Annotated in this window: 46 protein-coding genes, 1 tRNA gene and 1 CRISPR repeat array; of the genes, 7 read left to right on the forward strand and 40 right to left on the reverse strand. The window is 44.9% G+C overall.

All coding sequences use genetic code 11. The features are described 5' to 3' along the window. Nucleotides 1–80: 80 nt before the first annotated feature. Nucleotides 81–2,851: direct repeats of the CRISPR family, unit length 32 nt; unit sequence ATTTCAATCCACGTTCCCGCGTGGGGAACGAC. A gap of 179 nt (nucleotides 2,852–3,030) precedes the next feature. The 8 genes from cas2 to cas3 all read right to left on the reverse strand — a co-directional run bounded on the left by cas2 (nucleotide 3,031) and on the right by cas3 (nucleotide 11,222). Beyond that, entirely contained in the window at nucleotides 3,031–3,321 is a 291-nt protein-coding gene (gene cas2 / locus ACLROL_RS06760) for a CRISPR-associated endonuclease Cas2 (protein WP_087203126.1), read from the reverse strand. A 9-nt stretch (nucleotides 3,322–3,330) separates the two neighbouring features. Then, entirely contained in the window at nucleotides 3,331–4,362 is a 1,032-nt protein-coding gene (gene cas1c, locus ACLROL_RS06765; RefSeq protein WP_413067525.1) for a type I-C CRISPR-associated endonuclease Cas1c, read from the reverse strand. After that, nucleotides 4,359–5,024: a CRISPR-associated protein Cas4 gene (gene cas4 / locus ACLROL_RS06770; RefSeq protein WP_288724000.1), complete on the reverse strand. Its 666-nt coding sequence runs from the start codon at nucleotides 5,022–5,024 to the stop codon at nucleotides 4,359–4,361. The genes cas1c and cas4 overlap by 4 nt, the downstream gene beginning before the upstream one ends. Further along, a complete protein-coding gene (gene cas7c, locus ACLROL_RS06775) occupies nucleotides 5,024–5,935 on the reverse strand; it encodes a type I-C CRISPR-associated protein Cas7/Csd2 (RefSeq protein ID WP_413067526.1) in 912 nt (303 codons plus the stop codon). Before cas7c ends, cas4 begins: the two co-directional genes overlap by 1 nt. After that, the gene (gene cas8c / locus ACLROL_RS06780; RefSeq protein ID WP_087168563.1) at nucleotides 5,936–7,672 is read right to left on the reverse strand and encodes a type I-C CRISPR-associated protein Cas8c/Csd1; all 1,737 of its coding nucleotides are present in this window, start codon (nucleotides 7,670–7,672) and stop codon (nucleotides 5,936–5,938) included. It abuts the gene before it with no gap. Beyond that, the gene (gene cas5c / locus ACLROL_RS06785; protein ID WP_413067527.1) at nucleotides 7,669–8,331 is read right to left on the reverse strand and encodes a type I-C CRISPR-associated protein Cas5c; all 663 of its coding nucleotides are present in this window, start codon (nucleotides 8,329–8,331) and stop codon (nucleotides 7,669–7,671) included. The genes cas8c and cas5c overlap by 4 nt, the downstream gene beginning before the upstream one ends. 23 nt (nucleotides 8,332–8,354) lie before the next feature. Then, nucleotides 8,355–8,795: a hypothetical protein gene (locus ACLROL_RS06790; protein ID WP_413067528.1), complete on the reverse strand. Its 441-nt coding sequence runs from the start codon at nucleotides 8,793–8,795 to the stop codon at nucleotides 8,355–8,357. A 288-nt stretch (nucleotides 8,796–9,083) separates the two neighbouring features. Continuing rightward, nucleotides 9,084–11,222 (reverse strand): CRISPR-associated helicase Cas3', encoded by a 2,139-nt coding sequence (cas3, locus tag ACLROL_RS06795; RefSeq protein WP_413067529.1) that lies wholly within the window; start codon nucleotides 11,220–11,222, stop codon nucleotides 9,084–9,086. A 146-nt stretch (nucleotides 11,223–11,368) separates the two neighbouring features. Between cas3 and ACLROL_RS06800 the strand changes: the two genes are divergently transcribed. Further along, nucleotides 11,369–12,157: an ABC transporter ATP-binding protein gene (locus tag ACLROL_RS06800; RefSeq protein ID WP_413067530.1), complete on the forward strand. Its 789-nt coding sequence runs from the start codon at nucleotides 11,369–11,371 to the stop codon at nucleotides 12,155–12,157. Next, on the forward strand, nucleotides 12,138–12,953 hold the full coding sequence (locus ACLROL_RS06805; protein ID WP_413067531.1) for an ABC transporter permease: 816 nt from the start codon (nucleotides 12,138–12,140) through the stop codon (nucleotides 12,951–12,953). The genes ACLROL_RS06800 and ACLROL_RS06805 overlap by 20 nt, the downstream gene beginning before the upstream one ends. A gap of 52 nt (nucleotides 12,954–13,005) precedes the next feature. Here ACLROL_RS06805 and ACLROL_RS06810 read toward each other — a convergent pair whose 3' ends face one another. Then, entirely contained in the window at nucleotides 13,006–14,805 is a 1,800-nt protein-coding gene (locus ACLROL_RS06810; RefSeq protein WP_413067532.1) for a GH25 family lysozyme, read from the reverse strand. A gap of 250 nt (nucleotides 14,806–15,055) precedes the next feature. Between ACLROL_RS06810 and ACLROL_RS06815 the strand changes: the two genes are divergently transcribed. Genes ACLROL_RS06815 through ACLROL_RS06825 form a run of 3 tightly spaced genes read left to right on the forward strand, consistent with a single transcriptional unit; the run spans nucleotide 15,056 to nucleotide 16,668 of the window. After that, entirely contained in the window at nucleotides 15,056–15,406 is a 351-nt protein-coding gene (locus ACLROL_RS06815) for a hypothetical protein (protein ID WP_413067533.1), read from the forward strand. 13 nt (nucleotides 15,407–15,419) lie between these two features. Beyond that, the gene (locus tag ACLROL_RS06820; RefSeq protein ID WP_413067534.1) at nucleotides 15,420–15,905 is read left to right on the forward strand and encodes an RNA polymerase sigma factor; all 486 of its coding nucleotides are present in this window, start codon (nucleotides 15,420–15,422) and stop codon (nucleotides 15,903–15,905) included. Then, nucleotides 15,895–16,668 carry a hypothetical protein gene (locus ACLROL_RS06825; RefSeq protein WP_413067535.1) on the forward strand — a complete coding sequence of 258 codons (774 nt, stop codon included), beginning with the start codon at nucleotides 15,895–15,897 and terminating at the stop codon, nucleotides 16,666–16,668. Before ACLROL_RS06820 ends, ACLROL_RS06825 begins: the two co-directional genes overlap by 11 nt. A gap of 28 nt (nucleotides 16,669–16,696) precedes the next feature. Here the strand turns inward: ACLROL_RS06825 and ACLROL_RS06830 are convergent, their stop codons facing one another. The 6 genes from ACLROL_RS06830 to ACLROL_RS06855 form a co-directional block, all read right to left on the reverse strand. Continuing rightward, nucleotides 16,697–17,638: a hypothetical protein gene (locus tag ACLROL_RS06830; RefSeq protein ID WP_413067536.1), complete on the reverse strand. Its 942-nt coding sequence runs from the start codon at nucleotides 17,636–17,638 to the stop codon at nucleotides 16,697–16,699. Nucleotides 17,639–17,825: 187 nt separating this feature from the next. Then, nucleotides 17,826–17,898, reverse strand: a tRNA-Thr gene (locus ACLROL_RS06835). A 183-nt stretch (nucleotides 17,899–18,081) separates the two neighbouring features. Continuing rightward, on the reverse strand, nucleotides 18,082–18,288 hold the full coding sequence (locus ACLROL_RS06840; RefSeq protein WP_024732362.1) for an alpha/beta-type small acid-soluble spore protein: 207 nt from the start codon (nucleotides 18,286–18,288) through the stop codon (nucleotides 18,082–18,084). Nucleotides 18,289–18,341: 53 nt separating this feature from the next. After that, nucleotides 18,342–20,414 carry an ATP-dependent DNA helicase RecG gene (gene recG / locus ACLROL_RS06845; RefSeq protein WP_413067583.1) on the reverse strand — a complete coding sequence of 691 codons (2,073 nt, stop codon included), beginning with the start codon at nucleotides 20,412–20,414 and terminating at the stop codon, nucleotides 18,342–18,344. A 75-nt stretch (nucleotides 20,415–20,489) separates the two neighbouring features. Next, complete coding sequence (locus ACLROL_RS06850; RefSeq protein ID WP_087203006.1) at nucleotides 20,490–22,154, reverse strand: DAK2 domain-containing protein; 1,665 nt, start codon at nucleotides 22,152–22,154, stop codon at nucleotides 20,490–20,492. Nucleotides 22,155–22,172: 18 nt separating this feature from the next. Continuing rightward, nucleotides 22,173–22,532 (reverse strand): Asp23/Gls24 family envelope stress response protein, encoded by a 360-nt coding sequence (locus ACLROL_RS06855; protein ID WP_087203005.1) that lies wholly within the window; start codon nucleotides 22,530–22,532, stop codon nucleotides 22,173–22,175. 237 nt (nucleotides 22,533–22,769) lie between these two features. Here ACLROL_RS06855 and rpmB point away from each other — a divergent pair, with 237 nt between their 5' ends. Next, nucleotides 22,770–22,955, forward strand: coding sequence for a 50S ribosomal protein L28 (gene rpmB, locus ACLROL_RS06860; RefSeq protein WP_087203004.1), 186 nt, complete (start codon nucleotides 22,770–22,772; stop codon nucleotides 22,953–22,955). Nucleotides 22,956–23,031: 76 nt separating this feature from the next. Here the strand turns inward: rpmB and ACLROL_RS06865 are convergent, their stop codons facing one another. The 12 genes from ACLROL_RS06865 to ACLROL_RS06920 all read right to left on the reverse strand — a co-directional run bounded on the left by ACLROL_RS06865 (nucleotide 23,032) and on the right by ACLROL_RS06920 (nucleotide 33,341). Further along, nucleotides 23,032–23,169, reverse strand: coding sequence for a hypothetical protein (locus ACLROL_RS06865; protein ID WP_204244073.1), 138 nt, complete (start codon nucleotides 23,167–23,169; stop codon nucleotides 23,032–23,034). A gap of 62 nt (nucleotides 23,170–23,231) precedes the next feature. Continuing rightward, nucleotides 23,232–23,627 carry a GerW family sporulation protein gene (locus ACLROL_RS06870; RefSeq protein ID WP_087203003.1) on the reverse strand — a complete coding sequence of 132 codons (396 nt, stop codon included), beginning with the start codon at nucleotides 23,625–23,627 and terminating at the stop codon, nucleotides 23,232–23,234. Next, on the reverse strand, nucleotides 23,614–24,540 hold the full coding sequence (locus ACLROL_RS06875) for a DUF2953 domain-containing protein (protein ID WP_413067537.1): 927 nt from the start codon (nucleotides 24,538–24,540) through the stop codon (nucleotides 23,614–23,616). The genes ACLROL_RS06870 and ACLROL_RS06875 overlap by 14 nt, the downstream gene beginning before the upstream one ends. A 3-nt stretch (nucleotides 24,541–24,543) precedes the next feature. Continuing rightward, the gene (locus ACLROL_RS06880) at nucleotides 24,544–24,861 is read right to left on the reverse strand and encodes a hypothetical protein (protein ID WP_087203001.1); all 318 of its coding nucleotides are present in this window, start codon (nucleotides 24,859–24,861) and stop codon (nucleotides 24,544–24,546) included. Nucleotides 24,862–24,871: 10 nt separating this feature from the next. Next, nucleotides 24,872–26,212, reverse strand: coding sequence for a peptidoglycan D,D-transpeptidase FtsI family protein (locus ACLROL_RS06885; protein ID WP_413067584.1), 1,341 nt, complete (start codon nucleotides 26,210–26,212; stop codon nucleotides 24,872–24,874). A gap of 136 nt (nucleotides 26,213–26,348) precedes the next feature. Beyond that, a complete protein-coding gene (locus tag ACLROL_RS06890) occupies nucleotides 26,349–27,812 on the reverse strand; it encodes an FtsW/RodA/SpoVE family cell cycle protein (RefSeq protein WP_221920050.1) in 1,464 nt (487 codons plus the stop codon). An 8-nt stretch (nucleotides 27,813–27,820) separates the two neighbouring features. Continuing rightward, a complete protein-coding gene (locus tag ACLROL_RS06895; protein ID WP_413067538.1) occupies nucleotides 27,821–30,229 on the reverse strand; it encodes a peptidase U32 family protein in 2,409 nt (802 codons plus the stop codon). 48 nt (nucleotides 30,230–30,277) lie between these two features. Further along, entirely contained in the window at nucleotides 30,278–30,691 is a 414-nt protein-coding gene (zapA, locus tag ACLROL_RS06900; RefSeq protein WP_087202998.1) for a cell division protein ZapA, read from the reverse strand. An 82-nt stretch (nucleotides 30,692–30,773) separates the two neighbouring features. Further along, on the reverse strand, nucleotides 30,774–31,775 hold the full coding sequence (gene ruvB, locus ACLROL_RS06905) for a Holliday junction branch migration DNA helicase RuvB (protein WP_087202997.1): 1,002 nt from the start codon (nucleotides 31,773–31,775) through the stop codon (nucleotides 30,774–30,776). Nucleotides 31,776–31,813: 38 nt separating this feature from the next. Continuing rightward, nucleotides 31,814–32,431: a Holliday junction branch migration protein RuvA gene (ruvA, locus tag ACLROL_RS06910; protein WP_221920052.1), complete on the reverse strand. Its 618-nt coding sequence runs from the start codon at nucleotides 32,429–32,431 to the stop codon at nucleotides 31,814–31,816. A gap of 29 nt (nucleotides 32,432–32,460) precedes the next feature. Next, nucleotides 32,461–32,961, reverse strand: coding sequence for a Gx transporter family protein (locus ACLROL_RS06915; RefSeq protein ID WP_413067539.1), 501 nt, complete (start codon nucleotides 32,959–32,961; stop codon nucleotides 32,461–32,463). 20 nt (nucleotides 32,962–32,981) lie between these two features. Next, on the reverse strand, nucleotides 32,982–33,341 hold the full coding sequence (locus ACLROL_RS06920; protein WP_413067540.1) for a NusG domain II-containing protein: 360 nt from the start codon (nucleotides 33,339–33,341) through the stop codon (nucleotides 32,982–32,984). A 175-nt stretch (nucleotides 33,342–33,516) separates the two neighbouring features. Between ACLROL_RS06920 and ACLROL_RS06925 the strand changes: the two genes are divergently transcribed. Further along, complete coding sequence (locus tag ACLROL_RS06925; RefSeq protein ID WP_413067541.1) at nucleotides 33,517–34,521, forward strand: FAD:protein FMN transferase; 1,005 nt, start codon at nucleotides 33,517–33,519, stop codon at nucleotides 34,519–34,521. A gap of 122 nt (nucleotides 34,522–34,643) precedes the next feature. On the opposite strand, the gene ACLROL_RS06930 is transcribed toward ACLROL_RS06925, so the two are convergent. The 13 genes from ACLROL_RS06930 to ACLROL_RS06990 all read right to left on the reverse strand — a co-directional run. Then, nucleotides 34,644–35,228: a hypothetical protein gene (locus tag ACLROL_RS06930; protein WP_413067542.1), complete on the reverse strand. Its 585-nt coding sequence runs from the start codon at nucleotides 35,226–35,228 to the stop codon at nucleotides 34,644–34,646. Nucleotides 35,229–35,321: 93 nt separating this feature from the next. After that, nucleotides 35,322–35,789 carry a DUF2752 domain-containing protein gene (locus tag ACLROL_RS06935; RefSeq protein ID WP_413067543.1) on the reverse strand — a complete coding sequence of 156 codons (468 nt, stop codon included), beginning with the start codon at nucleotides 35,787–35,789 and terminating at the stop codon, nucleotides 35,322–35,324. Nucleotides 35,790–35,947: 158 nt separating this feature from the next. Then, nucleotides 35,948–36,733: an RnfABCDGE type electron transport complex subunit B gene (locus tag ACLROL_RS06940; protein WP_087212159.1), complete on the reverse strand. Its 786-nt coding sequence runs from the start codon at nucleotides 36,731–36,733 to the stop codon at nucleotides 35,948–35,950. Between the two features lie 16 nt (nucleotides 36,734–36,749). Next, nucleotides 36,750–37,325, reverse strand: coding sequence for an electron transport complex subunit RsxA (rsxA, locus tag ACLROL_RS06945; RefSeq protein WP_087202990.1), 576 nt, complete (start codon nucleotides 37,323–37,325; stop codon nucleotides 36,750–36,752). A gap of 12 nt (nucleotides 37,326–37,337) precedes the next feature. Continuing rightward, nucleotides 37,338–38,036 (reverse strand): electron transport complex subunit RsxE, encoded by a 699-nt coding sequence (gene rsxE, locus ACLROL_RS06950; protein ID WP_221920056.1) that lies wholly within the window; start codon nucleotides 38,034–38,036, stop codon nucleotides 37,338–37,340. Continuing rightward, the gene (locus ACLROL_RS06955) at nucleotides 38,029–38,634 is read right to left on the reverse strand and encodes an RnfABCDGE type electron transport complex subunit G (RefSeq protein ID WP_288723915.1); all 606 of its coding nucleotides are present in this window, start codon (nucleotides 38,632–38,634) and stop codon (nucleotides 38,029–38,031) included. The genes rsxE and ACLROL_RS06955 overlap by 8 nt, the downstream gene beginning before the upstream one ends. Next, nucleotides 38,634–39,575 (reverse strand): RnfABCDGE type electron transport complex subunit D, encoded by a 942-nt coding sequence (locus tag ACLROL_RS06960; protein ID WP_087202987.1) that lies wholly within the window; start codon nucleotides 39,573–39,575, stop codon nucleotides 38,634–38,636. Before ACLROL_RS06960 ends, ACLROL_RS06955 begins: the two co-directional genes overlap by 1 nt. 20 nt (nucleotides 39,576–39,595) lie before the next feature. After that, on the reverse strand, nucleotides 39,596–40,915 hold the full coding sequence (gene rsxC / locus ACLROL_RS06965; protein ID WP_288723919.1) for an electron transport complex subunit RsxC: 1,320 nt from the start codon (nucleotides 40,913–40,915) through the stop codon (nucleotides 39,596–39,598). A 111-nt stretch (nucleotides 40,916–41,026) separates the two neighbouring features. Further along, on the reverse strand, nucleotides 41,027–42,121 hold the full coding sequence (gene rpsA / locus ACLROL_RS06970; RefSeq protein WP_413067544.1) for a 30S ribosomal protein S1: 1,095 nt from the start codon (nucleotides 42,119–42,121) through the stop codon (nucleotides 41,027–41,029). Beyond that, entirely contained in the window at nucleotides 42,102–43,010 is a 909-nt protein-coding gene (gene ispH / locus ACLROL_RS06975) for a 4-hydroxy-3-methylbut-2-enyl diphosphate reductase (protein WP_413067545.1), read from the reverse strand. Before ispH ends, rpsA begins: the two co-directional genes overlap by 20 nt. Further along, nucleotides 43,001–43,489 carry a VanZ family protein gene (locus ACLROL_RS06980; protein ID WP_413067546.1) on the reverse strand — a complete coding sequence of 163 codons (489 nt, stop codon included), beginning with the start codon at nucleotides 43,487–43,489 and terminating at the stop codon, nucleotides 43,001–43,003. Before ACLROL_RS06980 ends, ispH begins: the two co-directional genes overlap by 10 nt. Nucleotides 43,490–43,888: 399 nt before the next feature. Next, on the reverse strand, nucleotides 43,889–44,449 hold the full coding sequence (locus ACLROL_RS06985) for a hypothetical protein (protein WP_087212172.1): 561 nt from the start codon (nucleotides 44,447–44,449) through the stop codon (nucleotides 43,889–43,891). A gap of 98 nt (nucleotides 44,450–44,547) precedes the next feature. Then, nucleotides 44,548–44,814: LPXTG cell wall anchor domain-containing protein (locus tag ACLROL_RS06990; protein ID WP_413067547.1), on the reverse strand; the 267-nt coding region annotated here is incomplete at its 5' end.

Genomic DNA, 44,814 nt, shown 5'->3' on the forward strand with positions numbered 1-44,814 from the left:
AAATATTGAATTTTCAAGGTTCAGCACACCTTATTGGTGTGGGAAGTTTGAGTTCGTTATTTAAACTCTATATCAATGGTATTTCAATCCACGTTCCCGCGTGGGGAACGACGGTGATTTTGCGCCGATTTTTGAAAAATGCATTTGTCATTTCAATCCACGTTCCCGCGTGGGGAACGACAGCTATGGAATTAGTATGGCCAGTAGATGTTAAAAATTTCAATCCACGTTCCCGCGTGGGGAACGACAAATGTGGGTTTTGAGAGTCTTACGCAGGCTCAAAATTTCAATCCACGTTCCCGCGTGGGGAACGACAGCATGCAGGAGACTATTGATGACAGAGCTGTTATTTCAATCCACGTTCCCGCGTGGGGAACGACAATCTTGCAAGTAAGAGTAACTATGGGAATAAAAATTTCAATCCACGTTCCCGCGTGGGGAACGACTAGGGCTTCCTGTTTTTTCCGTTCCTCTATGTCATGATTTCAATCCACGTTCCCGCGTGGGGAACGACGGCTCACATCCAAAATAAAGGCTGGATTGATTACGGCATTTCAATCCACGTTCCCGCGTGGGGAACGACCACATTTACAAAAGACGGGTGTTTAACTATTGAGATTTCAATCCACGTTCCCGCGTGGGGAACGACTCTGGGGTATCAAAATATGGCGTTTCAACACCGCATATTTCAATCCACGTTCCCGCGTGGGGAACGACGGATATCAGAGATCTGACCATAGTTCTGCTCACATTTCAATCCACGTTCCCGCGTGGGGAACGACTCAGCATGTTTTATCTTAGATGTACTTTTAGGCGATTTCAATCCACGTTCCCGCGTGGGGAACGACGGTACTTCCCTCAGTGTCGATAAACACTGGATCCGGATTTCAATCCACGTTCCCGCGTGGGGAACGACTGGTGATGCGCTGAAAACCTTTGCCGGATTTCTGATTTCAATCCACGTTCCCGCGTGGGGAACGACATAAAACGGTCGGTCAGGCAATGGATGGACTGACGATTTCAATCCACGTTCCCGCGTGGGGAACGACGCTGTGGGGACGGAGACAAGTTCAATGCCTCTCCAAATTTCAATCCACGTTCCCGCGTGGGGAACGACGCTGAATGTCCCGAAAAGGATGAGGTCACAAAGATTTCAATCCACGTTCCCGCGTGGGGAACGACGAACTCGCAGGACATAAATGCGTTGGTTTCTGTATTTCAATCCACGTTCCCGCGTGGGGAACGACGATCAATGGATTCTACAGCCGTTATGCCACAAAAGAGGATTTCAATCCACGTTCCCGCGTGGGGAACGACATGATCCGGTTATAACTCTCCACCTCATCTCGCGATTTCAATCCACGTTCCCGCGTGGGGAACGACAGAATTGGTATAGTAAGGGTATAGTTCGTATATAATTTCAATCCACGTTCCCGCGTGGGGAACGACCATAGCGAACATTGATGGGGAATTGTATGTCGTAATTTCAATCCACGTTCCCGCGTGGGGAACGACTGAAATGCGTTGCCAACTTTTTCGCCAAGCCGGATATAAGCATTTCAATCCACGTTCCCGCGTGGGGAACGACTTCATTCCCAGTTTCTTTTCCGGTTCATATGCAGATTTCAATCCACGTTCCCGCGTGGGGAACGACATATGAAACAAACACAACAAGAATTAAATTGGTAATTTCAATCCACGTTCCCGCGTGGGGAACGACCAAATTTTGTTTTGTTTTTATATAGTTTCATAGATTTCAATCCACGTTCCCGCGTGGGGAACGACAAACAATCTTTTGCACTCTGTAACAATGTTTTCGATTTCAATCCACGTTCCCGCGTGGGGAACGACACGGTCGGGTTTATTACATTTCCACCACTTGCAAATTTCAATCCACGTTCCCGCGTGGGGAACGACCTGGAACTCCCGATCGCAGCGCTGGTATTTTCCGGATTTCAATCCACGTTCCCGCGTGGGGAACGACCGCAATTTTCGTTTTTAAAATGCTATAGTATATGCTATTTCAATCCACGTTCCCGCGTGGGGAACGACTGTACACAGACAAGCTGATCGGTACAATTAATAATCATTTCAATCCACGTTCCCGCGTGGGGAACGACTGGGCGTGTTGGTGCATACAACAGACGGACGATATTTCAATCCACGTTCCCGCGTGGGGAACGACACATTTAAACTGTCCGGTTCGCAAATTTATGGAATTTCAATCCACGTTCCCGCGTGGGGAACGACGAGACTGCATCTGCGCAAGTCGATCATACTGTGATTATTTCAATCCACGTTCCCGCGTGGGGAACGACGAAAATGATGTTTCTGGTAAATCCTCATCAATTGCAATTTCAATCCACGTTCCCGCGTGGGGAACGACGAAAAATCCAAATATAAAGGACTTCACACAACAAATTTCAATCCACGTTCCCGCGTGGGGAACGACGTGCTTTTAACTGTTTTTTTGTGTCTGCAAGCTCAATTTCAATCCACGTTCCCGCGTGGGGAACGACTCTTTATGGAATTTATAATTCTTCTGTTCTTTCCTATTTCAATCCACGTTCCCGCGTGGGGAACGACCTTTTGATGCTGCAGCTTCTGAAGCAGTCCATCCTATTTCAATCCACGTTCCCGCGTGGGGAACGACATAAGATGTTGAGTTATCTAAAACACAATGAACAATTTCAATCCACGTTCCCGCGTGGGGAACGACGATTTTAATAGCTTATTTGCTTGCTTTGATGCAATTTCAATCCACGTTCCCGCGTGGGGAACGACGCTGTGATCTTAAGACAGCAATCCATTCTGAAGGGATTTCAATCCACGTTCCCGCGTGGGGAACGACAGCAATTATTCCCAAAATATTCTCTTATATTTTAGGAATAATCACTAAAAACATTACATAGTAATTATCTTTTGTCTTTCTTTTTCTAAATTTCCTTTTAGCCCTTCTTTCATATTTGTGCACATTTTCAGGTGCGAACCTCCCAGTTAATTTATGTATGCTTGTTATTCGCACTTCAATTACAAGATTAAAGTTTGATCCGCTGCTATTCCTTTATCTACACCTAGATGTTCAACTTTCGTCTGATATTTGTTTCCTAAATAATAGAATCTCAGACTATCAACTTCTTCGTCTATGATTTCTGATAAACTTGCTTTTAACTTGATGCACTGTGCATTATCCAATATACATTCAAACACAGAATTCTGCACTCTTCTTCCATAATTAGTACATTGCTTAGCCACTTTTCTAAGTCTTTTTTGGCCTGCTGCGGTTTCTGTATTGACATCATAAGTTATTAAAACAAGCATCCTTCCACCTCACTTCCACAAGAAAACCGGATACCCATCCAAATCTCCTCTTAAATATCTTGCCAAAAGCATGGCCTGCACATAAGGAACCATTCCCCATTCAATTTTTTCTTTCAAATATGGATGTGTAATGATTTCTTTTTTCTTATTCTGCCATTCTGTTATTACCTTTTTCCTAAGATCATCATTCATCAGAACAGCACCATTTTCCTTTTTTGAAAACCCTTTGCTGTTAACAATTTTCCTGTTGATTAAAGTAAGAACAAATCGATCTGCCAAAATTGCCCGAAGCTCTTCTATCAGATCTAACGATAAAGAAACTCTTCCTGGGCGTTCCGTATGTAGATATCCGACATATGGATCTAGCCCCACGCTTTCCAAAGCCGAAGTGATACTATTCGTTAAAAATGTATATATAAAGGACAACAGCGCATTTGTATTATCCAGTGGCGGCCTTTTATTTCTTCCATGGAAATAGAAGTCCTTTTTTTGTTGAAGAATAAGCTGATCAAATACACTAAAATAAATACTTGCCGCCTCTCCTTCATAGCCTCTTAATTGTTCTTTTGATTGACAGTTCTGGACATTTTTTAATGACTCTCTTAAAAATGCGGATGCTTTTTTTATCTGATCTGTATCAATCTGTAGAGCATGATCTCTTACTGCTCTTTCCAATACCCATCTGGCATTATATATCTTTCCAAGGATACAATTTTTTGCAATTTCAAGACTGATTTGTTCGTTTTTTGCGCTGGCATACTGTTGCTCTCGCAAGATCACATTCCCTTTTACACGTCCAGAAACTCGTGCCAAAAATTTACCCTGCGGAGTGAGGTAACACAAGGAGATATTTTTCTCTGCACATGCTCCCATTAAAGCGGGACTTGTCCCACGATATCCGAAAGAAACGATTCCTTCCAGGTTGTGAAGCGGTACTCTGCCTTTTTCTTCTTTATCCTCCAGAACAACTACGTTTTCTCCATCCAGAGACAGATAACTGTTTTCAGAAGTAACGTACAATGTATTCAGCAACTTTTTCATTGATTTTCCTCCTTCAAACTCTGCTCTATATACGCTTTTACAGAAACTGTTTTACCCAGTTTCGGAAGACAGATTTCTTTGAGAGAGCAGGCATTGCATGCTTTGCTGTATCGGACTTTTGGTGTGTATTGTCTTCTATAGTATTCGTGCATCTCCTGAAACATACGAACCACTTCATCTCGCAAATCTTCTGTAATTGCCACTGTTTCACGCCTTCTCGTCTCCCCATAAAAGATAGCTCCTTCTGGAATTTCCGTACAAAACATTTCTTCCAGACACATGGTTTGCGCCGCAAGCTGCAGTTTGTCTTCTTCTGATAATTTTGGTTTTCCTTTTTTGTACTCCACAGGGTATATCGTATACAATCCTCGATGTCCATGAAGTTGTATTCCTTCTTCACTTTTATGGAACTCTACCAAATCACATTCTCCACTGATTCCCAGCTTTCTCGATGCAACTGGAAGCGCTCTTGCAATGATCATATCCTTTCGCTTCTCCTTCAGGGAAGGATCATGCACTTTTTTATGCATCAATTCCCCAGTAACTGTATGTGCATTTTCCTCCCACTGCTGTTCAATATGAATTAAAGCCCATTGTCTTCTGCAAAACTTAAAATGCTGAATACCTGAAATCATCAGATAATCATCTTCTGCATATTCCATCAAATCATCCTTTTCACTTCTACTGATTCCGGAATTGTATCATAATGTATATCTACAATGTAATCGCTGTATTTTCTCGGATACTCCACATCTTCTTTTTTCTTTACTTCTACTGCATCAAAAAGCTTATATGCCGGACAATCGCCCAGTTCCTTACTATGTTTGAAAACAATCAGCTCACGTACAGACATTTTGCCTCTTGCAGCAGAATGATCGAGTTCAAACATGTTTATAATAGCTTCCCATAACAGTTCCAGATCTTCTTCTGAAAATCCAGTTACTCTGCGGGCAAGATTGGCCGACACATATCCTTCTACCCGGTACAAACCATAAGGGACAATACTTTTTCTTCCCATTTCTGTACTTTTATTTTCTGCATCCTTCTCTGTCGTGATCGCAACTCTTGTAATCGTTACTTCCTGGCTGATAACCGGATCGATGCTTCTCGCAAATCCAAGCTGTACCGGTCCTCTTACCTGCCCACAATTTAATGAAGCCTTCACAAAAGTCGTCATGACAGCTCCAAAGGTACGGATATCATAGAAATTCTGGCACATATAATCTCTTAATTTTACGTCTGCATCCAGATCACTTTTCTTTAATTTTTTCAGAGCTTCCGTTACCTTCTTTTCATCTGTCTCTTCAATTCCGAGGCTTTCGCATGCTTTTCGGTCACTTCGGTTTAAAGGTACATCTTCTTTGATATAAATCTGATATCCCGGCACATCTTCTTTTACTGTCTCGACATAATTTCTGATCTTACGCTTCAAGCATACATCAGTTACAAGTCCAAGACCGCTCTCTGGATCGATTCTTGGCATGTTCCCTGCATCTGGGTCTCCATTTGGATTACCATTTTCCACATCAAACAATACAACGAATTCATATCTGTTTTTGATTGTCTCTCCCATTTACTTATCCTCTCTTTTCTCGTATTTTTTTTGTACCTGATGGTAATATCCTAAAATAAATTTTCCCTGTTCTTCCAGTGAAAGCCTCCTTGGGAATTCTGTCATATTTCCCATAATTTCTGTCAGCAATTTCTCGTAATAGATTTTCGCGCTGCTTTTCTCACGTTCCAGTTTTTTCATATGGCTGTTTTTCAGTTTAATCAGAACCGGAAATACCGATGCCGGCGTGGCACATGCCGAATTAAAATATCTGTCCCGGATTGTGGACTTAATTCCCTGATTGGTATCCATCTGAATGGATTCCAGTACAGAAAACAAACGTCCAAGCTGATATGCCACTTCCTGGCTTTCTGCATTTAATCCCATATACTTCTCTCCTTCCTTCCAACAATAATTTAGTATTAAATATGCCTTAATAATTCCTGCTCTTCCCCATGTCACATTGCCCTGTTCGGCACGGATCCGAATCAGAACATCCGTATAAAGACTCGCCGGATACTTTGTCCCTGCTAAAATAGCTTGTAATGTCATTGCTGCCATATTCGGCACCGGGGACTTGTCCTTTGATTTTTGATTCACTGTTTCAGCAAGCATATCCCGAATTCCCATATATCCATGAGTTACCCAGGATGGCTTTACCACATTCATTCTCTCATAATGCACGGCAAGATGACTTAAAATCGTTCCGAACGTATTCTCATAGAAAAATCTTACAGACAAACGCGCCGCATTAGGTGCCAGGGCCAAAATATAAAACTTCTGCTCCGGATTCAGCCGAATACCTCCCACATCTACCTGCTTGTTTTCTTTTAGATTTTTAAAAATGTCTCTGATTTCATTCTGATTCTCTGGCTTTTGATCCAGAAGATAGGCAAATGCATCCTGATACTGTTTTTTCCCGCTTTCTGCCCAGTACACAATCATAGAATCTCCAAGCTGAAAGCGACCTTCCCTCTGGCTCAGAAGATAATTCAATGCCGTCGTGTATGCGAACTCAGCATATCTCCCAACCGGGGCATTATAACTTTGTTCCTTACCATAAGATTCAAAAGCCGGCGCATTAAAGGAAACCAGCGCTGCTCCGCTGGACTGAGCTCCCGGCACTCCTTTGATCGTCTTGTGAATTCTGGAAATTCCTGATCTTTTTCCCGTCACAAGGCAGACACCTGTTTCGACATCCTTTGACAATTTCTCTCTTGACTGTTCCCAGGCCTCTGCAATCGCTGGATCATCCTGCGCATGCCGTATTGCTTCCATGCAGAAAATCAGATTCCCTCCATCTGTAATATCTTCCCATCTTTCCTGAACTTCGTTACAGTTTTTGGCTTCTTTGGGATCCCACGTTTCAAAAAATCTCCGTACTGCCTCAGCCATCTCTCCTTCTACGCCTTGAAGCAGGGACAGATGACGTTCTTTAGCTGCTTCGAAACAATCCTCTATTCTTTGATTCGTTCCTTCGGCGTCAATTCCCAAAAGATACTTGGAATTATCACATAAAAAATTTGCTGAAATGCCGGATGACCGTGTGACCATCTCCGGTACCTTGATCATAATTGGTGCTAAAACGGTCTTTTTACCTCTCGGTTCCTCTTTCTTCAAAGTAAGGATTCCCGTAATTTTCCCTTCTTTCGACAAATTTATTGCATAGGAAACCTTTGCTTTGCACCATCCCTCCTGGTCTACCTTGCCCTGTTCCAGAAGGTCTTCGTAATAATTTACCAGTGCCTGCAAAATCATCGTACCACCTCGCAGTCTGTTAAGTCCAAAATACCACGTTTCATAACAGCTCTGAAAAACATAGGCTCAATATGATTAAGATCTGAATAATCCATATCGTAAAGCATAAAGCCCAGATCCTTCTCTTCTACAGTATCATAGGCAGTCCTGATTTCTTCGTCCCCGCACAGGCAGAAATGCGCCGGGAATTCCCTGCATCCAAAATATGGCATATGAAAGCACTCTCCTCTTTTCAAGCGTCTCATAATTATATCTTTGAATTTACCTGGATTATCGGATGCATTCGCCCGATCTGTCATTTCAAAATGGGCTTCAATCACATACTCTACATCCCGGAGAATCAGCGATGCTCTTTGAACTATATCTGCTTTACTGCTGATATACAGAGGCTTATCCGATCCATTATACGCCTGAAGAACACTGCTGGCTAAAATTTTACTCTTTACTTCATTACGACGTACGCTGGTAAATTGAATAGGATTAACCACATGGATCTTATCAATTACCCACCGCATTCCAGGATGCCAGTAGATTGCTTCCAGAATTCCTCTTGCTGCAGACGGTGTCATAACATCATAAGAGCAACGTTCTACTTTCATTTCGGGTCTCGAAAAAAGGGCATAGTCTCCCCAGACCTTCATTTTTACGCCTACCCCCATAGTCGGTCCTCCTTTCGTTTCATCTACAAAACCACTCCTTCCTCATAGCATGCCGCTATATAATCTCTTGGTTGATAATAAAAATCAGTATTATAATCTGAAATTTGTGCATCGATCCATGAATGATAGACTTCCCATAGTCCTTTCATCAGCTCTGAATCTTCATAGGCATCTTCAATCAATCTTTCGTACACTTCCCCGATATCCCAATAATCGGGGACAGTGTAATGACACATTTTCACGTTGTCAAAATTTCCTTCTGTAATCCCGGCTTCCTCTATAAATTCATCTGCTGTTTTCTCGATCGGCTCACAGTGAAATACATCCGCATACTCGTAAATTCTTTTGATTCGCTCTTTTCCCAGATAATCTGTTACTTCTTCCCTTTTCCTCTTTACTGTCCTTCCGATAAATTCAATCAAACTGCATGTATAAAAAAGAGCATTATTATTTTTGCTTCCCATATACAACCTCACTTCCAATGAAATCTGTATCTTTATAGTCACTATAGCACTTCTAATCCAAAAAATCAACCGCAATTTATTTTATGTTGCGTAAATTTTATTGAAATCAATTCTAATTCTCCAACTTTTTTATAATGAAATTCTCACATATATTTGGTATACTATTTTCGTCAGGGAATTCCTGTGGATTGAAATAATAATATTTGCCGCAAGAAGCAAAGTAGCGGTGTAAAAGTCTGGAAATCTTCGGATTCCACTTTTACACCGCTGCCTCTTTTTCTCCATCATTTACATCCAGACTGCTGTCCCGGATTCTATCCCCAGATCCAGTCCCATGTCTTCCGTATACTGTTCCTCTGATACAAGCTCCATGAAATCATTAATATCTCCCGGAATTTCTCGAAGCATTCCTGCTCCTCGAAGTTTCTCTATATCATTGGCATACAACTGAACACAATATTGTCCAGCTCTTCGCATGGTTCTCTTTGTATATCCTTGGTTTTTGATCTGTTGAAGAATTTCTTTTGCTTCCGGCTCTCTACTGATAAAAATTGTCGTTGTATCTTCTTCGATCAGTTTAAATTTTTTAGCTGCTGTTGCAAATTGATAATTTTTATTTTGAAAGAGCCCAAGAATGTTCTTTTTATCAAGGTTCGCCCCCTCAAGATGATAAAGAGATTGAAAATACTGCTGAATTCCATCCAGGGACGAAATATCTTTTCCATCTGCAATCAGTACTTTTGATATATCTATCTGCCGCTGTTGTCCCGGAACATTTTCTTTTTGATCGAACTGGAAAATAGAAACAATGCTATCCTTCACAGCTCTTTTTCCTTCTCGATTGCATCGTCCTGCTGCCTGTATCATAGAGTCGACTCCTGATAACTGCCTGTATACAGAGCGAAAATCAAGATCCACCCCTGCTTCCACAAGACTGGTAGAAATCAAAACACAGCGTTTCCCTTCTTTCAAACATTTTCTGATTGTTTCCAGAATCTGCCTCCTGTGCTTTGGATACATAGTTGTGGACAAATGGAAAACCCCATCTCCTTCCATTTTCTTATATAAACTCTGCGCCCTCTTTTTTGTATTTACAATGCATAGAGCCTGATATTCTCCCTTTAATTTTTCTATCAACTCTTCTTCTTTTATCTTTCCAAGGTTCTCAAAAGATGCTCTTTTAAAAAAGCAAAATTGCTCCTGTACTCTCGGACAGAGTTCTGTCATTTTTATATTGGTCCGAAGCAGAGATTGTAGAGCCGGCTGAGTAGCCGTGCAGAGTACGATGCTTGATCGAAATTGATTCACTAGTTCTTCCATCACTGCAAGACAAGGCTTTAAGTAGTCTGTTGGCAGCATCTGTGCCTCATCAAAAATGATAACACTGTTAGCAATGTTATGCAGTTTCCGACACTTCGAAGATCTGTTCGAAAATAAAGATTCAAAAAACTGTACATTTGTCGTAACGACAACCGGCTTGTCCCAGTTTTCTGCTGCAAGCTGCATCATCTTTAGTTCCTCCGTACTCTCATAATCGACATTGTAATGGTTTTCCAATACATTCTGTTCCCCAAGAATTTTTCGAAACACTTCTGCATTCTGTTCGATAATGCTTGTATAAGGAATGACATAGATCACTCTGTCCATCTGATTTTTCACAGCATGTTTTAATGCAAAAGCCAACGATGCAATCGTCTTTCCACCCCCTGTAGGTACAGTGAGTTGAAACAACCCTCTTTCCTTTTCTCCACAAGAAAGGCAATGTTTCAAAATCTCCGTTCTTCTGCCATTTACAGACTCTATTTTCTTATTCCCCAGCCAGTCTGTAATATATGTTTCCAGCCTTTCTAAAAGGGTCTCCATCTTTTCTCCAGAATCTCTCTGTACCTCTCCATTTGACATGAAACTTTCGGTATCAAGAAAATCTGCATCTACAAGGCAGGAATAAATCATTCGAAGCAGCATACTAATAGAAAAATCCGGATCTAACGTCTTTTGCGGATCAAAAGGAAGTTCACTCAATTCCGGAATTTGAATTTCACTTTTGTATGCATCGTAGATTTCAATTTTTTTCTTCCTTCTCCCCTCTAAGGTAGGTGACGATCCCGTGTCGGATGAACCCCCGCAGTCCGGCATTCCAGCATGATGCCCTGCAATGCAGTATCCCAGGAACGGATACCATCGACCTTCTTCAAAACAAGTTTTCATCCCAGCTGTAGAATGATCTACCTGTTTTCCAGTATTGTTTTTAATTTTGTCCTGGAAAGCATCCGAATATTTTCCAATATCATGAAGCAGGCCGCAGGCATATCCCCACTCTCTCTTCCCGAAATGGTCTGCAAAATCGCCTGCCAGTTGAGCTGTTTCGTATAAATGTTCTTTTACCGTTTGTTTGCGTTCTTTATCTATGTGTGCATAAAATTCCATTATAAATACCTTCTTTCCATACGATTATGTGATAATTATGGCTTGACATTATGTTTTCCTTTATACTCCAATGTTATCTATAGTTATAATTCACATCTTTTTTCCTGTCAACATACATTATGATATACACATCTGGAGGTTGCAATATGGAAAAAATACTGGAATTAAAACATATAAGCCACGCATACCACACGCCAAAAGGGGAAACTCCGGCCCTTCAGGACATCTCTTTTTCCGTCGGCAAAGGAGAATTCATCGCCATTGTCGGGCCTTCCGGCTGCGGTAAATCCACGCTTCTTTCCCTGATTGCCGGCCTTCTGAAACCGGAAAGCGGAGAGATCATGCTCCATGGGATGCCGGTCATAGACTGTACGGAAAAGATCGGGTATATGCTCCAGCGGGATGAGCTTCTGGAATGGAGATCCATCTTCAGAAACGTCCTTCTTGGCCCGGAGATCCGCGGCACATTGTCCGCCGATACGAAAGAGAAAGCCCATAAGCTTCTTGCCGCATACGGCCTTGGGCAATTCGAGCACTCCCGGCCTTCTGAACTTTCAGGAGGAATGCGGCAAAGAGCGGCTCTTGTAAGAACCTTGATTTTGAATCCGGAAATCCTTCTTCTGGATGAGCCTTTTTCCGCTTTGGACTATCAGACCCGCTTAAATGTCAGCGACGACATCGGACAGATCATCCGCAAGGAACAGACAACCGCAATCCTCGTAACTCACGATCTTTCGGAAGCTATCAGTCTGGCAGACAGGATCCTTGTCCTCTCCAGACGTCCGGCAGTGATCAAATATGAACTGAAGCTTGAGTTTTCCTCTCTTGGCACTTCGGATGACACTCCGCTGAATCGCCGTAATGCGGCAGAATTTAAGACCTATTTTAATCTTATCTGGAAGGAGTTGAACCAAGATGAAAGATCCAGCTACTAATGTTTCCCCCGGGCAGTCTGCCTTTCTTCATTCTCAAAAGAAAAGCCGCCAGTTTATCTTGGCGGCGCGGATCTTCCTCTTTGTATTTTTTCTGGCGGCATGGGAATGGACGGCAAGCAAAGAAATCATCGACTCATTCATCTTCAGCAGTCCTTCAAAGATTACAGCTTGTTTCCTTTCTATGGCTGCTGACAAAAGCATCTTCCCTCATCTGGGAGTGACTTTGTACGAGACGATCGTCAGTTTCCTTTTGGTTACAATCATCAGTATTATGTCTGCTGTGCTTTTGTGGTTTTCCAGGCGTCTCTCAGCCATCCTGGAACCGTACCTTGTAGTTCTGAACAGTCTGCCTAAATCTGCACTCGCCCCTCTGCTCATTGTCTGGCTTGGTGCAGACCGGACGACGATCATCGTGGCTGGCATGTCTGTAGCTATATTCGGAAGTATTATGACGCTGTACACATGTTTTACCGGAGCGGATGGGAATAAAATCAAACTGATCTATACGCTGCACGGAAATTCCTTCCATGCCCTTTCCAAAGTTGTTCTCCCATCCTCCGTTCCTACTATCATCAGCACGATGAAAGTAAATATCGGGCTTTGCCTTGTAGGTGTCGTCATAGGAGAATTTCTGGCGGCAAAGGAGGGGCTTGGATATCTCATTATCTATTCCAGCCAGGTGTTTAAAATGGATTGGCTTTTGATGAGCATTGTGCTTCTTTGTATCATGGCCATGCTGCTCTACCAGATCATCTCTCTTTTGGAAAAAATATGCCGAAAATATTTCGCTGCATAAAACAGGGGCAAAGTCCAAAGACTTTGCCCCAAAATCATTCTTTTCCCTGTTTTTACTGTTGCTCCAAGCAAGGTTCCTTTGTACTTCCTGGTGCAGGGAGTCCTTTTTTTACAAGGACAACCTGGACGGCCTCGATCCGTTTGCTCATCCCTGTGGTCCCAGCTGATTCGCCGTTTTTCGCCCAGTCAAGCCAGCCATATGTCTGCACATGGGTTCTGTAGTACACATCGTAGTTGGCCGCCATATCTCCTGTCAGGCGGATCTGGATTGCTTCCACTCGTTTACTTTCTCCTTCTGTCCCAGCCAGTTCGCCGTTCTTTGCCCAGTCAAGCCAACCGTACGTCTGCACATGCGCCTTGTATTCGATGTCCCCGTCGTACTCCTGCCTTGCAAGACGTATCTTCAGTGCTTCCATACGCTTTGACTCCCCTGTCACTCCTCCGATCGCACCGTCCGATACTTCCGAAACCCAGCCGTACGTCTGCACATGAGGCTGATAAGCGACGCTGGCCAGCGCATTTTTGTCGAGGTATGCGTTGTTTATACTTCCCGGCGCTTCGGAATTTTTCGGGACCATCTTTACCTGGATGGCTTCCATCTGTCTGCTGTATCCGCTTGACCCAGATGATTCGCCGTTCTTCGCCCAGCCAAGCCATCCGTATCCCTGCACATAAGCCCGGTAATAAAGGTCAAAATTTTCCGCCAGCTGTCCGGTCAGTTTAAGCTCTACCGCTTCCACGCGTTTGCTCTCCCCTTCTGTGCCAGCCAATTCGCCGTTCTTGGCCCAGTCAAGCCAACCATACGTCTGCACATGGGTTCTGTACTGGATATCTCCTTCATACTCCTGGTTGAGAAGACGTATTTTCAGCGCCTCCATACGCTTGCCGATGACTCCCGCCTGTTTGCCGTCTGTGACATCCGGCATCCATCCATATGTCTGTACATGGGCAGATACGGAAACCCGATTTTGGATCTGGTCAATCGGATCCGTCATCCAGAAATTCAGATCCACATTTCCGTTGATCCCATCCACACTTCCCTCATTTGTACACTGCCACATATCGTACGGTTTTTCATATCCACAAGTTGGATTGTAGCGCGCCACCCATTTTGACCAGCCTGAATTATCGAAAACCGGATCTGTGAGCCTCGTGGTCCACCAGTTGTAATTGGCATAAATTCCTACCTCGTAACCTGCCTCCGATATCATATCGCAGTACGTCTTTGCAATCTGTCCGATGGTCGCGTTGTCCACAGATGCAGTCGTATCGTCTTCCAGATCATAATACACCGGGTATGTCGGCTGATGCCCCTCCAGAAGACGCAGCGTATGTTCTGCCTCGCTGACAGCATCTGCTGTATTTACAGAATAGGAATAGAGATATACGCCGTACGGGATGCCAAGTCTTTCACACTCGGACACATTATATTCCCACCAATCATCGTCATAATCTTCATAGTCCCCGCCATATCCACAGCGCAGGATGGCAAAATCGATGCCGTCCGCCTTGACTTTTTCCCAGTCGATCTGTTGCTGATGATGGCTGACATCGATCCCTTTTCTCGTGGCCCCTTCAATAATAGCGCCCACATTGTTCCTGTAGTACCCGTCTACTTTTTCCCATGCATACTCATACTCGTCTGCATAGAGGGCCGGCATGTCAATGGGCTGCCCGTCTTTGTAACGGAAACTGTTTTCTTTCCGCTCCTGCACCTGCGTATCTTCTTTATCAGAAAGTTCTGTCTGCGTATCGCCTGCTGCGCTGCTTACGACACGCGGCAAAGTGATGCTTCCTGCGGCAATACAGACGCTCAGGAAAATACCGGCCATCTTATGAATTTTTCTTTTCATTGCTGCTCATTCCTTTCTATGATTCATATTTCATCATTTTCCCACTTCATGATGGTAGTACACCCAGGAACTTTTGTCAACTTTTTGCACGAAATGTGATAAAATGAAAACAGATGCAGGAAAATTTTTATTTGGAAAAGATTTTCAGGAAAAAGCAAAAATTTTTTCTAAAAGTGAATGGATTCGGATGTTTCAATCGTATTATAGATAAAATCAGGAATACCTGTCAAAAGAAGAGGAGGAATCATAAATGAATAAAACACCAAAAAAAATCTTAGCTATTGTTGTCGCAGCTGTATCCGTTGTATCCATTGGAGCAATCAGCTCATTTGCGGCTGGTTCCGGATATGAGAGCAAAAAGAATTTTTCCGATACCAATCAAGATGGCATTTGTGACTATGTCGGAGAAGACTGCCACTATTTGGATACCGATAACAATGGTATCTGTGATAACTACGGGACGTGCCAAAATAACAGCATTTCTCAGGCCAATCACTGTAAGAATTATGTGGACGCCGATAACAATGGCATATGTGACAATCAATCCCACGCACATAATTCAGGTCAGAGAAACAGGGCTCGGTGTAGAGGAAACAGATAGCAGGTGACAAGGAATGCGGAACGAGCAAGATGTAAATAGGGCGATCGAACAATATTCCAATCTGGTTCGGCGGCTTTGCATGATACATCTAAAGAATTATGCAGACACCGAGGACATATTTCAAACTGTTTTTTTGAAATATGCCCTCAGTTCTGTTTCGTTCGAAAACAAAGAGCATGAGAAATCCTGGTTTATTCGTGTCACGATCAACGCCTGCAAAGACTTGCTCAAAAGTTTTTTCCATAGCCGGACTACATCGCTGAATCAAGTTATGGAGCAGGCTGCATATCTCCCTCCGGATCACAGGGAGGTTCTGGAAGCCGTCCTCTCTCTCCCCAAAAAGTACAGAGATATCGTATACCTGTATTATTATGAGGAATATACCGCTCCCGAAATCAGCAGTATTTTGGGAAAAAATGTGAATACGGTGTACACGCTCCTGACGCGATCCAAAAATCTGCTCCGCGAAAAGCTTGGAGGTGATGGATATGAAGTATAGACTGAAAGAAACTTTTGATCAGATAAAGGCTGAAGAAGAATTGAAAAACAGGACAAAAATCTTCATTTCTGAAAAGATCCAAAACGATACTTCTTCAAAAGCGGGAACGGCCGGCCGTTCGATCCGTCGCCTTGCCCCTGTGTTTGTATGTATGGCAATCCTTTTGATTGGAAGTTACTGGCTTTATTTTACTCCAGCCTGGCAGATCAGTATCGATATAAATCCCTCTATAGAAATAAGTATGAATCGATTAAACAAAGTCATATCTGTAAAAAGCTACAATGAGGATGGTGCAGAACTGGCTGATCTTCTGGATGTCAAATACAAAAATTACGCTGAAGCAATCTGTCAGATATTGGAAAACGACGATATTGCAGCCTTATTATCAAATGACGAAATTTTGATGATCGGAGTCATTGGCAATGACGAAACCCAGTCTTCCAAAATACTTGCCGATATCGAATCCCTGGCGGAAGGAAAAAAGAACACCTACTGCTATTGCGTCCACTCAGACGAGGTGTCCGAAGCCCACAAAATGGGCCTTTCCTATGGAAAATACAAAGCCTTTTTAGATTTGCGGGCGTTGGATCCAGACATCACTGCCGATGACATGCGGGACATGACGATGAGAGAGATTCAGGACTTGATCGATGAACTATCCGGCAATCAGGACAACGCGGCAGAAAAAACCGGCGACACCGACAGCAATACGCACCACCACACAGGCAAAAAACATCGAAATTCCCACAAAGGCGGCGAATAAAAGGGTGCAAAAATATGCTGCACCCTTTTCAAAGCTGTAGGACCAGCTGCTCCATTTCGTTTTCTTTCATCGTCTGTTCTGTAGACATCTCCCCATACATACGTTTCAGCTGTTCCAGGACATTCTGGATCTGAAAACAAGTGGACTGGACTCTTTCCCTTGACTTTTTGATTTTGTCATAGACAAGCCAGTCTGTAAACAGTCCGTCGAAAAAATAATCTGCAAAATGAAGGAAGCTGCCGATCTCTACCTGAATATCTCCTGTAATTCGTTCTGTGACATCCGAAAGCTCCGTCCGAAAGCTGTGCAGCGCTGTCTGCAGCTCTTGTGTTTTAGCCTGTACCTGTTTGAGATGATCATGTTTCATAAGATCTGTCACAAGACCGCCCCCGAACAAATCTACTGTACTCCAGCTTTTGGCGCTGTCCAGGCTTTTCAAAATCTGGCTGGCTACAGAAAGCGCTTTCTCTCCCGCCTCCAGGGCCTCCTCGACCTCTTTTTTCTGATGCTGTAAAAATATCAGGCGTCTTTCGATTTCTGCGATTTTTTCTGCTCCCGGTATTTCTGCATTTTTTATCTGTTCCTTCTTCTTTTCCAGCATTTTTTGATATTCTGCTTCACAGTTCTGAAACTGAAGTGCCTTTCTCTCATAATAGGCGATATCTCCGTCTATCGCTCTGAGTGCATTCTCAGCTGCTTCATATTTTACCGCGGCGGCATACGCTTCTTCCTCTTCTTTTGTCATTTTTTCTCCTATTTTTCCGGTTGCTCTGTAGAAAAAAGCCGAAAGGCTTTTTGCGTTCAGTCGGTCTACATCTTTCTTTTCCTGCAGCATGATTTCTTTCAAATTTTGGGCTTTCGTTTCCATCTCTTTTCGCTGAACATAAAGGTCCTTCAATTTTGTATCTGTTTTCTTTTTTTCCATAACATCATGGTAAAGTCTCTGAAGCTCTTCATTGTAAAAATTCATACTTTTCCCTCTTTTCCATTTTTCTGTGCAGCCATTGGGTTTTCTGTTATTATAACATTTTGTCTTTGGGCTGTCATTTCTTTGTGTATAATCCTTTCGTTCCCATAATAAGGCGAAAGGCAGAAGACTTTCCTGCAGAAAAAAAAACACCACAGTCTTTTTTCAAGACTGCGGTGTTTTCTTAGTAAGCCGGAAATCGGACTTGAACCGACGACCCCTTCATTACGAGTGAAGTGCTCTACCGACTGAGCTATTCCGGCCTGTGCTGTATTTTCTCAGAATATGAATGTTGCTGTGACAGCCACAAATATTATTATATACATTTTTCTGGAAAATGCAACAACTTTTTTATTTTTTTGTTTCGCATCAACAAACAGAAAGCAGATCACTTTTAAAAAATGATCTGCCCCCTGTTCTTTATTTTTCTTCCGTTCTAAATGGAGTTATTTACCTGCCATCTGTCTTTCCTGCTCTTCGATCATTTTCTTGACCATATAGCCACCTACAGAACCGTTCTGTCTGGAAGTAAGATCTCCGTTGTATCCGTCTGTTAACGGAACACCAAGTTCGCTTGCTACCTCATATTTGAATTTGTCTAAAGCACCTTTCGCTTCTGGTACAGCTGCTTTATTAGATGAACGATTTGTCATGATAATGTCCTCCTTTATCGTCTTGTGTTTTTGTGTGTAACTATTTGTTACAGTCATAGTATATGGACATTTTCATGATTTACTCTGGAAAAAACAGGGATTTCTTCCGCTTCCGGCATCTGTGCTGCCTCGGATGCATTTTGCAGGATTTTTGCGTCCTGAAAAATATCGCCCAGCTTAAATTCCAAAAGTCCGCTCTGACGGATTCCAAACAAATCGCCCGGTCCTCTAAGTTTCAGATCTTCCGATGCGATATAGAACCCATCGTTGGAATGATTCAATATGGAAAGTCGTTTTTTCGTCTCTTTTGTTTTTGAAGCACTCATGAAAATGCAGTACGATTGATGTCTGCCCCGGCCGACCCGGCCTCTGAGCTGATGAAGCTGGGCAAGCCCGAACCGCTCTGCATTTTCCACCATCATGACCGTCGCATTCGGCACATTGATCCCCACTTCAATGACGGTGGTTGACACAAGAACCTGTATCTCATTTCTCGCAAAACGTTCCATGATGTCGTCTTTTTCAGCTTGTTTCATTTTTCCGTGCAGACAAGATACCGAAATGCCGTTTCCAAGCTCTTCGGCCAGCATAGCCGAATAATCGGTAACATTTTCCGCCTCCAGGGCTTCGCTTTCTTCCACCATCGGACAGATCACGTAGCACTGGCGCCCTTCTTCCACCTGGTTTTTGATAAACCGGTATGCCGTCTTGCGGTAGCCGGTATCCACCACACAGTTTTTGATAGGAAGCCTGTTCTTTGGAAGCTCGTCGATCACGGACAGATCCATATCTCCATACAGGATGATAGCAAGGGTGCGCGGAATCGGAGTGGCGCTCATGACAAGAATGTGCGGCATCATTCCTTTTTTGGCCAGCGCTTCCCTTTGGCGCACTCCAAATCGGTGCTGCTCATCCGTGATGACAAGACCAAGATTTTTATAACTTACTTTTTCCTGTATAAGGGCGTGCGTTCCGATGATCAGATCAGCCTTACCGCTTTCGATCCTTTCATACGCCTCACGCTTTTCTTTCGCTTTCATAGACCCGGTCAAGAGTTCCACCCGGAATGGAATATCGTATTTCCCGAACATTTGGGCGATGGATTCATAATGCTGCTTTGCCAACACTTCGGTCGGTGCCATCATCGCTCCCTGATACCCGTTATAGACAGCTTCCAGAAGCGCCAGCACCGCCACAATCGTCTTTCCGGATCCAACATCGCCCTGCACGAGGCGTGACATCGCATACGGTCCTCCCATATTTTCTCTTATCTCTTCCCAGACTTTTTTCTGGGCTCCTGTCAGTTCAAAAGGAAGTTTTGCAAGAAACGCATCGACCTCTTCTTTTCTCTTTACAGGGCAAGTGTTGCTGGTATGCTCCTTTTTTTCCTTTAGCTTTCTGATTGCCAAAACAAATTCCAGAAACTCTTCGAAAACAAGCCTCTCCCTTGCCAGGATAAACATCTCTTTATTTGCCGGGAAGTGGATTCCCCGAATGGCATAATTGTATTCGCAAAGATGATATTTTTTTCTGATAGCGTCCGGGAGCGTCTCTTTTTTCAGGTTTAGCTGTGAAAGTGCCTCCCGGACCGCTTTAATGACAGTCTGATTGGAAATACCTGCCGTCAGGGGGTAGAGTGGCTGCATTGTATTTCGCTTTTCCTCATATTTTTCTGCCGGGGCAAATAATTCCGGATGTTCCATGAGAAGAACGCCTTTCCGATTCACTATCCTTCCTCTAACAACAACACTGCTGCCGCTTTTCAGAGTATTTCGAAGAAATGGCATGCGGAACCAGACGACCTTTAAAGTCCCTGTCAGATCTTTGATAAACGCTGTCGTAACCGGCATCTTCCGGTTCGGAGAAACCTGAACACTTCCCCATACGCTGCCTTTGACTGCCATCACTTTCCCCTCCAACACTTCGCCTGCAGGGACCGGATCTTCATAAATGTCATATCCTCGAGGATAGCAGCGCAGAAGATCTCCCACAGTCTCGATGCCCATATTTCGGAAAAGCTTTTCTGTTTTTTCTCCTATACCTTTAATTTCTCTTATTTTTGAATCTTCATTCATCTTCTTTTCTGCTCTTTCCTGTCTGCTTTTTGCGCTGTCAGGCGACTGTATTTCCTACATGCAAAGCGGAATGACAGTTTTCTGCCACTCCGCTGATGGTCCGTATATTGGTTGCTCTGCATGTTTTTATTCCACAGACATCACATAATAATAGATAGGTTGTCCTCCAAAATGAGCGTCTACATCCAGCTCAGAGTATTCTTCTTCGACATCGGAGATGAACGCTTCGGCTTCTTCTTCCGTCACGTCTTCTCCATAATAAATGCTGATCAGTCCGGAATCTTCTCCGACCATATTTCTCAGCGTCTCTTTAGCTGTCTCAGTGATGGAAGTACCGACTGCGAGAATACCGGCATCGCCGATTCCCATGATATCTCCCTCGTGGATTTCTTTATTGTCAATTTTCGTGTCGCGCACAGCATAGGTAACCTGGCCGGTCTGCACTGATTTCACAGCTTCCAGCATCGTCTCTTCATTCGTATCCACATCTGCTTCCGGAATATAATTGATCACAGCTGTGATCCCCTGAGGAACAGTTTTTGTCGGGATAACGATAATATCTTTATCTTTTGTGAGAGAACGCGCCTGATTTGCCGCAAGAACGATGTTCTTGTTGTTCGGAAGAATGAAAATCGTGGACGCATTTACATTGTCGATCGCTGTCAGCATATCATCTGTACTTGGGTTCATCGTCTGTCCGCCCTCGATAATGTAATCTACACCAAGTTCACGGAAAATCTCGTTTAATCCCTCTCCGATGGACACTGCGATAAAACCGACTTTTTTCTGCGGCGCTTTTTTCTTCTCCGCTGCTTTTGCCTCTTCAGCCTTCTTCTGCGCATCTTTGATCAATCGTTCGTGGTGCTCTTCTCTCATATTGTCAATCTTCATCTTTGTAAGCTGACCATATGTCAGAGCCTTCTGGATGGCAAGCCCCGGATCGTTCGTGTGGACATGGATTTTGACTACCTCATCGTCCGCCACACACACGATGGAATCGCCTATGGATTCAAGGTACGCTTTGAACTCGCTTTCATCACTTTCGGTAAACTCTTTTTCCGCCATGATAATGAATTCCGTGCAGTAGCCGAATTTGATATCTGCCTCCGATGCCGGAGCAGCAGAAACTTTTCCCTGGACACTTGCCGGTTCGATAGATGTATAATCGATCTCTTTTCCGAGGAAGGCATCATAAGCCCCTCTCAGTACTTCCAAAAGTCCCTGCCCGCCGGAATCTACGACTCCTGCTTCCTTTAATACCGGGAGCATCTCCGGCGTCTGATCAAGCACTTCCGCTGCATACTCAAGAACCTGCGGGAAAATCTCTGCCAGATCATCAGTCTCAAATGCAAGTTCCTCTGCCTTGTCTGCGATGCCTTTGGCCACTGTCAGGATCGTCCCTTCCTTCGGTTTCATGACTGCTTTATATGCAGTCTCCGTGGCACGTCTGCAAGCTGATGCAATCCCCGCCGCATCAATCTCATCCTCGTCCTGAATGGCCTTTGTAAAGCCACGGAGAAGCTGAGACAGGATAACCCCCGAATTCCCTCTGGCTCCTCTCAGTGATCCTCCTGAAATCGCTTTTGCCAGCTCCTTCATTCCCGGATTGGAAAGAGCTCTTACCTCTTTTGCAGCTGACATAATCGTCATGGACATATTCGTCCCTGTATCTCCGTCCGGAACCGGAAATACATTCAGTTCGTTGATATATTCTTTCTTTGCTTCTATATTCTGCGCGCCTGCCAAAAACATCTTGGCGAGCATTTCTACATTGATCGTATTTATAGCCACCTCAAAGTTCCTCCTGTACTAATCGATTACCCGAACGCCTTCGATGTAAATATTGATCTTATCTACCGGCATGCCGGAAAACTCTTCAACCTTATATTTTACATTGCTGATCAGGTTGTCCGTAACCGCTGAAATACTGACCCCGTATGCCACAATGATATGGAAGCCAAGCCGGATCCTATTGTCATCTGTAATTTCCACATGGATTCCGTGGGTTAAGCTGTCTTTCTTCAGTAATCTCACAAGGCCGTCTTTCACATTCACTGCCGCCATGCCGACGATACCGAAACACTCCACCGCAACTGACCCTGCATATTTGGCGATCACTTCCGGAGAAATCGTGATGATGCCAAGATCTGTACTCATACTGCCCTTCATATCCATTTACCTCCATTTTCTATATTCAAGTATTTTCCGCCGTTTACTCTGCTTTATTATACCTTGTTTTCCTGCATTTTACAACTGATTCCGTTCAGGTTATACGCAAAGCCGCAAAAAAATATTTGAAAACACGAAAGAAATGCTTGCATTTCTCATTTCTATCTGATAAGATGAATAGTGTTGTGAGTCCTTTCATTATATAAAGGACGAGTAAGAGCGTTAGGAGGTGTAGTCATGGCTAAATGTGCTATTTGTGAAAAGGGTGCTCATTTCGGAAATAATGTCAGCCACTCTCATAGAAAAACACCAAAAATGTGGAAATCCAATGTGAAATCTGTTCGCGTTAAGACAGAAGGCGGAGCAAAAAGAATGTATGTATGTACATCTTGCTTAAAGTCTGGCAGAGTAGAAAGAGCATAAGTTATTTTTACATGTATGAAACCAGGATTTGATCCTGGTTTTTTTCATGTCTTCCACTCTTTTTTTCTTCCCATACTCAGCAGCAAAACAGACAGTATCCGAGAACAATACAAAGGACGAGGATACAGATTTCTGCAAAAAGATTGGGCAGGAACATCATGAGAATCATTCCTGCTGCTATCATAAACAATGCAAATCCAAGAATTCTTTTCATCTTATCTCCTGCCCGCTTTTACTTAGTATTATATTATGCAGAACGTTGCTTTTTATGCATTTTTACTTGTCTTCTTTTCCTTCGTCCAGAATCTCGTTTACTTCTTTCTCTGTGACCGGATTCTCATTCTTTGTGCGGAACCTGTCTACCAGATCCGGCACCATATCGAGAATCTTCGTGATCGTATCCTGGTTTTTGATATTTACAAGACGTGTCGTACCATTCTGGATCACAAGGACTGCGCATGGAGTCATCTTCCCGCCAAGGCCTCCGGCGCCTTTTTCCCCTTTCTCTGCCGCAAAGGAACCTGCCCCGACGGTAAAGGATACATCCACCAGAGGAAGGATGATCGTATCTTTTACGTGGATTGCCTCCCCTACCACTGTCTTGGACGAGATCACATTGTCCATCCCGTGGAATAATGCTTCCATTGTTGATTTGAAATTACTTTCTGCCATTTGATTTTTCCTCCTTCTTCTGCTTTGGACTCTTGCGCATGCTCAGTATTTCTTTCACTATACTGCGGATATTCTTGTCCAGTATCAGCTTTATACCTGCCGCTGCCGCATGGTTCATCCGAATATGCCCCTTTATATGCAAATTGCCTTTTAATACCGCTTTTTCAAAATCCGGCACAATCTCCAGCCACTCCCCGAAAAACGGATAGATCATAGCAAGATATGCCAGCGTCTTGCCCGTATAATACGGATCGTCAAACCCAAACTCGATATTTCCACGGACAAATTTCGGTCTCCATGCTTTCAAAAAAGTAATGAAAACACGCTTTCCTTTTGAAAATGCTCTTCTGTGGACCTCATCTGAAAGAAACTCCGATACTTTATCCTTTTTCTCTTCCAATGACTTTATCCTATCACAGATTTTGTGAAAAGTATATTGTATCTTATCAAAGAATTTTGGTTTTGCGGGATCTTTCTTTTTTTCTTTTTCGGAAGTCTTTGTTTCTTTTTCAGAAGTCCGGATTACAGGTTGCTCTTCTTTCTTCTGTTCATGCTTCTCCTTTTCCAATGGCTTCTCCGGCAGCATGGCTGGCTCTGGATCCGCTTTTTGTGCTGTATTCTCAGACGTATCCGTTTCTTTATCCTGCCCAAATCTCTTCCATGCGATTCTCGTTTCCCATGCAAGCTTTCCATTGACATACTGCATTTTAAACTGGATCAGCCGCAGAAAGTAGCTGATCCTCAGATATCCTTCCGCCTTCTCCCGGCAGGATATATCGCCGGATAGTTTCCCTTCGTACCGCACAGGTACAAACAGCACCGTCAATACTCCAAGGACAAGAAGCCCCAGAATAACGAGAAGCAATATCCCTATGATCTTTAAAATCCACAGCAATATATGTAGTATTATCATATCCTATCCCTGCCGCTCCAATAAATACTGTCTGATCCTGGCATCCCCTGTCTGGTCTGCCACCTCCTGCACAATCTCTCTTACCAGCTCCAGAGCCTGCTCATACCCTCTGGAAAATCCTGCCACGAGGACATCCTTGTCTTTGTACCATTCCTGGAGAAGCATCCCGCTGTGAAAGATTTCCAGCTGATTCTCCTCCCTTTCCGGTATGCAGATCAGATACACCCGGAACTGGAAATCTTTTTCTTCCAGATGGCGGATGACTTCCGTTTCCTTCCCTTTTAGTTCCTCACTGACATATAATTTTTTCAAATACCGCATAGTATGACCTCTAATTATTATAGTAAGCCCGGAACACGCTTTTTGCCGTCTCCGTAGCGACATCTCCTGTCCTGTCGGAATTCTCGATGATGACCGCAAGCGCCACATCCGGGTTCTCCACGTTGGAAAATCCGATGAACCAGGAGTGTGTCTTTTCTTTGTCCACACTGTACTCGCTTGTCCCAGTCTTTCCTGCCACTGTAAAATTCTGGCCGTTCAGCGTAGTTGCGGTGCCATATTCCACAACGCCTTGCATATATTCCGTAAGCTTCGCAGCTTCCTCCTGCGTCATCAGCTCTTCATATACTTCCGGAACATACTTTTCTGTCGTCTTTCCGTCTGCGCTTTCTACATGATCCACAAGATACGGCTGCATCAGTGTACCTCCGTTTGCGATGGCGGATGTGATCAGAGCCATATGGTACGGGCTTACCTGAAGTTTCCCCTGTCCAAAGGCTGTCATGGCAATGGCTGCATCCCCGTCTCCCTTTTTCAAATTAAACTTGCTCTCATTGTAGATCAGAGGACACGGAAGTTCAGAGTCAAACAAAAGCCCATCCGCGGTCGCTTTAAATTCATCAATATCCAGCTGAAGTCCGATATTGGAAAAGGAAGTATTGCAGGAATAAGCGAGGGAATCTGCCAGATCCACAGTTCCGTGGACTTCTCCGCCAAAACAGTGGATTTCATTCTTTCCTGCTGTTATCTCTCCCCTGCACCGGTAAGAATAATTCTCATAATCCGGATTTTGCCGCATAAATGCAAGTGCAGTGACGACTTTGAACGTGGATCCAGGTGCATACTGGCCTTGTGTAGCACGGTTTACAAGCACGCCTTCGGTATTCTGATTTAAGGTTCCCCAATCTGCCACGATCGTATTCGGGTCGAAGGTCGGTTTTGACACCATCGCCAGAATCTTTCCGGTGTCCGGCTCAATGGCAACGACCGCCCCTTTATTATTGCCCAAGGCATTATACGCCGCCTGCTGAAGATTGGTATCCAGCGTTGTGAACACATTGTCTCCCGGATTTCTCTGATCCCGGAACTCATTGACGATCCGGTCAAGGAAGGAAGCACTTGAATGGAGGAGCGTAAAATTTTCCGTAGACTCAAGTCCAGATTTCCCTTTTTCCACATATCCGATAACATGGGCATAAAGATCGCCGTACGGATACTCCCTCGTCTGTGTTCCGTCTTCATTCTCTTTTGTCTGAGCCAGAATGTTGCCGTCTTTATCCCGGATCTCTCCTCGCTTTATCTGATCTGCATACAGATTCATTCTCGGATTTCTGGCGTCGTTTATGATATCTTTTCCTTGTACCACATTGTAGTAGGCGAAATGTCCGATCATTACCAAAAACAGGAGGACGAAAAAATAAGTAATCCATACATACTGTCGGTTAACCGCTCTTTTTTTCCGTATACGCCTTTTTTCTTCCTGCTGTTGTCTTCTTTTTTCCTCTTTTCCAGGCTTTTTTGGTGCCGGCTTACGTTCGCCGTATATTCTGCCGCCTGTCCTGAGGTTTTCTTCTTCCATTTCCCGCTGCAGTTCTCTTTGGAGCCCCCGTTCCATTTGTTCGAGGTCGTCCTGTCTGCTGCGCCTTCTGTCTCCTCTTTGCCCGTAATTCTTTCTGTCGTTCAATATCATCTTCCTCGTCTTCTCTTAAAATATACAGTCCCTGAATGATCGCAAACATGATGAGTGTACTCAAAAGGGAGCTTCCCCCGTAGCTTACAAGCGGGAGCGTTACCCCGGTAGACGGGATAAATTTTGTAACTCCTCCGATCGTCAGGAACACCTGAAAGATATAACACGTTCCAAGCCCAAGTGCCACCAGTTTGTAGAAACTGTCCTGAAGCTGCATGGCAATATTCAAAAACATAATATAACAGCTTACACAGATTAAAATAAGACAGATCGCCGTGATTCCTCCCAATTCCTCAGCAATCGCCGAAAAGATAAAATCTGTCGTCACAACCGGAATCTTATTCGGCATCCCCTGGCAAAGACCAAGCCCGAACCATCCCCCGGTTCCGATAGCAAAAAGCGACTGTACAATCTGGAACCCTGCCCCGTCGTACACAGCGAAAGGATCTTTCCATGCCACGACCCTCGTGCGCACATGGGCAAAAATATAGTAGCCCGCTACCGCCGCTGCGCTTCCTCCTGCCAGTCCTGCCAAAATATAAAGCGGCTGCCTTGTAGCCACATACAGCATTACCATATAGACAACAAATACGATCAGCGCCGCACCAAGGTCCTTGGAAGCCACAAGTATCAGAACATGTGCCGCCGCAACCACTGTCGTGATGACCACATTTTTAAATGTCGTGGACAGATAAAAGCTGGAAGCCACAAAAAATACGAATACGATCTTTACCAGCTCGGAAGGCTGGATATTGATCCCCGCCACTTCGAATCCAAGCAAGGCTCCATTGTCTCTTCGCCCCACCACGATCACAGCTGCCAGAGCTGCCACCCCCACGACACCGTAGAAGATTCTGAGCTTTGGGAGGAACTTTGCTTTCCGGATAATGACCGGAACAAACAAAGAAATTACCACCGATACAACCACGATCATAACCTGTTTGACCGCCCTGTCGTAAGAAAGTCTTGTCAGCATGATAAATCCAAGCGACAGCAGCATGCACATATTATTGACGACCAGCCTCGATACTTTTGGATAAAAAATGCTGTACAATAGGATGATGGCTCCAAGAAGCACGACCTGGACGACATAAAAAACAAGAATCTTTACTTCCTGTTGGTTTAAAAAGATCGTCAAAAACGCCAGAAAATGGATCATAAACATCCACATACTCTGTCTTCTGAGAATCCACATCTTTGTGTATGCGTCATGATAGCCAAACACCGAAAAACATTCGAATGTATAAATAACTATCATAATCAAAATCAGATATTTCGATATTTCCATTATAATATTAAACAATTTGTCACCTACTTTATTCCCCTTTTGAAGTGTCCGCGTGTATAGTCTTTGAAAGGCGCCTCGGACAGCGCTTTCGTCTCCCCTCTTAAGAATACATCTTCGTAAAGCTTCAGAACACGCTCCGTCTCTGCCCCCGGCTCCAATGTAAAGTGAAGCCTGAGCTTTCTGATTCCAATATCTTCTATCTCCTGCCTCGATTGAAGGAGCACAAGAGGAGCGGTATTATAAATTACATTATAACATGTATCACAGTAATTTTTTACATAAAATGTTTTCTGATAACGGTCTTTCATCTTTGTGATTACCGTTTTTCCGGTGCATCCTTTTGTCGTCTTCTGGATACACCCTGCGCTGATCATCATCGGGCAATATCCGTACACGACAAGTTCTTCTTCCCCGTCTGCTATCTCTTTCATCTCCATATCATTGAGTTCCAGCGGAAGCGTCATTTCCTGAAGTCCCTCTCCTCGCAGGAAATCCTCTGCACATCGGTTCATCGTATACAGATGATGATCTGCCTGTATCATTCCTTTCCATCCATTCCTCCGGAGATACTCGATAGATTCCAGATTCCGCACGAGCATTCCATCCCACGGGAAAGAAAAAAGTTCCTTCTTAACCGCATCGTACTGCCGCTCGGCACGTTCCCGAAAAATATGAGGAAAAGCCAGATAGAACTCCGGTAATCTTCCTCTTTTCTGAGCCTGATCTCTCTGCTCTTTCAGCCATCTTATCGTGTCCGGCTGTCCGATCCCTCCATCCAGATGGCCATCTATATAGATTCTGCCAATCTGAGTGTTTCCAAGCACGGCCTCTGTCTGTTCCCGCGTCTCCACAAGCGCAGAGAGCGCAAATGCATCCCTTATAGTTTTTGACTCTTTTTTAAGAAATGCGCACCGTCTCGGCCGTTCCCTTCGGTATTTCTGAAGCACCGCTTCCCTGAATGCTTCCAGCGCCTCCCGCCGAAGTTCATTGATCGCCTGCATTGGGACGAAAAGATCCCCTTCCATAGAAAGCGTAAAGTCTCGAATATCAAACTCCGTATTTCCGGTCTTCCGAAGCTGCTTTTCCACGCGTTTCCCGTCAAGAGGCTGCTTTTTCGCTGTCTCCGCAGTCATTCCTTCCACTTCCACTGTTGCCTCGCTGTCCGAAATCCGCAAGCGCATCGGCTCCCCTTCCTTCAGCCAGGCCGCTGCGCAGACCGGTCTTTTGAGCTGATCTTTTTTTAGCCGTTCCTGAATTTCTCCTATCAGAAAACTGTTTCTTGTCCTGTAAACGACTGTTCTTGGACGGATCTCCGTCCCTTTCGCCACAAGGATGGAAAACTGGCCGCCCTTTTGAACATCCTGCCCCATAGTCACGTTTTCTTTCTCTGAGATCTCGAGGATATCTCCTTTGTGAATCTGGGTTAAAGCTTTCAGAAGGACGCTTCTTCCTTTCTGACGCTCTGCACAGGCCGCCTGTATTCCCGCATGGTTTGGCCGATCAAGGGAAAGCATTTCTTTTCCATTTGCCATATGATAATATCCTGTACAACTTCCTCCTCGGTTATAGAGATCCATCAGTTTTTGCTTGTCTTCTTCTTCCACATGATAGCGCTCTTTCCCGTTTTTCAAATACAGATCCGTGTACTTCCGATACATAGAAGTAACTGCCGCCACATATTCCGGCTTTTTCATTCTGCCTTCGATCTTAAAGGAATCGATGCCTGCTTCCACAAACTCAGGGATCAGATCCAGAGTCATGATATCTTTCGGGCTCAGAAGGCACGATGGTCTTTTTTGTCCTTCTGCCTGATACCGCAGTCTGCAAGGCTGTGCACACTGCCCGCGATTGCCGCTTCTTCCTCCCAGCATACTGCTGAAAAGACATTGTCCGGAATAGGAATAGCAGAGGGCTCCATGTACGAAGCATTCGATCTCAAGTCCGGTCTCTTCCTTCATTCTGCGGATTTCTGAAAGAGACAGCTCCCTTGCAGGGACGATCCTCTCCACACCGTATTTTTTCAGCAGACTCGCTCCAAGGGCACTTGTCACTGCCATCTGTGTGCTGGCATGGACAGAAAGCTTTGGAAACTGCTCTCTCACAAACCGCAGCACCCCCAGATCCTGAACGATAACTGCATCCAGCCCATGTTCATAATAAGGTGCAAGATAGTCGTACAGTTTCGTCACCAGCTCCTTTTCTTTTAACAATGTATTGACGGTCAGATACAGCTTTTTCCCGTACAAATGCGCCTCCTGGATGGCCTGTATCAATTCTTCTTCCCGGAAATTCCCCGCATATGCCCGGGCGCCGAACAAGTCTCCTCCCGCATAGACCGCATCCGCGCCGGACAAGATCGCCGCCCGAAAGCTCTCATAACTTCCTGCCGGGGCGAGAATCTCCGTCTGTTTCCATTCTTTTCTTTCTTTCATATATCAATCCTGCCTTACTTTGAAAAAAGGCTGTCTTGTCCGACAGCCCTAATTCTTGCGATGATTTTTCATTTCTGTTTCCAGTTTCACAATCTTCATCTGAAGCTCTTTGTTTTCTTCTTTCAGCTTGTCAATTGCGCTCTCTGCATTTTCCAGCTTGATCTGTGCCGAAATAAGCTCATGTTTTAAGTCATACATTTCCTTGTCTTTCGCTTCAATATCGTCCTCCAGCACAGATGTCTGATCTTTTGCCTTGAAATAATCGTCCGCAATATTCAGCGAAAGAAGCAGGCTTCTCGTCTCCGCACTCTGTTTTTTATATCCCTCAGTCTCCATACACTCGGAGATCTTATGGTTCAAATACGTAGAAACTTTCTGAAGATATTCTTCACTTTCAAATCCGCTCAATGTAAAAACCTTGCCGCCGATCAGAACTTCGGTATAATTCTTTTGTACTGACATAAAACGCTTCCTCCTTCTTCTCTCTGGAAGTCCCTCTCATCCATTATAAACTATCCCTGAAAAAAAACCAACTGTTTTCTTTTTAAGTCTGCGGAAAGGCGATTCCGAGATGATGGTATGCCTGTTCTGTCGCCACCCGGCCCTTCGGTGTTCTCTGCAGAAATCCGTTTTTCAGAAGGTAGGGCTCATAGACATCCTCCAGCGTTCCGGCATCCTCCCCGATAGCAGCTGCCAGTGTATCAAGCCCTACCGGTTTCCCTCCGAATTTCTCGATCATCGTAAGAAGAATATTACGATCCAGATAATCCAGACCATACCTGTCCACTTCCAGCAGATCCAGCGCATAGCCTGCCACCTCTTCCGTGATCACGCCGTCATATTTGACTTGAGCGAAATCCCGCACTCTCTTCAGCAGACGGTTGGCCAGACGTGGGGTGCCTCTGGAACGGCGCGCGATCTCCAGCGCCCCCTTCGGTTCGATCTCCACATCCAATACACTGGCAGACCGCAGGATGATCGTCTTCAGCTCCTCATCACTGTAAAATTCCAGCCGATGTACAACGCCGAACCGGTCTCTGAGCGGAGCCGTCAGCATACCAGCCCTTGTAGTGGCCCCAACGAGTGTAAATTTTGGAAGCTCCAGACGGATCGACCTTGCCCCTGCCCCTTTTCCGATCACGATATCAATGGCAAAATCTTCCATTGCCGGATAGAGCACTTCCTCCACCTGCCTGTTCAGCCTGTGGATCTCATCTACAAAAAGGACGTCCCCTTCCTGCAGATTGTTGAGGATAGCCGCCATCTCTCCTGGTTTTTCTATGGCAGGCCCGGATGTAACTTTCAAATGCACTCCCATCTCATTGGCTATGATGCCCGCAAGTGTCGTCTTTCCAAGTCCTGGCGGGCCGTAAAACAAAACATGATCAAGCGGTTCTTTTCTTGCTTTCGCCGCCTCTATATAGATCTTCAAGGTCTCCTTTGCCTTCATCTGTCCTATGTAATCTTCCAGCATCTGCGGGCGAAGGGTACTCTCTATTTTCTTATCTTCTTCCAGACTTTCCGTAGTAATAATTCTTTTTTTCATGCTTTTTTTCTGCCTTCCTGTCTATCTGGCATCTCAGATCAGATGAATGCCATCTGTTTAAGCGCCTGCTTTAATACATCTTCCACAGACAACTGTTCAGAACCCCCCGCTTTTTTCACAGCCTGGAGCGCCTCCGTGCTTCCATATCCAAGTGCAACCAGTGCTTCCACCGCTTCTTTCTGTATCTGTCCGATGCCGGTGGCCGCCGCCGTGTCAGCCGATGTTCCATCCATCGTCCCTCCCAGCGTATCCTCAAATTTCAGTTTATCCTTCAGCTCCAGGATCAGCTTTTCCGCTGTCTTTTTCCCAATCCCAGGCGCCTTAGATATCGCTTTTACATCATTTGCCATGACTGCAAACCGCAGATCATTCGGCGTCATCTGCCCCAGGACACTGAGTCCTCCTTTCGGTCCGATTCCGCTCACTGATATCACAAGTTTATATACTTCCAGCTCATCTTTTGTAAGGAAACCGTAGAGCTGCATGGCGTCCTCTTTCACATTCAGATAGGTGTACAGCTTTACTTCCTCCCCCAGATTTGGAAGTCTTGACATGGACTGCCCGGACATAAACACGCCGTACCCGATCCCTCCCACGTCGATGACCGCCTTATCTTCTTCCAGGTCCTCCAGTGTTCCTCTTATATATGCTATCATGTCTTTTCCGATTCCTTCCTCCTGTTTTTTTAAAACTGCAACCTTCCAAGGCGCAGCAGCATCTCCCTGGCTCCGATGCCGATGGCCAGTCCTGTAAGCAGACCGGAAACCATAAGGATCGGAAAATAGGAAAACACTCCGTATGTCTCCACCGTCAGCATCGCCATCAAAAGCTGTCCCAGATTGTGGCATACACCCCCTGCAATACTGATCCCGATCAGACTCATGGACGGACTTTTTTTCAATGCCCACATAACGGTCAGGCTCAAAAGTCCTCCTGCAAGGCTGTAAATAATACTCATCATATTTCCAAAAAGTAATCCGGCAAGCAGTACTCTCACTATAGACAGAATGTAAACTTCCCGGACAGGCATCTTATAAAGAGCTACGACGATCACAAGATTCGCAAGCCCAAGCTTGACACCTGGTATCCCAATCTGAAACGGGATACACGCCTCTATATAACTGAAAATCAGCGCCAGAGCGACAAACACCCCAAACGCCGCAAGTTTCGCTCCCTTTCTGTGCAAACTGCCTCTCTCCTTCTACACTAATTTGTCACTGCGTCAACTCCGCTTTCTTCCCCTTCTTCCACGGAGACAACAACCTCATTCGGCAGACAGATAATGCTCTCCCCTTTTTTCCCGATCTCCCCTTGCTTTACGCAAATCTGATCAGGACAGGAAGCAGACTGCATCCTTACCTTGCCATTCTCTATTACAACAACATTTTCCCCTCCGTCCACCTGGATTTCCTGGTCTTTGTCAAGGGAATAGATACCTGCTTCTTTTCCATCTTTAAAAATGCGCACGTTTCCCGCCTGCTGCCTTCCCATCCAGAAAAGTATGCCAAATCCAATGCAGGCCGCCAAAAGAATCGTGCCTATTACAATAAAATCACCTTTCTTCATACTGCCTCCTCTTTCCGCTCTATTCTAACATATCATCCCCTGTTCTTCAACCATATGTTCGATTCCCTGATCATTCGCGAAACTCCTGTTGCATCTTCTTTCCCTGCCGTGCTAAGATAAATAAGTGACGGCTTTGTCATGCATGGCCGGACAAGGCCGGCAGAAAGGAGACTTCATGAAACGAAAATTTACTTTTTTTACCGCATGTTGTACGGCCCTCATCTTCTCCGCTTCGGTTCTTTTTTCCGGATGTAAGGAAAAGACATCCGATCCCATACAGAAAACCGGATTGCTTCTGGATACTGTGATCGGGATCTCCATATATGATTCGGATGACGAATCGCTTCTGGACAAAAGTTTTGACCTCTGTGAATCCTACGAGGAAAAATTAAGTCCGACTATTCCGACAAGTGAAATCTACCAGATCAATCATTCCGGAGGCCAGCCAGTATCTGTATCTGACGATACACTGGAACTGATCCAGCTTGGAATACACTACGGGGATCTTTCTGACGGTCTTTTCGATATTACGATCGCTCCTTTGAGCGAGCTCTGGGATTTTGGCAACAATACCGGGAATGTTCCTTCTGCCGAGGCAGTCGCCGAGGCAGCTTCCCATGTGGACTACCATTCTATCCAGATCTCAGGCAACCAGGTCTGGCTTTCTGATCCGGCTTCCGGCATCGATCTTGGAGGGATTGCAAAGGGATATATTGCGGATCGGATCCGGGATTACCTTGTTTCCGAAGGTGTAAAAAGCGCAATCATCAACCTGGGAGGAAACGTACTTACCGTGGGCGGACGGCCGGACGGAACCGATTTCAACATCGGTATCCGGAAACCGTTTGCAGATGATACTGCATCGATTACAACTGCGCATGTAAAAAATACTTCCCTTGTCTCCTCCGGAAATTACCAGCGATACTTTGAGAAAGGCGGAAAAATCTACCACCATATCCTGAACCCGGATAACGGCTATCCGATCGAAAACGATCTGTATCAGGTAACGATCCTCTGCGACTCTTCCGCGGATGCGGATGCCTTCAGCACGATCTGCTATTCTCTTGGAGTAGAAAAAGGACTTGACCTGATCAACAATACGGAAGGTGTGGAAGCTCTTTTTGTGACAAGCGACTATTCCCTGCATGCCTCATCCGGTTGGGAAGAAGCAGTAAAATAGATTTTTCTTTACACATCACAGACAGGGTCAGCGCGGCTGCCAAACGGCAATCTTACGCTGACCCTGTTTTCTTTTTTATTAATCATAATCAATGCATCCGCGTGCATCAACGCCGGCACCATTTAATATCCGTAATAATATCCGTTGTAATCAATATAGCTGTCCGCGAACCCGATCACACCTACCATTATGATAAACACAAGCGCGATCACGATGCACACTGCCTCGACGATCAAAGCAGCACGGCAAAAATTTCTGCGGTTGAGATTTCCGGTTTTGCTGAACGCCCAGTAGCAATACAAAATGATTCCCCCACAGCATGGAATCAACAGTGCAAGAATCGTAAGCAGCCAGTCTCCCATACTGAGCGGAGAGGAGTCAAGCCCCGCATCCGGCTCATGTTTCGGATCCATCTTTACATTGTAGGCATAATTGCTGTCGTACCGTGCATTTTTCTGCGACTCGTGCTGTACATTCTCGCTGTAAGCCGTATATCCGCTTTCTTTCTTTTTGTCCTGACGGTCTGCCGTTTCCTCCGAGCCGGACTTCGAACACCGCCCGTAATCATAGGAGACGTCTTCCTTTGGCTCCTCCGTCTTCGTCTCTGTATCCTGAATCACTGTCGGAACCATCTCCTGCTCATTTGGCTCTGTCATCGCTTCCCTTTCTTCTTCCGGGCGCTCCATATTATCTTTCTTTTCTTCCATAATCGGTCCCTTTCCTTTCTTCTGTTCACTTGTCTTATTTTATCACGTGCATTTCAGGACTACAACAATGTTTTTCAAGTTCACACATTGTTCTTACACTGACCCTACTGCTCTGAGAAGCCGATTGATCAGGTTGTCCCTATAAAAACTCATCGGAGGTTCCCCTGGGAAGTAACGGATCATCCGATAAATGTAAAACAAAATCATACCGATCAAAAGAAGCAGCAGCCATTTCTTTAAAGACGTCGTCTCCTTGTGAAGGATATATCTGCGTATGCAAAAAGCGCCCGCCAGAGCAACGATGGCATAAATAAATGGATTCAGATGCCACGCCTGCAAAAACTCCCCTCGGAGAATCGAGAATGCAGCTCTCGACAGCCCACATCCAGGGCATGGAAAACCAGTTACCAGAACAAGAGGGCAAGACGTGTACAAAAAATACCAGGCTACTGTAAAATATATTGCCAGGACAAGAATAACGATACGGATATTCCACAAATCCCTCCGGATCATCTGCCATGTATCTCTTCCCCAGGATTTCCAACTGTTCTTTCTTTGCATCTTCCATCCTCCTGTGATTTTTCTCTTCTTATACTATATCATTTTCCCCTTTCTGTTCAAGACCTTGACTTATTAAAAAAACAGGGATGGCTTTCCAGAATCTTGCTTCCAGAAAGCCATCCCTGTTTTTATGAAAAAGATCCGTACCTTACTTACAGCTAGGCAATAATCTTTTTCGGACATTTCTCAGCGCATTTTCCGCAGTTTGTACATTTTGACGGATCAATGTGCGCCACATTGTTTGTGACTTTCACTGCGTCGAATTCACAGACTCTTTCACACATTTTACATCCGATACATCCCACAGAGCATACGCTCATGACATCTTTTCCTTTGTCGAGAGAACTGCACTGTACAAGATGCTTCTGTTCGTACGGTACAAGCTCGATAAGGTGTCTTGGACATGCTGCCACACATTTTCCGCAGGCTTTGCATGCCTCTTTATCTACAACTGCAATGCCGTCTTTGATATGGATCGCATCAAACGGACATGCTGCCACGCAGGTTCCTTCTCCAAGGCATCCGAAAACGCAGCCCTTTGGCCCGTTATTCTGCATCATATTTACCATGACACAGTCATGTGTCCCGGTATATTTATAATTGTCTTTTGCTTTTTCGCAGGTTCCTGCGCATTTCACGAAGGCAGTCATTCGAACTGTCTCTCCTGCTTCCTGTCCCATGATAGCCGCAACCTTTTCTGCAACCGGAGCTCCGCCTACCGGGCATGCGTTGACCGGAGCTTCCCCTTTGACAATGGCTGCTGCCAGACCGGAGCATCCTGCGTAACCACATCCGCCGCAGTTATTTCCCGGCAGCACTCCTGTGATCTCTTCTTCTCTTTCATCGACTTCCACCGCGAATTTTTTCCCGGAGATCCCAAGGAAAACGCCGATGAACAATCCTACGCCGCCGACGATGGCAGCGGCAACGAGTATACCTGTCATAATCCTGTTTCCTCCCTTAAATCAGACCTGAGAATCCAAAAAATGCAATGGACATCAGCGCCGCTGTCAAAAGTACGATCGGTGTACCCTGGAATGGCTTCGGCACATCATTGTGTTCCGTCTTTTCACGGATACCAGCCATGATCACAATGGCGATGGTAAAACCAAACGCAGTGGCGAATCCGTTTACCACACTGCTCAGGATGTCATAATCTTTCTGTACGTTTGTGAGCGCCACTCCGAGCACTGCACAGTTTGTTGTGATCAGAGGAAGGTAAACCCCGAGCGCCTGATAAAGCGAAGGCATCGCTTTTTTCAGGAACATTTCAACGAACTGGACGAGCGCTGCGATTACCAGGATAAACACGATAGTCTGCAGATATGATACATCCAAAGGCAGCAGGATGAATTTATAAATCAGGCTGGTCACAAGAGAGGCGATCGTGATGACGAAAATAACGGCGCCTCCCATCCCACCTGCTGTCTCAATCTTTTTTGACACTCCAAGGAACGGACAGATTCCAAGGAACTGGCTCAGTACAACATTATTTACAAGCGCAGAGCCAACTGCGATAATCAGTAATTCTTTCATCCTTTTCTCCTCCTATTCCTTGTCCGGATCCTTTGCAGCAGAACCGCATCCGCCGCAGGAAGCGCATCCGCCTTCCGCGCAGCCTCCCTGAGGTCTCGTCACTTTCTTTCCCTTCTTCTCCATGCTGTCCATGATCTGATTTCTTGCCGCAACAAGAACAGCCAGCACGATGAAGGCTCCCGGAGCCAGGATAAAGATCGTGATCGGCTCGTAAGATTCCGGCATGATCTGGATGCCGAATACCTTGCCCGCACCGATAAGCTCACGGACTATACCGATACATGTAAGACCAAATGTAAATCCAAGTCCCATTCCGAGACCGTCAAAAATGGACGGAAGCACCGGATTTTTGGAAGCATAGCTTTCTGCACGTCCGAGAATAATACAGTTTACGACGATCAATGGAATATAAAGTCCAAGCGCAGAATAAAGGCTCGGGACAAACCCTTCCATAAGGAACTGGACGATCGTCACGAAAGACGCAACTACTACGATAAACGCCGGAATACGAACTGAATCCGGAATGATCTTTCTAAGCATGGAAATCAGCATATTGGACAATACGAGAACCACCGCCGTGGAAAGCCCCATACCGATCCCGTTAATGGCAGAAGTCGTGACCGCAAGCGTCGGACACATACCCAGCATCATGACGAATGTCGGGTTTTCTTTGATAATACCGTTATATAAGCGTTCCCCACATTTATTCATCTGCACTGCCTCCTAACACATTCTGATAATATCCAAGGGATGCATTGACTGCTCCCGTGACAGCTCTTGTCGTGATCGTAGCGCCGCTGATGGAATCGATCTGTTCTCCTTCTCCGCCGTCTTTGTCCACATAGAACTGCTCTGTCTTTTTATCGGCATACTGCTTTTTGAATTCCGGTGTATCGGCATTCATACCAAGACCTGCCGTCTCGCTGATGGACAGAATAGAAATTCCCGTCACAGTACCGTCGGACTGAATTCCGACAGACAGCTGGATATCTCCACCATACCCGTTTTTATCTGTCGCCGTCACGACATATCCGATCGTCTCCCCGCCTTTTTGAGCCTCAGCAGCCTCATTGATCACAGCACCGTCCACACCAGCGTCTTTTACCGCCTGTGCCGCCTCTTTTGCATCCACATCAAGTGCTTTGAACTCTTCTGCATCCTGGAAGACTTCTTTGTATGCTTCCTGCTTTGCATCTTCCTGCGCCTGTGCGATCGGCGCTTTTGTAATCTCGTAAACACCGCCCAGAGCAATCCCTGAGATCAGCGTGATCGCTGTCAAAATGATCGTATTCTTTACAATCTTATTCATTATTTCTCTCCTCCTTTACCAAATGGTTTCGGAAGAGTAACCTTCTCGATCAACGGAACCAAAATGTTACTGATGATGATCGCATAGGAAACCCCTTCTGCGGAACCTCCGAAAAGACGGAACAGCCCTGTGAGAACACCCAGCAGGATACCATAGATGATCTGCCCTTTCTTTGTGATCGGGCTTGTCACATAGTCCGTCGCCATAAACCACGCACCGAGCATGATACCGCCGCCGCAAAGATGAGCGGTAATGAACTGCCAGTCAAAACCATGACCTCCGAAAATTGTGATAAAGATCACAAAAGTCACAAGGTAAGTTCCCGGAATACGGAGATCAATGATTCCTTTCAGAAGGAGAATGATCGCACCGATCATGATCGCGATAGTGGAAGTCTCCCCAATGGTACCAGGAATCTGTCCAATAAACATGTTCATCGTATCCACATTTGCGATAGAACCATCTGCACGCATCGTTGCAAGCGGTGTAGCCCCGGTAATACCGTCATATGTAAAGGATGTCATCCTTCCTGTAAAAGAGATCAAAAGGAAACATCTTGCCGCAAGCGCCGGGTTCATGAAATTCTGTCCAAGTCCCCCAAACAACTGCTTTACTACAAGGATAGCAAATACACTTCCGAGCACGCCCATCCACCATGGAGCAGACGGCGGAAGATTGAGGGCAAGCAAAAGCCCTGTCACCGCTGCACTAAAATCACTGATAGTTACCTTTTTGTGCATCAGCTTTTCATATATAAACTCAGTCAGCACAGCCGCTGCCACTGTTACAACTACAAGAATCCACGCGTTCTGATCACGGAAATTCCATATACCAAACAATGTAGTCGGCAAAAGTGCGATGATGACCCACATCATAATGCTGCCTGTGGAATCTTTGGCACGGATATGCGGCGATGCTGAAATATTAAACTGTTCGTTCACTTGTGTCCACCTCTCATTTCCTATTTCTTCTTCCTGTTGGCCAGTGCGATCTTTCTCATGGAACCGATGGCCTGTTTAAGCTGTCTTCTCGCCGGACAGACATAGCTGCAGGATCCGCATTCCATACATTCCACTCCGAACTCTTTTTCAAATGCCTTCTCATCATGCCTCTCCGCATAATCTGCAAGTCTCGACGGAATCAGGCGGCTTGGGCAAGCTTCGATGCACCGTCCGCAGTTGATACATGCCCCAGGTTCGTACATGGCTACCTCGTCCTTTGTAAGACATAAGATCGAGGATGAAGTTTTTGTAACTGGAACATCCAGAGTAAACATAGCAAATCCCATCATCGGTCCTCCGGATATGATCTTCTGCGTTTCCTCTTTGAGTCCGCCTGCCGCTTCCACAAGCTCTCTCTGGGAAATTCCAAAAGGAACTTTAAAATTTCCCGGCTCATTGACTCCGTCCCCGCTTACTGTCACAACTCGTTCGATAGACGGACGTCCATTGATCACTGCATGGTGGATATTGATGATGGTCTCCACATTGTCTACCACACATCCTACATCTGCCGGAAGCATGGAAGAATTGATAGCTCTTTTCGTCACAGCATAGATAAGCTGACGCTCTCCTCCCTGTGGATATTTCGTCATCAGCTTCGCCACTTCCATTCGCGGCTCCCCTTTTGTAAGTTCTTCTAACTTTGCGATACAATCCGGCTTGTTGTCCTCCACAGCAAAAACTCCCTTCGCATTGTCAAACAGCCGGAGAATGACTTTCATCCCGCTTACCAGTTCTTCCGGATTTTCCATCATTCTGCGGTAATCCGCAGTGATATACGGCTCACATTCCGCACAGTTTGCGATAACGTAGTCGATCTTATCCGGTTCTTTCGGGGAAAGCTTTACTCTTGTCGGGAACCCTGCACCTCCCATACCTACGATCCCTGCATCTGCGATCAGATTGAGGATCTCTTCTTTCGTAAGTTCCTCAAGGGGTTTCGTCGCCAGCTTTTCAGCCTCCGTATATTCCCCGTCATTTTCGATGACGATAGAATTGACCTTTCCTCCTGTCGGTGTGAAATTAGGCGCGATCGTCTTTACCTTTCCGGACACGGAAGAGTAGACCGGAGCGGACACAAACCCTCCTGCCTCCGCGATCTTCTGTCCTTTCAGCACCTGATCTCCTACCTTTACGATTGGAGACGCCGGGGCTCCGATATGCTGGGAAAGCGGATACACCAAATCCCCTTTCGGCAGGATCTCGACAATCGCCTTGTCCTTTGCCAGACTTTTTCCGTCATTCGGATGAATCCCACCCTTGAAAGTTAAAAGTCCCATCTTTTTTCCTTCCTCCTCGTTCATTTTTTAACAGAACCTGGAACATGAAAAAACAGAGGCCAAAAGCCTCTATTTCTTCTGTTTCGTTATAATGTCACGGTCCCTTCAGAATTACTCTTCTTCAGAAGTCTGCACTTCTTCTGCTGTTTCTTCTGCCGGTTCCAGTGCTTTCATGCTTAAGCTGATTTTTTTCTCTTCTTCATTCAGATCCACTACTTTCGCTGTGATCTCCTGTCCAATCTTCAGTACATCAGACGGTTTTTCCACATGTGCTCTGGAAATCTGAGATACATGGAGAAGAGCATCAACTCCCGGTGCCAGTTCTACGAACGCACCAAAATCTGTCATTCTTGCAACTTTACCTGTCACAACTTTACCTGCTGCAAAACCTTCTGCTGCATTGTTCCACGGATTTGTCTCCGGGAATTTGAGTGATAATGCGATTTTTGTATCGTTGATATCTTTCACAAGTACTTTTACAGTTTCTCCTACCTGGAAAAGCTTCTTCGGATTGTCAACACGTCCCCATGACATTTCGGAGATATGAAGGAGACCATCCACTCCGCCCAGATCGATGAAAGCGCCGAAATCTGTCACGTTCTTCACTGTTCCTTCTACTGTGTCGCCCACTTTCAGGTTTGCAAAAAGTTCTTTCTGTTTTTCTGCTTTTTCAGCAACCAGAATCTGTCTTCTGTCTCCGATGATACGGTTTCTTCTCGGATTGAATTCGCTGATAACAAATTCAATCTCCTGTCCCTGATACTTGTTCAGATCTTTTTCATAAGTATCGGATACAAGACTTGCCGGGATAAATACCCTGGCTTCTTCTACAACAACGCTGAGACCGCCTCCAAGAATCTGTGTAACCGGTGCTTTCAGAACTTCTTTGTTCTCAAAAGCTTCTCTGAGTCTTTCATTTCCTTTTTCAGCAACAAGTCTCTTATATGTCAGTAAAACCTGTCCTTCTCCGTCGTTTACTTTCAGAACTTTAGCTGTCATGGAATCACCAACAGATACCATGGTTGTGAGATCTGCATTCGGTTCGTTTGTGTATTCGCTTCTTGTAATGATACCGTCAGCTTTGTATCCGATGTTGAGAATGATTTCATCTGGTTTCACATCGATAACTGTACCTTCTACAACCTCTCCATTGTGTATTGTTTTGAATGATTCCTCCAACATTTGTTCAAAAGTTAAGTCTGACATTATTTTGAACCTCCTCAATTATATTATTGGGCGTGGATGCCCCTGCTGTAATACCTACTGCTTCCACGGACTTTAACTGTAATTGATTCATATTCAAATCGTCAAGAGTCTGTATGTAGTACGTATTTTTACATGCCTTTTCACATATTTCAAATAACTTCTGGGTGTTCGAACTATGTTTGTCTCCTATAACAATCATCGCGTCCACCTCTGCTGCAATGCGGGAAGCCTCTATCTGACGCTCCTTTGTAGCATTACAGATCGTATTTAAAACACTTATATCATAACGCGTTTTCAAAAGAATTTCAACTAAATATTTGAATTTATTGTAATTAAATGTCGTTTGAGACACAATACAGATTTTATTTCCATTTTCTGCCTCAGACAGCGAGTTTTCCAATGTAAAAGCCCTCGCTTCCTCCTCGCTTTCGATGACGCTGACCCTGTCTTTTGCCCATCCTTTTATCCCTTTTACCTCGGGATGCTCCTTGTTCCCAATGATGATAATATACTTGCCGTTATCGCTCTCTGTTTTGACAATATTATGAATCTTTTTTACAAACGGGCAGGTCGTATCCACATATGGAATTCCTTTCTCCTCCAGTTTGTCATAGATCTGTTTTCCCACCCCATGGGAACGGATAATGACAATGCCGTCATCAAGGCGATCCAGATCCTCTTCTGTATGCAGTACGCCCACACCTTTTTTCTCCAGATCTTTGACCACTTCTTCATTATGTATAATAGGACCAAATGTATAGATTTCCGGGACATGAGCCTCGCCCGCCTCAAGTCTTTTCTGCCGTTTTTCCACTTGCTCATACACCGCATCTACTGCTCTTTTTACCCCAAAGCAAAATCCTGCTGTCTTTGCCAATCTTATTTCCATGTTTTCTCCTTCTTCTTTCTATTCCACAGTCTCCATGTCAATGCTGCCACGGCCACTCCGGCGAGCACGCCGCCGCTGTCGATCAAAACATCTGTGATCATCGCACCTCTGCCCGGAACGAAAAGCTGATGGAACTCATCGCCAGCTGCATAACATGTACCGATCCCCCAGGCGAACCCCCTTATCTTTCCAAGTGTCGTCTTCGTCCCGGAGCGGATCGTCTGAAACAAGAGGAATCCAAGGATCGCATATTCCGTCGCATGAGCCGCCTTTCTGACCGGATATTCAATCGCTTCCGCAAATGTATCTTGACGCTCTTTCGTCCAGCTTTCAAAATCAGACACAAAGATTTCTCCGATCATCTTCCCCACAAGCAGGCTGTCTTTGGAAGATTCTCCGGCCGTCTTTGCCGAAAAAGCGAAAATCACAGCCATCCATACGACCGCAAGTGCCGCCCAGATATTCCTCCATTTTTTCATATTCGTTTCCTTCCAATCTTTATCTGAATGCATTATACTCGTTCATCACTTTCCAAGTCAAGATGCGTTCTCCACCAATTCTTGGTTTTGCAAAAACTTTGCAAAAAAATGTTGCAATTTTCCTCTTTTCACGTGATAATAGTATTGAATATGACAGTATGTCCGCTGAGAGAATGATTTAGAAAAAATAAAAATAAAATCAAACAACCTCAATCTATCACAATAAAGAATTCTCTCCTGCGGCAGTGCGTATCTCATACTTATGTCTGTCGGCAGGATGGTATGCTTGGGCTGGCGGACATGGGTTATTGTTGTATTCTCATCACAAAAGACTCCACGACAAACGCCGGAGTGACAGGCCTCCCACCTGTTCTCCGGCGTTTCTTTGTCTGGATACATTCAGGATTTCCAACTGATTTTTTCGATTTCATATATGGAAACAGCATCATCACAATTGATGATCATCTTTACAGTGTAATTCCGCTTGAACTCTTTCCCGTTTCTTGTTCCTTCCATTTTGATCGTGCAGCTTACTCTTCCGAGTGTGCTGCCCTGATATTCCACTTTATATGCATCCTTGATCTTCGTGTCAACGGAAGTAACAGTGACCTCTGCGTTAGTATAGAGTTTTTCCCGGTCTTTCTGTAGTTTCTCCCGGTCTTCATCCGAAGCAATACTGGAGTACAAGGTCGTATCAATGACCATTTTCTCTTCCTCTTCTATACTGCTGTCCACAATCAAAAATCCGGAAGCCCATCCCATGATCCCTGTCTTGATTTCTTCCTTTTCTTCCTTTGAAAACGAATCTCCTTTGTCTGGAATTTTTTCTGAAACATAATCGATCGGCGATGTCTCTGCCTCTTTCTCCTTCGTGTCTTCCGAAGAGCAAGCACACAATCCTGCAGAAAGCAGGCATACGGCAACAATAAATGATATAATATTCTTATGGATTCTTTTCATCTGCACCTCATTTTATCACAAAACCATTGCCTGAAATATAATATTCCAGGCAATGGTTTTATTTGTTTTTGGTTATTTGGAAATGAATTTTTTGTTTATTATTTGCGGAATCTTCTTGCCAATACTGCTGCGATTGCTGCAAGACTTCCGATTACTCCTACTGCAGGAATTGCTGCATTTGCAGTATCCCCTGTCTTCGGAGCATCTTTTTTGTCATCTTTTACGTCTGCCTTTACTTCTGTTGTATCATCTGTCTTGTTGTTATCATTGTCAGACGGTTTAGATGGATCTACCGGTTCAGCCGGATCTGTCGGATCTGTTGGGTCTGTTGGATCACTCGGATCTGTCGGATCACTCGGATCTGT

The sequence above is a fragment of the Sellimonas sp. genome, assembly GCF_047234585.1.
Taxonomy (GTDB): domain Bacteria; phylum Bacillota; class Clostridia; order Lachnospirales; family Lachnospiraceae; genus Sellimonas; species Sellimonas caecigallum.

Excerpts from the sequence above, each read along its gene's own strand:
- ACLROL_RS06880 (WP_087203001.1), bottom strand. The coding sequence starts at position 24,861 with ATGCGGTATTTGAAAAAATTATATGTCAGTGAGGAACTAAAAGGGAAG.
- ACLROL_RS06810 (WP_413067532.1), bottom strand. The coding sequence starts at position 14,805 with ATGAAAAGAAAAATTCATAAGATGGCCGGTATTTTCCTGAGCGTCTGT.
- ACLROL_RS06820 (WP_413067534.1), top strand. The coding sequence starts at position 15,420 with ATGCGGAACGAGCAAGATGTAAATAGGGCGATCGAACAATATTCCAAT.
- ACLROL_RS06790 (WP_413067528.1), bottom strand. The coding sequence starts at position 8,795 with ATGGGAAGCAAAAATAATAATGCTCTTTTTTATACATGCAGTTTGATT.
- rpsA (WP_413067544.1), bottom strand. The coding sequence starts at position 42,121 with ATGTCAGACTTAACTTTTGAACAAATGTTGGAGGAATCATTCAAAACA.
- ACLROL_RS06825 (WP_413067535.1), top strand. The coding sequence starts at position 15,895 with ATGAAGTATAGACTGAAAGAAACTTTTGATCAGATAAAGGCTGAAGAA.
- rsxA (WP_087202990.1), bottom strand. The coding sequence starts at position 37,325 with ATGAAAGAATTACTGATTATCGCAGTTGGCTCTGCGCTTGTAAATAAT.
- rpmB (WP_087203004.1), top strand. The coding sequence starts at position 22,770 with ATGGCTAAATGTGCTATTTGTGAAAAGGGTGCTCATTTCGGAAATAAT.
- zapA (WP_087202998.1), bottom strand. The coding sequence starts at position 30,691 with ATGTCAGTACAAAAGAATTATACCGAAGTTCTGATCGGCGGCAAGGTT.
- ACLROL_RS06855 (WP_087203005.1), bottom strand. The coding sequence starts at position 22,532 with ATGAAGGGCAGTATGAGTACAGATCTTGGCATCATCACGATTTCTCCG.
- cas1c (WP_413067525.1), bottom strand. The coding sequence starts at position 4,362 with ATGAAAAAGTTGCTGAATACATTGTACGTTACTTCTGAAAACAGTTAT.
- ACLROL_RS06925 (WP_413067541.1), top strand. The coding sequence starts at position 33,517 with ATGAAACGAAAATTTACTTTTTTTACCGCATGTTGTACGGCCCTCATC.
- ACLROL_RS06885 (WP_413067584.1), bottom strand. The coding sequence starts at position 26,212 with ATGATCGGACATTTCGCCTACTACAATGTGGTACAAGGAAAAGATATC.
- ACLROL_RS06930 (WP_413067542.1), bottom strand. The coding sequence starts at position 35,228 with ATGGAAGAAAAGAAAGATAATATGGAGCGCCCGGAAGAAGAAAGGGAA.
- ACLROL_RS06840 (WP_024732362.1), bottom strand. The coding sequence starts at position 18,288 with ATGACAAATCGTTCATCTAATAAAGCAGCTGTACCAGAAGCGAAAGGT.
- ACLROL_RS06805 (WP_413067531.1), top strand. The coding sequence starts at position 12,138 with ATGAAAGATCCAGCTACTAATGTTTCCCCCGGGCAGTCTGCCTTTCTT.
- rsxE (WP_221920056.1), bottom strand. The coding sequence starts at position 38,036 with ATGAATAAATGTGGGGAACGCTTATATAACGGTATTATCAAAGAAAAC.
- cas4 (WP_288724000.1), bottom strand. The coding sequence starts at position 5,024 with ATGGAATATGCAGAAGATGATTATCTGATGATTTCAGGTATTCAGCAT.
- ACLROL_RS06935 (WP_413067543.1), bottom strand. The coding sequence starts at position 35,789 with ATGCAAAGAAAGAACAGTTGGAAATCCTGGGGAAGAGATACATGGCAG.
- ruvB (WP_087202997.1), bottom strand. The coding sequence starts at position 31,775 with ATGAAAAAAAGAATTATTACTACGGAAAGTCTGGAAGAAGATAAGAAA.
- ACLROL_RS06985 (WP_087212172.1), bottom strand. The coding sequence starts at position 44,449 with ATGAAAAGAATCCATAAGAATATTATATCATTTATTGTTGCCGTATGC.
- cas3 (WP_413067529.1), bottom strand. The coding sequence starts at position 11,222 with ATGGAATTTTATGCACACATAGATAAAGAACGCAAACAAACGGTAAAA.
- ACLROL_RS06875 (WP_413067537.1), bottom strand. The coding sequence starts at position 24,540 with ATGATAATACTACATATATTGCTGTGGATTTTAAAGATCATAGGGATA.
- rsxC (WP_288723919.1), bottom strand. The coding sequence starts at position 40,915 with ATGGGACTTTTAACTTTCAAGGGTGGGATTCATCCGAATGACGGAAAA.
- ispH (WP_413067545.1), bottom strand. The coding sequence starts at position 43,010 with ATGGAAATAAGATTGGCAAAGACAGCAGGATTTTGCTTTGGGGTAAAA.
- ACLROL_RS06815 (WP_413067533.1), top strand. The coding sequence starts at position 15,056 with ATGAATAAAACACCAAAAAAAATCTTAGCTATTGTTGTCGCAGCTGTA.
- ACLROL_RS06940 (WP_087212159.1), bottom strand. The coding sequence starts at position 36,733 with ATGACAGGTATACTCGTTGCCGCTGCCATCGTCGGCGGCGTAGGATTG.
- ACLROL_RS06830 (WP_413067536.1), bottom strand. The coding sequence starts at position 17,638 with ATGAATTTTTACAATGAAGAGCTTCAGAGACTTTACCATGATGTTATG.
- ACLROL_RS06980 (WP_413067546.1), bottom strand. The coding sequence starts at position 43,489 with ATGAAAAAATGGAGGAATATCTGGGCGGCACTTGCGGTCGTATGGATG.
- ACLROL_RS06800 (WP_413067530.1), top strand. The coding sequence starts at position 11,369 with ATGGAAAAAATACTGGAATTAAAACATATAAGCCACGCATACCACACG.
- ACLROL_RS06865 (WP_204244073.1), bottom strand. The coding sequence starts at position 23,169 with ATGAAAAGAATTCTTGGATTTGCATTGTTTATGATAGCAGCAGGAATG.
- ruvA (WP_221920052.1), bottom strand. The coding sequence starts at position 32,431 with ATGATAGCATATATAAGAGGAACACTGGAGGACCTGGAAGAAGATAAG.
- cas2 (WP_087203126.1), bottom strand. The coding sequence starts at position 3,321 with ATGCTTGTTTTAATAACTTATGATGTCAATACAGAAACCGCAGCAGGC.
- cas5c (WP_413067527.1), bottom strand. The coding sequence starts at position 8,331 with ATGGGGGTAGGCGTAAAAATGAAGGTCTGGGGAGACTATGCCCTTTTT.
- ACLROL_RS06920 (WP_413067540.1), bottom strand. The coding sequence starts at position 33,341 with ATGAAGAAAGGTGATTTTATTGTAATAGGCACGATTCTTTTGGCGGCC.
- ACLROL_RS06870 (WP_087203003.1), bottom strand. The coding sequence starts at position 23,627 with ATGGCAGAAAGTAATTTCAAATCAACAATGGAAGCATTATTCCACGGG.
- cas8c (WP_087168563.1), bottom strand. The coding sequence starts at position 7,672 with ATGATTTTGCAGGCACTGGTAAATTATTACGAAGACCTTCTGGAACAG.
- cas7c (WP_413067526.1), bottom strand. The coding sequence starts at position 5,935 with ATGGGAGAGACAATCAAAAACAGATATGAATTCGTTGTATTGTTTGAT.
- ACLROL_RS06955 (WP_288723915.1), bottom strand. The coding sequence starts at position 38,634 with ATGAATAAGATTGTAAAGAATACGATCATTTTGACAGCGATCACGCTG.
- ACLROL_RS06895 (WP_413067538.1), bottom strand. The coding sequence starts at position 30,229 with ATGAAAGAAAGAAAAGAATGGAAACAGACGGAGATTCTCGCCCCGGCA.